This window comes from Bacillus sp. SH5-2 (assembly GCF_008368905.1).
GTDB lineage: Bacteria > Bacillota > Bacilli > Bacillales > Bacillaceae_G > Bacillus_A > Bacillus_A luti.
The window spans coordinates 1-57,671 of the sequence record NZ_QOSD01000011.1 but is presented as its reverse complement, the minus strand read 5'-3'; the positions used below and the strand labels follow the sequence as shown (position 1 = coordinate 57,671).

At 36.8% G+C, this 57,671-nt stretch carries 54 protein-coding genes and 3 riboswitches (1 of these 57 running past the window's edge); of the genes, 14 read left to right on the top strand and 40 right to left on the bottom strand.

Features of this window, described 5'->3' with window-relative positions; translation table 11 throughout:
* A protein-coding gene (gene nhaC, locus DN410_RS08655; protein ID WP_149176172.1) for a Na+/H+ antiporter NhaC crosses the window boundary here: on the top strand, nucleotides 1-357 show its end. The gene continues 1,065 nt to the left of window position 1, outside the view; only the last 357 of its 1,422 coding nucleotides appear in the window; the start codon falls outside the window, past its left edge; its stop codon occupies nucleotides 355-357.
* On the opposite strand, the gene DN410_RS08650 is transcribed toward nhaC, so the two are convergent.
* The gene (locus DN410_RS08650) at nucleotides 346-1,617 is read right to left on the bottom strand and encodes a transcriptional regulator (RefSeq protein ID WP_149176171.1); all 1,272 of its coding nucleotides are present in this window, start codon (nucleotides 1,615-1,617) and stop codon (nucleotides 346-348) included. The two genes, nhaC and DN410_RS08650, sit on opposite strands and share 12 nt — an antisense overlap.
* Nucleotides 1,618-1,710: 93 nt before the next feature.
* Here DN410_RS08650 and DN410_RS08645 point away from each other — a divergent pair, with 93 nt between their 5' ends.
* The gene (locus DN410_RS08645; RefSeq protein WP_149176170.1) at nucleotides 1,711-2,820 is read left to right on the top strand and encodes a mandelate racemase/muconate lactonizing enzyme family protein; all 1,110 of its coding nucleotides are present in this window, start codon (nucleotides 1,711-1,713) and stop codon (nucleotides 2,818-2,820) included.
* Nucleotides 2,821-2,834: 14 nt separating this feature from the next.
* Entirely contained in the window at nucleotides 2,835-3,530 is a 696-nt protein-coding gene (locus tag DN410_RS08640) for a GNAT family N-acetyltransferase (protein WP_149176169.1), read from the top strand.
* A 220-nt stretch (nucleotides 3,531-3,750) separates the two neighbouring features.
* Here DN410_RS08640 and DN410_RS08635 read toward each other — a convergent pair whose 3' ends face one another.
* From DN410_RS08635 to rlmD, 5 genes are all read right to left on the bottom strand, one after another.
* Nucleotides 3,751-4,458: a M48 family metallopeptidase gene (locus DN410_RS08635; protein WP_149176168.1), complete on the bottom strand. Its 708-nt coding sequence runs from the start codon at nucleotides 4,456-4,458 to the stop codon at nucleotides 3,751-3,753.
* A 103-nt stretch (nucleotides 4,459-4,561) separates the two neighbouring features.
* Nucleotides 4,562-5,080, bottom strand: a complete 519-nt coding sequence (locus DN410_RS08630; protein ID WP_071710534.1) for a YehS family protein — start codon at nucleotides 5,078-5,080, stop codon at nucleotides 4,562-4,564.
* An 87-nt stretch (nucleotides 5,081-5,167) separates the two neighbouring features.
* On the bottom strand, nucleotides 5,168-7,186 hold the full coding sequence (locus tag DN410_RS08625) for a GAF domain-containing sensor histidine kinase (protein ID WP_149176167.1): 2,019 nt from the start codon (nucleotides 7,184-7,186) through the stop codon (nucleotides 5,168-5,170).
* Nucleotides 7,187-7,377: 191 nt separating this feature from the next.
* On the bottom strand, nucleotides 7,378-8,367 hold the full coding sequence (locus tag DN410_RS08620) for a tRNA dihydrouridine synthase (protein ID WP_149176166.1): 990 nt from the start codon (nucleotides 8,365-8,367) through the stop codon (nucleotides 7,378-7,380).
* Between the two features lie 271 nt (nucleotides 8,368-8,638).
* Nucleotides 8,639-10,015: a 23S rRNA (uracil(1939)-C(5))-methyltransferase RlmD gene (gene rlmD, locus DN410_RS08615; protein ID WP_149176165.1), complete on the bottom strand. Its 1,377-nt coding sequence runs from the start codon at nucleotides 10,013-10,015 to the stop codon at nucleotides 8,639-8,641.
* 121 nt (nucleotides 10,016-10,136) lie between these two features.
* A riboswitch (purine riboswitch) is annotated at nucleotides 10,137-10,238 on the top strand.
* Nucleotides 10,239-10,440: 202 nt separating this feature from the next.
* Between rlmD and DN410_RS08610 the strand changes: the two genes are divergently transcribed.
* Nucleotides 10,441-11,637, top strand: coding sequence for a NupC/NupG family nucleoside CNT transporter (locus tag DN410_RS08610; RefSeq protein ID WP_001200500.1), 1,197 nt, complete (start codon nucleotides 10,441-10,443; stop codon nucleotides 11,635-11,637).
* Nucleotides 11,638-11,687: 50 nt separating this feature from the next.
* On the opposite strand, the gene DN410_RS08605 is transcribed toward DN410_RS08610, so the two are convergent.
* Nucleotides 11,688-12,395 carry a hypothetical protein gene (locus tag DN410_RS08605; RefSeq protein ID WP_149176164.1) on the bottom strand — a complete coding sequence of 236 codons (708 nt, stop codon included), beginning with the start codon at nucleotides 12,393-12,395 and terminating at the stop codon, nucleotides 11,688-11,690.
* Between the two features lie 536 nt (nucleotides 12,396-12,931).
* Here DN410_RS08605 and DN410_RS08600 point away from each other — a divergent pair.
* Both DN410_RS08600 and DN410_RS08595 read left to right on the top strand, forming a co-directional pair.
* Complete coding sequence (locus DN410_RS08600) at nucleotides 12,932-14,008, top strand: polysaccharide deacetylase family protein (protein ID WP_149176163.1); 1,077 nt, start codon at nucleotides 12,932-12,934, stop codon at nucleotides 14,006-14,008.
* A gap of 116 nt (nucleotides 14,009-14,124) precedes the next feature.
* On the top strand, nucleotides 14,125-15,354 hold the full coding sequence (locus tag DN410_RS08595; protein WP_149176162.1) for an aminopeptidase: 1,230 nt from the start codon (nucleotides 14,125-14,127) through the stop codon (nucleotides 15,352-15,354).
* Nucleotides 15,355-15,397: 43 nt separating this feature from the next.
* Here DN410_RS08595 and DN410_RS08590 read toward each other — a convergent pair whose 3' ends face one another.
* The 11 genes from DN410_RS08590 to DN410_RS08540 all read right to left on the bottom strand — a co-directional run bounded on the left by DN410_RS08590 (nucleotide 15,398) and on the right by DN410_RS08540 (nucleotide 26,661).
* The gene (locus DN410_RS08590) at nucleotides 15,398-15,889 is read right to left on the bottom strand and encodes a DUF4352 domain-containing protein (RefSeq protein ID WP_149176161.1); all 492 of its coding nucleotides are present in this window, start codon (nucleotides 15,887-15,889) and stop codon (nucleotides 15,398-15,400) included.
* A 132-nt stretch (nucleotides 15,890-16,021) separates the two neighbouring features.
* Nucleotides 16,022-16,345, bottom strand: coding sequence for a DMT family transporter (locus DN410_RS08585; RefSeq protein WP_149176160.1), 324 nt, complete (start codon nucleotides 16,343-16,345; stop codon nucleotides 16,022-16,024).
* Between the two features lie 47 nt (nucleotides 16,346-16,392).
* Nucleotides 16,393-17,844: an NADP-dependent succinate-semialdehyde dehydrogenase gene (gene gabD / locus DN410_RS08580; RefSeq protein ID WP_149176159.1), complete on the bottom strand. Its 1,452-nt coding sequence runs from the start codon at nucleotides 17,842-17,844 to the stop codon at nucleotides 16,393-16,395.
* Nucleotides 17,837-19,204 (bottom strand): sigma-54 interaction domain-containing protein, encoded by a 1,368-nt coding sequence (locus DN410_RS08575; protein WP_149176158.1) that lies wholly within the window; start codon nucleotides 19,202-19,204, stop codon nucleotides 17,837-17,839. The genes gabD and DN410_RS08575 overlap by 8 nt, the downstream gene beginning before the upstream one ends.
* A 115-nt stretch (nucleotides 19,205-19,319) precedes the next feature.
* A complete protein-coding gene (gabT, locus tag DN410_RS08570; protein WP_179958593.1) occupies nucleotides 19,320-20,684 on the bottom strand; it encodes a 4-aminobutyrate--2-oxoglutarate transaminase in 1,365 nt (454 codons plus the stop codon).
* 131 nt (nucleotides 20,685-20,815) lie between these two features.
* Nucleotides 20,816-21,562 (bottom strand): HAD family hydrolase, encoded by a 747-nt coding sequence (locus DN410_RS08565; RefSeq protein ID WP_149176156.1) that lies wholly within the window; start codon nucleotides 21,560-21,562, stop codon nucleotides 20,816-20,818.
* A gap of 138 nt (nucleotides 21,563-21,700) precedes the next feature.
* Nucleotides 21,701-22,606: a diacylglycerol kinase gene (locus tag DN410_RS08560; protein WP_098663415.1), complete on the bottom strand. Its 906-nt coding sequence runs from the start codon at nucleotides 22,604-22,606 to the stop codon at nucleotides 21,701-21,703.
* Between the two features lie 472 nt (nucleotides 22,607-23,078).
* Entirely contained in the window at nucleotides 23,079-24,506 is a 1,428-nt protein-coding gene (gene gatB, locus DN410_RS08555; RefSeq protein WP_001047680.1) for an Asp-tRNA(Asn)/Glu-tRNA(Gln) amidotransferase subunit GatB, read from the bottom strand.
* Between the two features lie 14 nt (nucleotides 24,507-24,520).
* Nucleotides 24,521-25,978, bottom strand: coding sequence for an Asp-tRNA(Asn)/Glu-tRNA(Gln) amidotransferase subunit GatA (gene gatA / locus DN410_RS08550; protein WP_000051441.1), 1,458 nt, complete (start codon nucleotides 25,976-25,978; stop codon nucleotides 24,521-24,523).
* A 14-nt stretch (nucleotides 25,979-25,992) separates the two neighbouring features.
* A complete protein-coding gene (gene gatC, locus DN410_RS08545) occupies nucleotides 25,993-26,283 on the bottom strand; it encodes an Asp-tRNA(Asn)/Glu-tRNA(Gln) amidotransferase subunit GatC (RefSeq protein WP_071729694.1) in 291 nt (96 codons plus the stop codon).
* A 141-nt stretch (nucleotides 26,284-26,424) separates the two neighbouring features.
* Complete coding sequence (locus DN410_RS08540) at nucleotides 26,425-26,661, bottom strand: YiaA/YiaB family inner membrane protein (RefSeq protein WP_001254393.1); 237 nt, start codon at nucleotides 26,659-26,661, stop codon at nucleotides 26,425-26,427.
* 231 nt (nucleotides 26,662-26,892) lie between these two features.
* Between DN410_RS08540 and DN410_RS08535 the strand changes: the two genes are divergently transcribed.
* The 3 genes from DN410_RS08535 to DN410_RS08525 all read left to right on the top strand — a co-directional run bounded on the left by DN410_RS08535 (nucleotide 26,893) and on the right by DN410_RS08525 (nucleotide 28,817).
* Nucleotides 26,893-27,375, top strand: a complete 483-nt coding sequence (locus DN410_RS08535; protein ID WP_149176155.1) for a MarR family winged helix-turn-helix transcriptional regulator — start codon at nucleotides 26,893-26,895, stop codon at nucleotides 27,373-27,375.
* 76 nt (nucleotides 27,376-27,451) lie between these two features.
* Entirely contained in the window at nucleotides 27,452-28,633 is a 1,182-nt protein-coding gene (locus tag DN410_RS08530) for an ArsA family ATPase (protein ID WP_179958592.1), read from the top strand.
* On the top strand, nucleotides 28,626-28,817 hold the full coding sequence (locus tag DN410_RS08525; RefSeq protein ID WP_149176154.1) for a DUF3926 domain-containing protein: 192 nt from the start codon (nucleotides 28,626-28,628) through the stop codon (nucleotides 28,815-28,817). The genes DN410_RS08530 and DN410_RS08525 overlap by 8 nt, the downstream gene beginning before the upstream one ends.
* Nucleotides 28,818-28,991: 174 nt before the next feature.
* Here DN410_RS08525 and DN410_RS08520 read toward each other — a convergent pair whose 3' ends face one another.
* From DN410_RS08520 to DN410_RS08510, 3 genes are read right to left on the bottom strand one after another with little or no spacing between them, the layout of a single operon-like run.
* Nucleotides 28,992-29,846, bottom strand: a complete 855-nt coding sequence (locus DN410_RS08520; protein ID WP_149176153.1) for a MetQ/NlpA family ABC transporter substrate-binding protein — start codon at nucleotides 29,844-29,846, stop codon at nucleotides 28,992-28,994.
* A gap of 21 nt (nucleotides 29,847-29,867) precedes the next feature.
* The gene (locus DN410_RS08515; protein WP_016107417.1) at nucleotides 29,868-30,533 is read right to left on the bottom strand and encodes a methionine ABC transporter permease; all 666 of its coding nucleotides are present in this window, start codon (nucleotides 30,531-30,533) and stop codon (nucleotides 29,868-29,870) included.
* Complete coding sequence (locus DN410_RS08510; protein ID WP_149176152.1) at nucleotides 30,523-31,542, bottom strand: methionine ABC transporter ATP-binding protein; 1,020 nt, start codon at nucleotides 31,540-31,542, stop codon at nucleotides 30,523-30,525. The genes DN410_RS08515 and DN410_RS08510 overlap by 11 nt, the downstream gene beginning before the upstream one ends.
* Nucleotides 31,543-31,665: 123 nt before the next feature.
* Nucleotides 31,666-31,770, bottom strand: a riboswitch (SAM riboswitch).
* Nucleotides 31,771-32,012: 242 nt separating this feature from the next.
* On the opposite strand from DN410_RS08510, the gene DN410_RS08505 reads away from it, so the two are divergent.
* A complete protein-coding gene (locus DN410_RS08505; RefSeq protein ID WP_149176151.1) occupies nucleotides 32,013-32,576 on the top strand; it encodes a cysteine hydrolase family protein in 564 nt (187 codons plus the stop codon).
* Nucleotides 32,577-32,807: 231 nt separating this feature from the next.
* Here the strand turns inward: DN410_RS08505 and DN410_RS27875 are convergent, their stop codons facing one another.
* The 7 genes from DN410_RS27875 to pcrB all read right to left on the bottom strand — a co-directional run bounded on the left by DN410_RS27875 (nucleotide 32,808) and on the right by pcrB (nucleotide 41,892).
* Nucleotides 32,808-32,966: a hypothetical protein gene (locus tag DN410_RS27875; RefSeq protein WP_218947468.1), complete on the bottom strand. Its 159-nt coding sequence runs from the start codon at nucleotides 32,964-32,966 to the stop codon at nucleotides 32,808-32,810.
* Between the two features lie 176 nt (nucleotides 32,967-33,142).
* Nucleotides 33,143-34,690: an L-glutamate gamma-semialdehyde dehydrogenase gene (gene pruA, locus DN410_RS08500; protein ID WP_149176150.1), complete on the bottom strand. Its 1,548-nt coding sequence runs from the start codon at nucleotides 34,688-34,690 to the stop codon at nucleotides 33,143-33,145.
* A 152-nt stretch (nucleotides 34,691-34,842) separates the two neighbouring features.
* Complete coding sequence (locus DN410_RS08495; RefSeq protein WP_149176149.1) at nucleotides 34,843-35,613, bottom strand: TSUP family transporter; 771 nt, start codon at nucleotides 35,611-35,613, stop codon at nucleotides 34,843-34,845.
* 86 nt (nucleotides 35,614-35,699) lie between these two features.
* The gene (locus DN410_RS08490) at nucleotides 35,700-36,896 is read right to left on the bottom strand and encodes a CamS family sex pheromone protein (RefSeq protein ID WP_149176148.1); all 1,197 of its coding nucleotides are present in this window, start codon (nucleotides 36,894-36,896) and stop codon (nucleotides 35,700-35,702) included.
* A 16-nt stretch (nucleotides 36,897-36,912) separates the two neighbouring features.
* Complete coding sequence (ligA, locus tag DN410_RS08485) at nucleotides 36,913-38,922, bottom strand: NAD-dependent DNA ligase LigA (RefSeq protein WP_149176147.1); 2,010 nt, start codon at nucleotides 38,920-38,922, stop codon at nucleotides 36,913-36,915.
* A 15-nt stretch (nucleotides 38,923-38,937) separates the two neighbouring features.
* Nucleotides 38,938-41,202: a DNA helicase PcrA gene (gene pcrA / locus DN410_RS08480; RefSeq protein WP_149176146.1), complete on the bottom strand. Its 2,265-nt coding sequence runs from the start codon at nucleotides 41,200-41,202 to the stop codon at nucleotides 38,938-38,940.
* Nucleotides 41,203-41,892, bottom strand: coding sequence for a heptaprenylglyceryl phosphate synthase (pcrB, locus tag DN410_RS08475; RefSeq protein WP_149176145.1), 690 nt, complete (start codon nucleotides 41,890-41,892; stop codon nucleotides 41,203-41,205). It lies immediately after the preceding gene.
* A 337-nt stretch (nucleotides 41,893-42,229) separates the two neighbouring features.
* On the opposite strand from pcrB, the gene DN410_RS08470 reads away from it, so the two are divergent.
* From DN410_RS08470 to DN410_RS08460, 3 genes are all read left to right on the top strand, one after another.
* Complete coding sequence (locus DN410_RS08470; RefSeq protein WP_149176144.1) at nucleotides 42,230-42,607, top strand: YgaP family membrane protein; 378 nt, start codon at nucleotides 42,230-42,232, stop codon at nucleotides 42,605-42,607.
* Nucleotides 42,608-42,826: 219 nt separating this feature from the next.
* Nucleotides 42,827-43,672: an SPFH domain-containing protein gene (locus DN410_RS08465; protein WP_149176143.1), complete on the top strand. Its 846-nt coding sequence runs from the start codon at nucleotides 42,827-42,829 to the stop codon at nucleotides 43,670-43,672.
* 15 nt (nucleotides 43,673-43,687) lie between these two features.
* Entirely contained in the window at nucleotides 43,688-43,852 is a 165-nt protein-coding gene (locus DN410_RS08460; RefSeq protein ID WP_001085171.1) for a type II toxin-antitoxin system antitoxin, read from the top strand.
* Nucleotides 43,853-43,888: 36 nt separating this feature from the next.
* On the opposite strand, the gene purD is transcribed toward DN410_RS08460, so the two are convergent.
* From purD to purE, 12 genes are all read right to left on the bottom strand, one after another.
* Nucleotides 43,889-45,160, bottom strand: coding sequence for a phosphoribosylamine--glycine ligase (gene purD, locus DN410_RS08455; RefSeq protein ID WP_149176142.1), 1,272 nt, complete (start codon nucleotides 45,158-45,160; stop codon nucleotides 43,889-43,891).
* Between the two features lie 221 nt (nucleotides 45,161-45,381).
* Nucleotides 45,382-46,917: a bifunctional phosphoribosylaminoimidazolecarboxamide formyltransferase/IMP cyclohydrolase gene (gene purH / locus DN410_RS08450; protein WP_149176141.1), complete on the bottom strand. Its 1,536-nt coding sequence runs from the start codon at nucleotides 46,915-46,917 to the stop codon at nucleotides 45,382-45,384.
* 24 nt (nucleotides 46,918-46,941) lie between these two features.
* Nucleotides 46,942-47,529: a phosphoribosylglycinamide formyltransferase gene (purN, locus tag DN410_RS08445; protein ID WP_149176140.1), complete on the bottom strand. Its 588-nt coding sequence runs from the start codon at nucleotides 47,527-47,529 to the stop codon at nucleotides 46,942-46,944.
* Nucleotides 47,526-48,566, bottom strand: coding sequence for a phosphoribosylformylglycinamidine cyclo-ligase (gene purM / locus DN410_RS08440; RefSeq protein WP_149176139.1), 1,041 nt, complete (start codon nucleotides 48,564-48,566; stop codon nucleotides 47,526-47,528). Before purM ends, purN begins: the two co-directional genes overlap by 4 nt.
* A 105-nt stretch (nucleotides 48,567-48,671) precedes the next feature.
* A complete protein-coding gene (gene purF / locus DN410_RS08435) occupies nucleotides 48,672-50,087 on the bottom strand; it encodes an amidophosphoribosyltransferase (RefSeq protein WP_000879026.1) in 1,416 nt (471 codons plus the stop codon).
* The gene (gene purL, locus DN410_RS08430) at nucleotides 50,072-52,291 is read right to left on the bottom strand and encodes a phosphoribosylformylglycinamidine synthase II (RefSeq protein WP_149176138.1); all 2,220 of its coding nucleotides are present in this window, start codon (nucleotides 52,289-52,291) and stop codon (nucleotides 50,072-50,074) included. The genes purF and purL overlap by 16 nt, the downstream gene beginning before the upstream one ends.
* Nucleotides 52,275-52,958 (bottom strand): phosphoribosylformylglycinamidine synthase subunit PurQ, encoded by a 684-nt coding sequence (purQ, locus tag DN410_RS08425; RefSeq protein WP_048375606.1) that lies wholly within the window; start codon nucleotides 52,956-52,958, stop codon nucleotides 52,275-52,277. Before purQ ends, purL begins: the two co-directional genes overlap by 17 nt.
* Nucleotides 52,955-53,209 (bottom strand): phosphoribosylformylglycinamidine synthase subunit PurS, encoded by a 255-nt coding sequence (gene purS / locus DN410_RS08420; protein ID WP_149176137.1) that lies wholly within the window; start codon nucleotides 53,207-53,209, stop codon nucleotides 52,955-52,957. The genes purQ and purS overlap by 4 nt, the downstream gene beginning before the upstream one ends.
* Nucleotides 53,202-53,921 carry a phosphoribosylaminoimidazolesuccinocarboxamide synthase gene (gene purC, locus DN410_RS08415; protein WP_001170544.1) on the bottom strand — a complete coding sequence of 240 codons (720 nt, stop codon included), beginning with the start codon at nucleotides 53,919-53,921 and terminating at the stop codon, nucleotides 53,202-53,204. The genes purS and purC overlap by 8 nt, the downstream gene beginning before the upstream one ends.
* Before the next feature lie 88 nt (nucleotides 53,922-54,009).
* Complete coding sequence (purB, locus tag DN410_RS08410; protein ID WP_060629311.1) at nucleotides 54,010-55,317, bottom strand: adenylosuccinate lyase; 1,308 nt, start codon at nucleotides 55,315-55,317, stop codon at nucleotides 54,010-54,012.
* On the bottom strand, nucleotides 55,314-56,465 hold the full coding sequence (gene purK, locus DN410_RS08405; RefSeq protein ID WP_149176136.1) for a 5-(carboxyamino)imidazole ribonucleotide synthase: 1,152 nt from the start codon (nucleotides 56,463-56,465) through the stop codon (nucleotides 55,314-55,316). The genes purB and purK overlap by 4 nt, the downstream gene beginning before the upstream one ends.
* A complete protein-coding gene (purE, locus tag DN410_RS08400) occupies nucleotides 56,462-56,947 on the bottom strand; it encodes a 5-(carboxyamino)imidazole ribonucleotide mutase (protein ID WP_000839367.1) in 486 nt (161 codons plus the stop codon). Before purE ends, purK begins: the two co-directional genes overlap by 4 nt.
* Nucleotides 56,948-57,057: 110 nt before the next feature.
* Nucleotides 57,058-57,159, bottom strand: a riboswitch (purine riboswitch).
* Nucleotides 57,160-57,407: 248 nt separating this feature from the next.
* Between purE and DN410_RS28165 the strand changes: the two genes are divergently transcribed.
* Nucleotides 57,408-57,671, top strand: a 264-nt coding sequence (locus DN410_RS28165; RefSeq protein ID WP_149176135.1) for a hypothetical protein, incomplete at its 3' end; no start/stop codon positions are given.

Here is a 57,671-nt window from a genome sequence, read left to right as displayed (position 1 = left end):
GCATCTTGTTTTGCAACAAACCTTACTTGCTCTGAACAATATATTTCAATTGTTGTCCCTTCAAGAATGTACGCAAATGCATACACAGAAAAAGGACTACATTCAAAAAATTTATCCAGAGCATTAGAAGATGGCGGAACATTAACTTCTGTCTTCGTTCCTTGGAATACGTGCGGTGTATTTATTCTCGCTACACTTGGCGTAGGTGCATTTGAATATGCCCCTTATGCTATTTTGAATTTCATCGTACCTATTATCTCAATCATTTATGGTATAACAGGCTTCACAATTGTAAAACTATCAGACATTGAAAAAGCAGAACTAATAAAGAAACAAAAAGCTCAACTAGAAGCTTAAAAATAATGGTAAATTCAGTTCATATATTGCGCGAGGACGCCCTTGTTGATAGGGCATTTCCTCGCCGCAAATATGGGCATACCCATAATCAACTAATTTCTTTAACAACCTTTCTGTTGATCGCCGCGTCACTTGTAAGTACTCAGAAAGATCCGCTGCTGTAAATTTCAATGATGGGTGTGATTGACTAAACTGAATAATTTTTGACAAGTTTGCTGGACTAAGCTTCGTTTCCTTCGCTATTTTCATTAATTCTGGGTTAGCATTTTTCAAACTTTGTACTCTCTGTTCTTCCGGAAATGGACCAAATAGTTCCTTCTCACTAGTTAGTATATAAAAACAATGCTCTATTGGATTATTCTTCGCGAAATTTTGAGCGATTTTAGCATTTTGCTCCGCTTCTTTCACAGTTTTCCCGTAACCAAACCCAATAGCTATCCTACCTTTTATACTCATAAATACGCTATCTATCATATTTGTTTTTATACTCGATTCAATATCACCGCGAGTCGTATACAAAATAAATGTCATTTCATCAACTTGTTTAAATGAACCACGTAATTCTTTTGAAACTACATTTAATTGTTCAAGCGAGCTTTCTTGTCTCTCCATAAAGGATATAATACAAGCACCAACAGTAGCTGAATGACTTTTTGCTAACTCGGCTTTTATTTTTGCATCTTTTAACCCATGTATAATGGATTGCGTCGGATCTATCATACGCTCTGAAGGAATACCTATTTTTTGAAGTTCATCATAAACAGCGTGAATACTAGTTAAAGCTAAATCCGAATCTCCTGATTGATACTTAGCTACATGAAAATCGATGACTCTATTTATTTCATCTTTACTCCACAACATATTTTCATAATCCATCACTTGTGGCTTTTCTTTCAGACCGATATCATGGAACACATTTGTAATAAACGTACGATCTACTAAATCAATTGAAATCTTATGAGGTTGAATGCTTTGATGATATATTATAGAAAGGAGTGACGATGCAACCGTTGTCTCGTCTTGTTGTAAGTACGTACTTGGAATTCGTAATTGTTCTCTTATTTCTTTTGCCATATAATAAGGTAGAGCACCCGAGAAAAAGATAACATCACAAGGTTTTAAACGCTTTAATTTTTCAGAAGATTCAGCCGGATGAAGGTAAATATATGGTTCAATCTCTATCTCTTCTAATTTATGAGCAATAGGTAAAAGATTCTCCATAAACTCCTTTGAACCGACAACTGCAATTTTTATTATCATTTTCTCTAACTCCTTATCATTAATTAACGACTATTTAACGTCAACTATATCAAATGTACAAAACTATTGTAAACAGGAAGGGGTCTTTATTCAATGAAAATTACAGCTATTCATCTTTACGCAATTCGTTTACCACTTCGCGATCCGTTTGTTATTAGTTATGGTTCTTATTCTGATATGCCTTCTATTATCGTCAAAATGGAAACTGATGAAGGCATTATCGGTTACGGTGAAGGCGTCGCTGATGATCACGTTACAGGTGAATCATGGGAAAGTACTTTCCATACTTTAAAACATACGCTAGCTCCTGCTCTTATCGGACAAAATCCAATGAATATCGAAAAAATACACGATATGATGGACAATACAATTTACGGTGTTCCAACAGCGAAAGCTGCAATTGATATTGCTTGTTTTGATATACTGGGCAAAAAATTAAATCAACCTGTATATCAATTAATTGGCGGGCGCTACCATGATAAGTTCCCCGTTACTCACGTATTAAGCATCGCTGCTCCAGAAAATATGGCTGAAGAAGCTGCTTCTATGATTCAAAAAGGTTACCAATCTTTCAAAATGAAAGTCGGTACAAATATAAAAGAAGATGTAAAACGAATTGAAGCGGTACGTGAACGTGTAGGAAATGACATCGCGATTCGCGTTGATGTAAACCAAGGTTGGAAAAATAGCGCCAACACATTAACGGCACTTCGTTCATTAGGACATTTAAACATTGACTGGATTGAGCAACCTGTTATCGCCGACGATATTGATGCAATGGCTCATATTCGTTCTAAAACAGACCTTCCACTTATGGTTGATGAAGGGTTAAAAGGTTCTCGTGAAATGCGCCAAATCATTAAATTAGACGCAGCTGATAAAGTAAATATAAAACTAATGAAATGTGGCGGCATATATCCTGCCGTAAAACTTGCTCATCAAGCTGAAATGGCCGGCATTGAATGCCAAGTGGGATCAATGGTCGAATCATCCGTTGCCTCTTCTGCAGGATTCCATGTCGCTTTCTCAAAGAAAATCATTACGAGCGTTGAACTAACAGGACCATTAAAATTCACGAAAGACATTGGTAACTTACATTACGACGTGCCATTCATTCGTTTAAACGAAAAGCCAGGACTAGGCATTGAAATAAATGAAGATACCCTGCAAGAACTAACCGTCTTTCAAGACGTTGTGCGCTAAAGGAGGACTCATACATGACAGTTCTATATGAAGGTACATTAAAACAAAATAACGAGTCATTTCACGTTACATTACTATCAAGCGAGCATATCGAACAAATTTTATCACTACAAAACGTTGTAGTTGAAGCACTAGAAGATAATGGGCGTTTACAACCACTCTCACAAGAAGAATTTCAATACATTCTAGAAGGAAACGGCATGATGATTGGTGCCTTTATCGAAAACGAACTCATCGCATTCCGTGCCCTACTCGTCCCTCCTATCGACGACGAACATTTAGGACTTGATATTGGTCTATCAGAAGGCGAACTACACCGCGTCATCTATCAAGAAATCTCAAATGTTCATCCGAACTGCCGTGGAAATGGTATGCAAAAAATATTAGCAAACATCATCATGAACGAATTACAAAAAGAAGACAGTAAATACGATTATGTTTGCTGCACCGTAGCCCCTTTTAACATTCCGAGTTTGAAGGATAAGTTTGCACAAGGGATGGAGATTGCTGCACTGAAAGAGAAGTATAGTGGTAGTATGCGGTATGTTTTTGTGAAAGAGTTACGCGGGGATAAAGAAAGGAATTGGACGGATGTTCAGAGTATTCTAATGAGTAATACTAGTGGACAGCAGGCATTACTTTCGAAAGGGTATCGTGGGTATGAGATGGAAAAAACAGACGATACTTTCATTGTGAAGTTTGGACGATAATTTATATGCAAGAAAAGGAAGGGGTATCCCTTCCTTTTTATTTTCTCCTCGCTTAACAGTTCCTTGGCTTGGTACATGAGATTATATCAACGATTTTTAGAATATATCTATCATAACTTACAATATATCAACGATTTTTCAAATATATCTATCGTAACTCAAAATATATCAACGATTCGACAAGGAATATCGATTTACCGACAAAAATCGATATTCCTTACTAAACCGTCATCTTCCAACTCGATAACGCTAACCAGTTCTCCATTTCCTTATAATCAGGCATTATCTTCCCGACAAGACGCCAAAAAGAACGATCATGATTTAAATGAACCATATGGCACATTTCATGAACAACTACGTAGTCAATTACTCGCTGTGGTGCCATCGCTAACTTCCAATTGAATGTTAGCTGTAAATTTGAATCGCAAGTCCCCCACGTACGACTACTATCTGTAATACGAATAGAACGCGGTTTTGTTTTGAAGTTACTTTGATGCGCTTTAATGCTCTTCTCTACTAGTGCCTTACACTGTTTATAGTAAAATCGTTTTAAAGCCTGCTGTATTTTCTCATCCTTCAGCTCTTTCACATAAATATGTAGCTTGTTTCCTTGAAACACTGCATTGTCTTGCGTAATACTTGCATCTTGAGAAATCTGTATCGGATACGTATTTCCTAAATACAGAAAGCCCTCTCCTTGATCATAATCCTTTTCCTGCGGTCCAAGCGCTCGCTCCTGCATTTCCTTACGTGTTTGCTGAATCCAATCCCATTTCTCCTCTAGCAACTCGACTAAGTATTCAACAGGTGTACCTTTCGGAGCTTGCACTTCCACATTCCCGTACGAATCTACAAAAAGACGCACCGACTTTTTCTTCTTATAAGTTATATGAAAATTAATTGTCTCACCTAAATATGTATGTACCATTTCATCACCTAACGTATTATTTTACAAATAAAAAAGAGTAGGATACAAATGCCCTACTCTACCTATTATATCATTTACAGCTTTACCATAAATGCTACAGTACTTACCCTCTATACTTTACACCTAACCCCTTAATGAAATTCCTTGCGTATCTATCGCCGCACTCTTTGTAATTTTTATGACCTTTTTTTCTTAATAGAGCGCCTAACTCTCCTTTTGTTACTGTAACGCCTACGCTATCTAATATATCAAGTACATCTTCACTCGTTAATGATAGTGCGATTTTCATTTTCTTTAGAAGAAGGTTATTAGCACTCTCTTTGCTTTGTACAGGTGCAGGTTGTCCTGGTTTTGGATCTTGCTTTCCTCTTTTTAAAGTAATAAATCCGTTTAAAAATGACTCTAACATCATCATATCGCATGTTAGTACGTACTCATCTTCGATTACATCGTCATTTTCAGATTCATGCTGAGGCGCTCTCTTTATTTTTGTAAGCATATCAACTACGTCTTCTTTCGTTACTTCCATTCCGCCAAGTTTAAAGATTTCCACCATATCGATATCTTTTATATCTAAAGCGTACCTTACTCTTTTTAATATATCGTTATTGCTCATTGCCATTGTTTTTCCTCCTGAAATATTGATTATGTTTACTTAGGCTTTACTTTTTATTTATGTTAAGATTCACCATAACTAATCTAAATAAGGTTATTTTTCATTATTTTCATAATTAAATTTAACTAAAAAAGTAGTGCCTTCCGATCCTGTTTGAATTTCTATTTTCGCATTATGACGGGCAGCAATGGCATAACATATGCCTAATCCCAATCCAGTTCCATTATCTTTGGTCGTGTAAAATGGAGTACCCAGTTTCTCTAATACTTCAGGCCTGATACCTTTTCCTTGATCCCGCACTGCAAGCACCACGCAATTTGGACCTTCCTTGTAGGTGCTAACGGTTAGAACTTTCCCTGCGCTCATCGCTTCTAAGCCATTACGGTATAAGTTTATTAATAATTGCCGTATCTCATTGCGATTTAAAAGTAATTCCGGAATGTCATTTGTATCGACTTGAATATATTTATTTTGATTATGCGTATCAATCTTTATTAAAGGAATAATGTCGTGGATAATTGCATTTAAATCTAACATCTGTAAATCTGATTTCCTTGTATTACCCATTGATAGAAATTCAGTAATAATAGAATTGGCACGGTCAAGTTCTTCAATCATTAGTTTAAAGTACTTATTATGTTTCCCATAGGTGTTCTCTTCTTTTAATAACTGCAAAAATCCCCGTACTGCTGTCATTGGATTTCTAATCTCATGACTGATACCTGCTGCCATTTGCCCTATTAACTCTATGTTGGATAACCTTTTCAATTCCTGCTCATATTGCTTTTTTTCCGTTATGTTTTTAAAAATACAACAAATACCATCATCATACGGGTAGGCAATAACTTCGTGCCAATATTCATCAGAGGTAGAAAGAACTTCGAAGTGAACTGTAATTCGCTCTGACATTGCACGATGAAATTCCTTATACATAACTGTGTCGACGCTACTCTGGAAAACCTCCCATACATTCTTGCCTAATACATCTTTTGCTGTTTTTCTTTGTGGAAAATATTGATACTTATTTACGTACGTAAATTCCCATTTATTATTCAAAGTAAAGAGTCCATCCGTAATACTTTCAATCACACTTGTAACTTTTTCATTAGCATTTGCTAATTCTCTCGTTCGTTTTTCCACCATGCTTTCAAGTTGATCCATATATAACAAGTTTGAAAACGTAGGAGCTGTGGCATCAACGATAGATTTTGCCAGTTGAATTTGGGAATTATCGTAATTGTGAGCTTTTCCCTCTTCGCCAACGACGATTGCCCCTAATACTTCTCCCATTGAAACCAATGGAATCATCAGTAAGCCCTTACTATCTATGTTTTTTGTTCGAATAACCTCTCGAATCTTGGCTTCATAGCTTTTCTCCATCCAATCTGCTTCTATCCAATCACAGTCCGCGCTTAACTTCGTTGTCTTAATTGCTGTTTTGTCTAGCGGATCTAAAAGGTGGGCAGCCATATTTTTACTCTCTAAAACCTGTCCTAAGTAAAAAAAACATTTATCAAAACTTTCCTGTATCGAGGAACACATTGATAAATCACGAGTAACATTTAGTAACAGCTGCTTCTCAGCAATAAGATTTTCTTTTTGTGTTAAATTATTTGCATTTTGAATTGCGACCGCAGCCATATTTACATAAGCTTCAACACTTTGAATTTCTGAATCTGTTAAGTTCATTGGAGTTCCATAATCAAATAGAAAAACCAGACCAAATAACTCTTTCTCAAATGAAATAGGCAGAGCTAATAAGGACTTAATTTTGAACGCATCAACTGATCTCGGATCCGGCCGATGGTCCTTTGAGGTATCAGGGATATAGATGGTTTTTTTTGTTTCAATAACTTCTTTTGCCAGTAAGTCTATTTCAGGATCAATTACCTGAGTATCGAGCGTTACGCCATTCATAGTCTCTGGTTTTCCTGCAAACCCTCTAAACGTTCCATCTTCCTCAGGTAAATAAATTCCAACAGCGTTGCACTTAACAATCTCCTCTGATATCGCTACTGTTACACGCTGCAATACTTCACGAAGTTCTAATTTTGTATTTATTATTTTCGTTATATTCGCGAGCCTAGAATATCTCGTCTGATCACTTAACATTTACATAGCCTCCAATTATAGGCACAATAAAATAAACATGATAATATCAGTGAATATCAGTGAAAATCAAGACCAACCTGTCATTTCAGATTTTCTCCTGTATTCTTTCCTTCCCCTTGTTTTACATAGAATATCTCGCTTACTTATGATACGGTTCAACTTAATGAAACATCCCCTCTAACTTTCAAAAGTTATACCGTTTCACTATCGCCATTTTTATCAACACTAGCCTCAAACTTATCCAGCAATGCACGCACTTCATCTGTTGATTTCGTGCTCATCAATTGATTTCTTAGTTCAGCAGCTCCAGGGAATCCTTTTACATAAATTTTGAAAAAGCGATGAAGCCCTGTGATTGAACGTGGTAGTACTTCTGCATATTGATCTTGAAGATCAAGCTGTAGTCTTAAAAGGTCTAGGTATTCTTTACTGCTATGCTCTCTTGGCTCTTTTTCAAAAGCAAATGGATTTTTAAAGATACCTCGCCCGATCATAACACCATCAATGCCGTATTTTTCAGCAAGCTCCAGACCAGTTTGACGATCAGGAATGTCTCCGTTAATTGTTAGGAGTGTATTTGGCGCAATACGGTCACGTAATTTTTTAATTTCTGGAATTAGTTCCCAATGCGCATCTACTTGGCTCATTTCTTCTCTTGTACGTAAATGAATAGAAAGGTTTGCAATATCTTGTTTGAAAATATGCGTTAACCAATCTTCCCACTCACTTAACTCTTTAAAGCCCAGTCGCGTTTTTACGCTGACAGGTAGTCCGCCCGCTTTCGCTGCTTGAATAAGTTCTGCCGCAACGTCTGGACGTAGAATAAGGCCACTCCCTTTTCCTCTCGATGCTACATTCGGTACTGGGCAGCCCATATTAATATCGATTCCTTTAAATCCTAGCTCCGCCATACCAATACTCATTTGACGGAAATATTCAGGATTGTCTCCCCAAATATGTGCTACCATCGGCTGTTCATCTTCCGTAAAAATCAAACGGCCACGCACACTTTTCATACCTTCTGGATGGCAATAGCTATCCGAGTTTGTAAACTCTGTGAAGAATACATCTGGTCGACCAGCTTCACTTACTACGTGACGGAACACAACGTCTGTCACATCTTCCATTGGTGCAAGTACGAAAAATGGTCGCGGTAAATCACGCCAAAAATTATCTATCATTTTAAATTCAAATCCTCTCACTATGAATGCAATTTTAAAATATAAGGTCAAATAATAACTGAACATTTATTATTTGTGAAAATCAGCAATATTTATTTTAACTAAAATCGTTGCTGAATAGTATTTTTATAAAGTGAAACCTTAATCAGTGGTCCCCACCTAACTTCTTTGCTTTCGCTTAATTTTGAAGTGGGGATCTTACTACACGCAAATAGCGGGATAAACCAAAAAGCAGGTGGTATAGATTTTTTCTATATCAACTGCCTTTTTATTATACCAACTTAAGCCAAGCCACACACTCCACATGAGTCGTATGTGGGAACATATCAACAGGTTGTAATTCCTGCGTTTTATATCCGCCTTCTTCTAATACTTTTAAGTCACGTGCTAATGTCGCAGGGTTGCATGATACGTATACGACGCGTTTTGGCTTCATGTCAATGATTGTGTTTAGTAATGCTTCGTCACAACCTTTACGCGGTGGATCTACGACCATTGTGTCAGCGATTACGCCTTCTTTGTACCATTTTGGAATGACTACTTCTGCTTCTCCTACACCAAATTCAGCGTTTGTCATATTGTTTAGTGCTGCGTTTCGGTTTGCGTCTTCGATTGCTTCTGGAACGATTTCAACACCGTACACTTTTTTCGCTTTTTGCGCTAGGAATAAGGAGATTGATCCGATTCCGCAATATGCATCAATTACTGTTTCGTTACCATCTAATTTTGCGTATTCTAACGTTTTATCGTATAGCACTTTCGTTTGTTCTGGATTTACTTGATAGAATGAACGTGCTGAAATTGCAAATTTAATGTCACCGATAAAGTCATAAATATATTCCGATCCATACAGTACTGTCGTTTTATCTCCGAAGATTACGTTTGTACGCTTCGTGTTTACGTTTTGAACAATCGATTTTACTTCTGGGAATTTCGCTGCGATTTCTTCAATGATCGCTTGTTTGTTTGGCAATTCTGCCGTACGCGTAATGAAGACAAGCATAATTTCCCCTGTTACTTGTCCGTAGCGAGCCATTACATGGCGAAGTGTCCCTTTGTTGCGTTCTTCGTTATATGCCGAAATACCGTGCTTTTCACAAATACGTTTTACTTCTTGAATTAATGTATCGTTTTCTTCCGCCTGAATTAAACACGATTCCATATTAATGATGTCATGTGTTCCTTGACGATAGAAACCTGCTACAAGTCCGCCTTCACGTTCTCCGATTGGTACTTGTGCTTTATTACGGTATACCCACGGGTTTTTCATGCCAAGTACAGGGTGAACAGGAACATCGCCTAGTCCGCCAATGCGCTGCATCACGTCGCGTATTTGTTTTTCCTTCGCTTGTAATTGTCCTTCATATGTTAAGTGCTGAAGCTGACAACCGCCGCACTGGTTATATACTGGGCATTCTGCATCTTTACGATATGGGCTTTCTGTATGAAGCTTCATTAAACGACCAAATGCGAAGTTTTTCTTCACTTTAATAATTTTAATTTGAGCCTCTTCACCTGGTAATCCGTTTTTAACGAAAATAGGATAGCCTTTTACTTTCGCAACACCGGCACCATCATGTGTTAAATCTTCAAATACTACATCTATAAACTCGTTTTTTTCAACTGGTGGCGTCATTTTTGTACTCATTTTCCGACCTCTCTTTTTCATAACACTGCGTTACATTTTATCATACTTATATGGTCTATTTCTATTGGAAGAAAAAAAGCTATTGACGATAGTTCTCTAGTAATGTTACGCTACTACTAATTTAATACGGACGATGTTACCTCATATATACTCGATAATATGGATCGAGAGTTTCTACCCGGCAACCTTAAATTGCTGGACTATGGGGAAAACTAATGAATATTAGCCCATGTGCAAAAAAGGACTCATATTGATTAGCTTTCTCTCATAGATGAAAGTGAATCCATATGGGTCTTTTTTTATTTTCATTTTTCTAAAAGGTCAGACATCTTACGTATGACATAAAACCTTTCCGTTTTATTTTTAGTAATATAACGAGCGTTTTATGTACAAACTTTATACGAACTTCTGAAAGGGGCAACTACATGCAATATGTAATGAGCATTATCGGTATTCTTGTCGTTTTAGGTTTATGTTTTGCTTTGTCAAACAACAAAAGTAAAATCAACTTCCGTGCAATTGCTATTATGATTGGTTTCCAAATTTTAATCGGTTGGTTTATGTTTGGCACAAAGATTGGTCAACAAATCATTATTTTCATTAGTAAAGTTTTCAACAAACTAATTAAACTTGGTACGACAGGTGTCGATTTTCTCTTTAATGGAATTCAAAGAGATTTTGTCTTTTTCTTAAATGTATTATTAATTATCGTATTTTTCTCAGCACTACTTTCAATCTTTAGTTATTTAGGTGTTTTACCATTCATCGTTCGCATTGTCGGCGGTGCCATTTCAAAAATTACTGGTTTACCACGCGTCGAATCATTCCACGCAGTAAACTCTGTATTCTTCGGTTCAAGTGAAGCGTTAATCGTTATTAAAAATGATTTACAACATTTCAATAAAAACCGTATGTTTATCATTTGTTGTTCTGCGATGAGCTCAGTTTCTGCTTCTGTTACAGCATCATACGTAATGATGTTAGATGCAAAATACGTACTTGCAGCTCTTCCGCTAAACTTATTCTCAAGCTTAATCGTTTGTTCGTTATTAACACCAGTTGATACGAAAAAAGAAGACGAAGTAATTCAAAAATTTGATAGAACTCTATTCGGAGACAGCTTTATCGGTGCAATGATTAACGGTGCGCTTGATGGTTTAAAAGTAGCTGGTATCGTTGCGGCGTTAATGATTGCCTTCATCGGTGTGATGGAAGTTGTAAACTACGTAATTAGCGCAGCTTCAGGTGCAATGGGACATGCTATTACATTACAACAAATCTTCGGTTATATACTTGCTCCATTCGCATTCTTAATGGGTATTCCAGCTCAAGATATTATCCCGGCTGGTGGTATTATGGGTACGAAAATTGTATTAAACGAGTTTGTAGCAATCCTTGATTTAAAAGGTGCAGCTGCAACATTATCTCCACGTACAGTTGGAATCGTTACAGTATTCTTAATTAGTTTCGCAAGTATTAGCCAAATTGGTGCGATCGTTGGTACAATTCGTGCTCTTTCTGAAAAACAAGGAAGTATCGTATCTAAATTCGGTTGGAAAATGCTATTTGCATCAACACTTGCTTCTATTTTATCTGCTACAATCGCTGGATTGTTTATTTAACAAAGAAAATCACCTTTGCTTACACAGCAAGGTGATTTTTTTATTATCATTTAAGAAACTGAGGAAAACTCTAATGCCTCTTCCTTATTAATAATTTCTCCCTTATATTTACCTTTCACCGAAATATCAATAATTGATTTATTTCCTGTTTCCATTTTCCCTAAAGAAAATATATATATTAATTCATCTTTTTTTAACATCCATTGCTTTCCATGCCAAGGACCAGTTAACTTCTGTTCTGGCGATGCCAGTATTTCTCCAAAATATTCACATTCTCCTAGAGATGTTTTTACTGTATTCTTCTCCGTATCAATAACTATATATTTAAGAAGCTTTATACTTTCACTTGAAAAAATCTCTACTTCATGATCACTTTTTTTCTTAAATTTAAGCTTTCCATCCTTTGTATTCACCAATTTACTTTGATCAATTGCATTTAGTACAAACTCATACTCTTCTTTTGTAACACCGAAATTAAGATGATATGGAAGACTTTTTTTCTCAGCATGCTCTTCTACGTATTTTAAATACCATTCCATATTATTCGCTAGATGCTCTCTCATTCTTTGACCAATATTCCCTACTTTTTTAAGAGTATCTGGATCCATCTCTAACGTCATAATATCCGCCGTAACTTCCGCGTTCATAAGATGTGCTGGAATATACTCTTCCACACTATTCACCTTACTCACTTCACTTTGACAACCAACTACAAATAGCGATATGAGAAGGATATATACTATTTTTTTATATTTCATTTCTGTTCTCCATTCCGTACATCATGCTTACTTACATTTATAGCGGTTCTTATTATAATCTAAAATCCCTATATTTTAATGAAACTAGCATCTATATGCAAAATTGCATATTAATAAGCCCTTCCTTTACTTTAAAATTAGCTTAAAACATTTACCAAAATATACAAATTAAAAATTAAAATGCTATAATTTGTAAAAAAAGCATATCGGAGGACCTTATGAAAATTCACGCCCTTTTCGATTTTTTACACTTACTAGTCTTGAGCATGAAAAGCTATTATGTATGGGGAATGCCTATCTATGTCTTCATTATTCCTCTTATCTTTGTAGTTGGTTATATTATTATCAATTTGAATAAAAAACGAAAGAATACATCTATTCAAAGCCACTAATCTATCACCCTAATCCCCCTAAAAATCATATTCCCCTCATTTTCTTCAAATGATATGATGAACAAGGGTATATCCCCACCACTCTTACAGCGGTGGGGATTTTAATGTAAATATGCAACAGAATACACAATAGAAGGTGATTTTATGAGAAAATACGCAGCAATTGCTTTATGTACATCTGCCATTCTAGCAGGCTGTAATACTAGCAATGTAAGTCAAGAACCTAAAAAAGAGAAAAAGGTTCAAGAAGTTAAGAAGCAAGAAGAGACTATGCAAGAACAAGGTAAAATTTCTTATAACCCGATTACACACGAATCTACAAACACAAGTATTCATATTACAGACATAAAGGATTCTTTAACCGAGGTACAATATACAATTTGGCGCACTGCTGATGGAAAGGAACATGCTAAATCCTTTTCTTCTAAAGAAAAACAATTTACGCTTCCTTTTGATATAAAAGAATTTGAAGGAAAACGCGGTGAGTTTCAAATTGAAGCAGCAGGAATAAAAGAAGATGGGAAAACAATTCCACTCACAAAATCTACTATTACTTTTGAACAAAAAGTTCCTGTTCTTATGTACCATGCAATTGATGATTATCATGGTCAAGGCATTAAAGACCTATTCGTATCACCAGCTAATTTTGAAGCCCAAATGAAGTATTTAAAGGACAATGGTTATACATTACTAACTTTTGAACATTGGGGCGATATAAATAAAGTAAATAAACCTATTTTCGTTACCTTTGATGATGGTATGAAAAATAATATGAATGCATTTCGCATTTTACAAAAGCTAAAAGATGATTCGTTTAAACCAACAGCAACAGAATATATGATTGTTGATAACGTTGATGCAGAAAGCTCTCTTTCTACATCTGAAATAAAAGAAATGGTTGATTCCGGTATTTTCTCCGTGCAATCCCACACAGCAACACATGCTGATTTACCGAAAATTACAAACTATGAAGAAGAATTAAAAGGATCGAAAGAAAAGCTAGAAAAAGTAACAGGTAAGCCAGTTATCGCTATTGCTTATCCGTTCGGTCATGTCGATGATAAAGTCGTCGCAGAAACGAAGAAATATTATCAATTTGCAACGACAACGAAGCCTGGACAATTCATTACGAAAAATGAACCCGATGAGTTGTTAAAAATGAAACGTGTTCGTATACACCATGCAACTACTGTGGAGCAATTCGCCTCTTCCATTAAATAAGTGTGGGAGCTCAATGCATGTTGAGCTCTCTTTTTAGTTTATATTTATATATATTTTTAGAATTTTCTTGTATTATATAAAGTAAGAAATCTTTCAAACTAAAGGAGATTATACATATGTCATTTGAACAAACGTTAGAGAAATATGCTGCTCTTGCAGTTAATGTTGGTGTTAATATTCAACCAGGACAAACTTTATCAATTAGTGCACCTCTTGAAGCTGTACAATTTGTACGCCTCGTTACAGAAAAAGCATATAAATCTGGTGCAAAACACGTATATGTGGATTGGAATGATGAGACGTTAACACGCTTAAAGTTCGATCTAGCTCCTGAGGAAGCATTCGCTGAATTTCCATCTTGGAAAGCACATGCTCGTGAAGAATTAGCAAAAGAAGGCGCTGCATTTATGTCTATTTATGCAGAAAATCCTGATTTATTAAAAGGTGTAGAACCATCGCGTATTGCAACAGCTCATAAAGTAGCTGGAGAAGCGATGAAAGTATACCGTGATTACGTACAAGCAGATAAAGTAAGCTGGTGTGTCATTTCTGTTCCTACGAAAGAATGGGCTGCGAAAGTATTCCCTGACGTAGCACCAGAAGAACAAGAAGCAAAACTATGGGATGCTATTTTCAAAGCTACTCGCGCTGATTTAGAAAACCCTGTAGAAGCATGGAAAGAACATGATGAAACACTACATACAAAAGTTGATTACTTAAACGAAAAGCACTATACAGCTCTTCACTATACAGGTCCTGGAACAGACTTAACAATTGAACTTCCAGAAAAACATGTATGGGCTGGTGCTGGTAGCTTAAATGAAAAGAACGTACCATTTATGGCTAACATTCCAACTGAAGAAGTATTTACAATGCCACTTAAAACAGGTGTAAACGGTCAAGTATCTAGCACAAAACCGTTAGCATTTGCAGGTAATATTATTGATAACTTCACGTTAACATTTGAAAATGGACGTATCGTAGACTATAAAGCTGAAACTGGTGAAGAAGCTTTAAAACATTTAGTAGAAACAGATGAAGGTTCTCACTTCTTAGGAGAAGTAGCTTTAGTACCTCACGACTCACCAATTTCAAACACAAACATTTTATTCTACAATACACTATTTGATGAAAACGCATCTTGCCACCTTGCAATCGGGAATGCTTATGCATTTAACTTAGATGGCGGTAAAACAATGTCTAAAGAAGAACTTGCTGAAAATGGTGCAAACGCTAGTATTACACATGAAGACTTCATGATCGGATCAGCTGAACTTGATATCGATGGTATTACTGCTGATGGCAGACATGAACCAATCTTCCGTAAAGGTAACTGGGCGTTTTAAATTAATTACCATAAAAAACACATTGGATAATCCAATGTGTTTTTTATTTATTTGGTTTCAATTCAAATTTTATCGTTCTATTTTCACGCGTAAACTCCGGCCTATACGTAGCGATATACGTATTTTCTTTCGCTACATCAAATAGCATGATATCTTGGATTTTTTCATCTGGTGCTAACTTTTTACTAATGAAGCTATCAGGGTTATTATATTCTTTAAATCTTGTACCTTTCTTATCGGTAATCTCAAATTCATAAAATGCAAAAGGTATTTCCTTTTTACTATTATTTTCTACTTTGAAAACAATCCCCAAAATTTCCTCTTTCTTTTTATCCTCATCATAATCCGGATACCCTAATTGAACTGAATCTATAGTTACTTGCAAACCATCTACGTCTACTGTCTCTCCTATTTTATACACTCTATCTCGAACGTCCTCTTGTTTACTTTCATTACTATCTTTAGTCTTAGTACAAGCACTTACACCAAAAGCTATGCCACAAATTAAAACAATTTGACTCACCTTTTTTAACATACTCTTTCCCCCACATAAGACAATATTTCATATGTATCATAACAAAGCCCTTTACGCTTTCTTGTCATATTTTGTCGTATTAATTGCTAACTGCACAAATAGAAAAAAGCTATCTTCTACAAAAGATAGCTTTCATGATGCCGATGAAACCTTAAGCCCAATGACACCCAAAACAATAAAGAGAATACAAAATGCTTGGAATAAGCTAATGTGCTCTTTAAAAAAATACACACTAATAATTGTAATAAGTAATGTTCCTACACCAGACCAAATAGCATAAGCAATACTTAAATGAATCTTTTTCACAACGATGGCGAACACGCTAAAACAAATACCATAAAATACAAAAATAAGTACACTTGGAATGGGCTTTGTTAAACCGTTTGATAGTTTCATCGCAATTGTTCCAGCTACTTCAAAAATAATTGTTACGAGTAATAATAGCCAATATATCATACTAGAATCTCCTTCTCTGTTACCTTATAGAGATTCTAGTATACTACTTATAGTCCTAATGAAATATATTTAATTTCTAAATATTCCTCGATACCGAAATGGCCTCCTTCACGGCCAATACCACTCTCTTTAAAGCCACCAAACGGTGCTTGTGCAACTGATGGAAGTCCATCATTTAATCCGATAATACCGTACTCTAACGCTTCACTAATTTGGAATGCTTGACTAATATCTTTCGTGAAAATATATGCAGCCAAGCCGTATGGTGTATGATTTGCCCTTTCGATTACTTCTTCAACTGTTTTAAATTTCGCAACTGGTGCAACTGGACCAAATGTTTCTTCAGTCATACAAAGCATCGTATCATTTGCCAACCCAATTACAGTCGGTTGCATGAAATGTCCATCTAACTCTGCAATCTGTTGGCCTCCATATAAGAGTTCTCCACCTTTTTGAACTGCATCTTCAATATGCTCTTGTACTTTCGAAACTGCATTCTCATCAATAAGCGGCCCTACAGTCGTTCCGTCACCGAAGCCGTCTCCTACTTTCAGCTGCCCAACTGCCTTTTGGAACTTCTCTACAAATACTTCATATACGTCTTCTTGAACGAATACTCGGTTTGTACATATACACGTTTGTCCTGCGTTACGGAATTTCGAGCCAATTACCGCTTCTACCGCTTTATCTAAATCCGCATCATTCATTACGATAAATGGAGCATGACCACCTAACTCAAGTGAAACCTTTTTCATCGTTTGTGCAGCACTAGCCATTAATTCTTTCCCGATTTCCGTTGATCCTGTAAAGGACACTTTTCGAACGCGTCCATCTTCCATCCACGTATCAGCAATTGCTTTCGCACTACCTGTTACAATATTAATTACACCTTTTGGAATGTCTGCTTCATGAGCTAATTCAGCTAATTTCAATGCAGTTAATGGTGTTTGACTTGCAGGCTTCACAACTGCCGTACATCCTGCTGCAAGTGCTGGAGCTACCTTTCTCGTAATCATAGCAGCCGGGAAGTTCCACGGTGTAATAGCTGCCATAACGCCAACTGGTTGCTTCATAACTAAAATACGTTTATTCGGATGAGAAGCAGGAATCATTTCACCATATACGCGTTTTCCTTCTTCTGCATACCATTCAACAAAGCTATTTGCATAATTCACTTCACCAAGTGCTTCTGCAAATGGCTTCCCTTGCTCCTTCGTCATAATCGCTGCGATTTCTTCTTTATTTTCATCAATAAGCGTGAACCACTTTTTTAATTTCACTGCTCGATCCGTTGCTGTTAATTTTGACCATGATTTAAAAGCCTCATGCGCAGCATCAACAGCTTGCTTTGCCTCTGTTACTCCGCCCTTTGGTACAGTTGCAAATATTTCCTTTGTCGCTGGATTATTTACTTCGATTTGCTCTTGTAGTGTAATCCACTCACCATTTATATACATCGCCTTTTTTTCTACGTTTACAAAAGTCGCTTTTTTATCCAATGTTTTCTTCCTCCTCTATAAGTTTCTTTATTTTTCTAGTGGCAGCAGATTGACTTATTTTTAAAAACTCCGCTACTTTATAACTCGATCCATATGTTTTATATGCTTTTAAAATAATGTTTCGTTCTACTTCTTCCAACATTTTATAGAGACTTTGACCTGACTGTTCAACTGTGGATTCCTGCATCGCTATTGGTAAATCTTCTATTGTAACGATATCGTCAGCAGTTATAACAATTCGTTCAATTACATTTTCAATCTCTCTATTATTTCCTTCCCAAGGGTACCCAACAAACATTTGCAATGTGCTAGGTGCTAATTTTATATTCCGTCCATATTTCTCATTAAAATGCTGCAAATAATGATAGACGAGCGGCAAAATGTCTTCTGTTCTTTCCCTAAGTGGCGGAATTGAAATCGGAATAACATTCAGACGATAATACAAATCCTTCCGAAAGGTCCCTTGCTTTACCATCTCACTTAAATCTCTATTAGTTGCCGCAACAATTCTAACGTCCACCTTTTTTAATTCTCTTCCGCCTATAGGACGAAACGTTTTTTCTTGCAATACTTGCAACAATTTCGCCTGAATTTCAAGCGGCATTTCACCGATTTCATCTAAGAAAAGGGTTCCTTTATTCGCTGACTCTAATAGCCCCTTTTTCCCTTCACGATTTGCCCCTGTAAACGATCCACCTGAATATCCGAAAAGCTCGGATTCAATTAAATTTGTTGGCAATGCCGCACAATTAATCTCATAGAAGCTTTCATTTTTCCGATTACTCACTTCATGTAAATGACGTACTAATCGACTTTTTCCAACTCCTGTCTCACCTAAAATGAGAACCGTACTATCTACCACAGACACTTTTTTGATTGTTTCGACTATTTTTTGCATAGCAATGCTTTTAAAAATAAGTCCTTCGTGTTCATATGTTTCTCTTAATTCTTTTTTATATGTTTTTAATTGATTATCCATTTCCTCGACCTTTTGACGTAATTGATAGAGTTCAGTAAGGTCTCGAGAATAACTAATCACTCTTCTTAAATTTCCTTCATCATCAAAAACAGGTCTTGTACGAACGTGTAAATACTCTCCTGATTTTGTCGTTTGAACAAGTTCAATCGGTCTCTTCTTTTCAATTACTTCTAATGTTGCCGACGGATAAAAGATCTCATCCTTTTGCAATTCTTTCACATGCTTACCTACTAACTCTTTAGCAGCTAGTTGATAGTGTCTTTCACATGTACTATTTACACGTACAACGATGCCCTTCTCATCAGTAACAAAAATCTCGTCAAACGCATATTCAAATACATCTTGTAAATCCATTAACACTCGTTCCTTTTCTGCAACCATCCTAGCCACCCCTAACTTCAAATCCATCGATTCACTTCATTACCTTTATTATAAAATGAATTTTCTGCATTTTATATAGAGTTAGCTAGAATGTTTGCGATTTATTATTCAGCTTTTACACACGAGCGATATTCGCTTGCTCATAACAAGCTTGTAATGATTCTTCAATAATCGTTAAGCCTTCTTCAAGTTGCTCATCTGTAATAACTAATGGCATTAACACACGAATAACATTTCCATATGTTCCAGCAGATAATAAAAGCAACCCGCGCTTATTTGCTTCTGTACATAAATTAGCTGTTAATACTTTATCTGGCACTTTCGTTTTGCGATCTTGAACGAGTTCAAATGCACACATCGCTCCTAACCCACGTACATCACCGATACAATTATATTTATTTTTCATCTCTTGGAATCGGTTCATTACGACTTTGCCTAATTCTCTCGCTCTATCATTTAACTTCTCTTTTTCTATTACATCAAGTACAGCTAATGCAGCCGCACATCCTAGTGGACTTCCTGCATACGTTCCACCAAGTTCTCCCGGTGCAGACTCATTCATAATTTCTTTACGACCAATGACACCACTTATCGGTACACCAGCACCTAACGATTTAGACACTGTAATTAAATCTGGCACGACATCATAATGATCAATCGCAAAGTATTTTCCTGTACGACTAAAGCCTGTTTGAATTTCATCTGCTACAAATAAGATGCCGTGTTCTGCACAAATATTGCGTACTTCTTGAACAAACTTCTTACTTGGAACGATAAATCCGCCTTCCCCTTGAACAGGTTCCATTACAACAGCTGCAATTGTTTCTGGTGCTACTTCTGATATGAAGAAGTTCTTAAACTCTTCAATGATAAAATCATCATACTGCTCTTCCGTTAACCCTTCTGGACGACGGTATTCATATGGGAATGGCGCTTTATATACTTCTGGAGCAAATGGACCAAATCCAAATTTATATGGTTTTACTTTACTTGTCATCGTCATTGTCATTAATGTACGTCCGTGGAAACCTTTTGAAAACGCAATAATACCAGGTCTTTTCGTATATTTACGAGCAATTTTCACCGCATTTTCAACTGCTTCTGCACCACTATTTAAAAATAGTACTTGCTTATCAAAATTCCCCGGCGCTAACGCGGCAAGCTTTTCTGCTAATTCAATATATGGCTCATACATCATGACATTAAAGCCAGTGTGAATATATTGATCTACTTGTTTATGAAGTGCTTCTTTAACGACTGGGTGACAATGTCCTACGTTAATTGTCCCTATTGCTCCCGCGAAATCAATGTACTGATTACCATCGACGTCTGTTACAAGAGCCCCATTTGCAGACTGTACAAATGTCGGAATGCCATTACTTACTCCTTTTGGTACTATATTTTGGCGGCGCTCTAATAAAGACGCTGCTTTTGGTCCTGGAATTTGTTCATTTACTTTAGCAAATTTTTTTGTGTTCATTGCGTACCCCATCCTTTTCTTTACATTGTTTTCTCTTTTTATTGCAAAATATATGCCAACTTTCTTTTCTAGCATTCATCCTATATTCTTTGTATCTAGGCATAAAAAATAAGTCTTTGTAGACATTTTTCTTACACGTTAGACTTTTCTTGCTCCCAAATAAACTCACCTGAATGAGAAATAAAATCCTCAACAGATTGCACTACTAGATCCGCAAGTGGTTCTAACGTTTGAAGATCTCCCGTACCAGATAGTACGCCAATTGCATAGCAATCGCCACCATTTTTCGCTAAATGTAAATCTGTCGGCGTATCCCCAACGATTGCTACTTCACATGCCTCTAAATGAAACTTCTCACAAAAGGATTCTACAATTCTTTTATCGGGTTTTTGTGCCGGAAATGTATCTGAGGCTACAACATAATCAAAAAAGGTCTCTAATCGATACTGTTTTAAAAATAATTCTGTCGGTGCGAAATCATCAGCTGTAACAACACCTAAAATAAATCCTCTATCCTTTAAACCTTGTAAAATTCTCGGTAAATCTGCTGTCATTTTCATATAGGAACGGTGCTCATACATAAGCGAAAACAATTTTTCACTTACCCACTCATGCATCTCCTCTTCCTTAGATGACGCAATATGCTTACAAAGCCCCTTTGCTACATCAAGGCTTGTTCCAGCCGCTAATGCGCTACTTGGATGAACAAATGTCCCATCCACACCGATCTCCTTTAGTAAAGCCTGTTGCATTGACTCTGGGAGTTGATATAATTTTATACAGTCCGCTACAAGTTCTTCAGCTACTTTTATCCAAATTGAATGAAAATCCATTAATGTCCCATCTTTATCAAATAGTATTGCTTTTACCTTCTCCATAGCATCCTACCTCTCGTTTCTTATCTCCTCCAGTGTACCAATAAAATATGGATATAAAATAAACGAATTGTAAAAATACCATAAAAATCAAACCAACTTCCAATTTACAATTCCTCTATATAAAGAAAAAGGATGCCTTTACAGGGCATCCTCTTGATGTTCAGGAACGAATAATTCGAGACAATGGTACATATTTTCAAATTCCATTGGGGCATCTCCACCATATTCACCGTCTAAATTAATCATTAGTTTATCTGGTGAATGGACTTTAATTCGATTCGCTTGTGTATATAATACTTTCGGATTATTAATATGTTCACCGCGTTGTGCTTGCGTTGCTGCTTTAATTAGATCTGCGATAGACCCCTTTTTCAGTACTAATAAATCAAATAACCCATCGTTAATAGATGCATATGGTGCTACCTTTTCAAATCCACCAACTGAACGAGTATTTGTAATTAAAAACATCGTAATTTCTTCTTGTAGTAACTTCCCATCATACTCGATTTCAACGTATGTTGGATGTAATGACGGTAACATTTCGATTCCTTTTAAATAGTAAGCAAGCTGACCTAATACCGTTTTTAACTTACTTGGTACTTCATATGTTAATTCGGTAATACGACCGCCACCAGCAATATTAATGAAATATGTATCATTTGCTCTACCAAGATCTAAAGGAACTGTTTTCCCTTCACAAATAATATCCGCAGCCTCTTCAATAACACGAGGTACACCGATCGCACGTGCAAAATCATTTGTCGTTCCAACTGGAATAATCCCAAACTTTGGACGGTGCTCATGTCCTACTAAACCATTTACTACTTCATTTAACGTACCGTCACCACCAGCTGCGATAACAACATCAAACTTACGATCCGCAGCTTGCCTCGCTGCCACAGTCGCGTCTCCAGGACCCGTTGTCGCATGACAAGATGCTTCATATCCAGCTTGTTCTAATTTTTGTAATACTTCTGGTAAGCTCTTCTTAAATAGCTCACGCCCAGAAGTAGGATTATAAATAATTCTTGCTCGCTTCATCATTTATTAGCACAGGAAATTTCTTTATTCATTGAAAAAGAACATACCGAAACTCCTTTCAGTATTCCTATGCCTACCTCCTCTCATCTTCCTATCCTACTTTTATCCCTCTCAAACAGGCAGTAAGAACCCGATTCGTGTAGCCCATCAAAAGTAAATATTCATTTCGATGGTTTTGTTTTATTTGACAAAAAAATTTATGCCCATCTATTTCCTCACAACCATTTACATATAACGAATAATAATTATCTATTATTTCACGAGATGAAAAAAACCCCTATGTCTAGATTTATCATTATTCCCACCTTTTTGCAACTATCATACCATAGTCACTATACAAACATTTTTTCACTTTTGACAGTTAATCAAACGTTTGTTTAAACGATTCCGTCTCATTTAAACAAACGTTTGATTAACCTAGAAAAAACACCCATGTGCGGGTGTTTTTCTGCTTAATCTTTAAAAGTTACTACTATTATCGCTTATTAATCTCTTCAAGTAAGATTTTGTTAACAAGCGGTGGATTTGCTTGTCCTTTTGTAGCTTTCATAATTTGACCAACTAAGAAGCCAATCGCACGGTCTTTACCGTTTTTAAAGTCTTCGATAGATTGCTCATTATTATCAAGAATTTCTGTTACAACTTTACGAAGTGTACCCTCGTCAGAAATTTGAACAAGACCTTTCGCTTTAACGATTTCTTCTGGGTCTCCACCTTTTTCAATTAATTCGTTAAATACTTTCTTCGCGATTTTAGAAGAAATTGTACCTTTTTCAATTAATTGAACCATTTTAGATAAACCAGCAGGCGTTAATGCAACGTCTTTTAATTCTTTTTGTTGTTTGTTTAAGTATGCAAGCACTTCACCCATTAACCAGTTTGATGTTAATTTCGCATCAGCACCGTCTGCAACAGTTGCTTCGAAGAAATCAGACATTTCTTTCGTTAATGTTAATACGTGTGCGTCATAAGCTGGTAAGCCTAATTCTGCAACATAGCGAGCTTTACGTGCATCTGGAAGTTCCGGAATAGAAGCACGAACTTCTTCTTTCCACGCATCATCGATGTAAAGTTCAACTAAGTCTGGCTCTGGGAAGTAACGGTAATCGTCAGATCCTTCTTTCACACGCATTAAGATTGTTTTCTTTGTTGCTTCATCATAACGGCGTGTTTCTTGTTGGATGATACCACCAGATAATAATTCTTTTTCTTGGCGTACTTGCTCGTGCTCAAGACCTTTTTGTACGTAAGTGAATGAGTTTAAGTTTTTCAGTTCCGCTTTTGTACCGAACTTCTCTTGTCCAACTGGACGAAGGGAAATGTTCGCATCACAACGTAGAGAACCTTCTTCCATCTTACAATCAGATACACCAGTGTATTGAATGATTGATTTTAATTTCTCTAAATATGCATATGCTTCTTCTGGCGTACGCATATCTGGCTCAGATACGATCTCGATTAAAGGCATACCTTGACGGTTATAGTCTACTAATGAACCATCAGCTGTATGCGTTGATTTACCAGCATCTTCTTCTAAATGAAGACGTGTAATACCGATACGTTTCTTTTTACCGTCTACTTCGATTTCAATCCAACCATTTTCACCGATTGGCTTATCAAATTGAGAGATTTGGTAAGCTTTCGGATTATCTGGATAGAAATAGTTTTTACGGTCGAACTTCGTTTCCGTTGCGATTTCACAGTTTAATGCCATTGCAGCTTTCATTGCAAAGTTAACTGCTTCTTTATTTAAAGTAGGAAGTACCCCTGGGTATCCTAAGTCAATTACACTTGTTTGTGTATTTGGCTCCGCTCCGAATTCTGTTGGACTCGCAGAGAAAATTTTCGAATTTGTTTTTAACTCAACGTGAACCTCTAAACCAATAATTGTTTCTAAATTCATCTATGCTCGCCTCCTTACAGACTTGCTTTTTTTGTATGATAGTCTGTTGCTTGCTCAAACGCATGTGCAACGCGGTAAATTGTCGCTTCATCGAAGTGTTTACCAATGATTTGTAGACCAAGTGGCATGTTGTTAGCACCGAATCCACATGGTACAGAAATCGCTGGAACACCCGCTAAGTTTACTGGGATTGTTAAAATGTCATTTGCATACATTGTCATTGGATCATCAACTTTTTCGCCCACTTTAAATGCAGGAGTTGGCGTTGTTGGTCCAATAATAACATCGTAGTTCGCAAATACATTTTCAAAGTCGTTTTTAATTAATGTACGTACTTGTTGTGCTTTTTTGTAATATGCATCATAGTAACCAGAGCTAAGTGCAAATGTACCAAGCATAATACGACGTTTTACTTCATCACCGAAACCTTCGCTACGTGTGTTTTTGTATAGATCTAATAAATTATTTACATTATCAGAACGAACACCGTAACGTACGCCGTCAAAGCGTGAAAGGTTAGCAGATGCTTCAGAAGAAGATAATAAGTAATACGTTGCTAGAGCGTATTTAGAGTGTGGAAGAGATACTTCTTCCCAAGTTGCGCCCATACCTTCTAATACTTTTAAAGCAGCTAGTACTGACTCACGAGCTTCTTCGCCAACACCTTCGCCTAAGTATTCTTTCGGTACAGCGATGCGTAAACCTTTAACGTCGCCTGTTAAACCTGCTAAATAGTTTCCAACTTCAACATTTGCAGAAGTTGCATCCATACGGTCAATACCTGAAATAGCTTGTAATAAGTATGCATTGTCTTCTACTGTACGTGTAATCGGTCCGATTTGATCAAGTGAAGATGCGAATGCTACTAATCCGTAACGAGATACGCGTCCGTAAGTTGGTTTTAAACCTACAACGCCGCAATATGCAGCTGGCTGACGGATAGAACCACCCGTATCAGAACCTAGAGAGAATAGTACTTCTCCTGCTGCTACAGCTGCTGCAGAACCACCACTAGATCCACCTGGAACGTAATCTAAGTTCCATGGGTTTTTCGTAGCGTAGAATCCTGAGTTTTCATTTGAAGAACCCATTGCGAACTCGTCCATGTTTAATTTACCGATTGTAATTGTGTCAGCAGCTTTTAGCTTTTGCACAACTGTCGCATCATAAATTGGATCGAAGTTTGCTAACATTTTGCTCGCACAAGTCGTACGAAGACCGTTAGTTACAATGTTATCTTTAACACCGATTGGCATACCGAATAATAAACCATTATCTTCAGCACCAATCTTAGCGTCTAATTCTTTCGCTTTCGCACGTGCATTTTCTTCATCTAATGTAAGAAAAGCTTTTACGTTATCTTCAACATCCGCAATACGTTTGTAAGATTCTTCCACTAAATCCGTAACGGAAATTTCTTTGTTGTTTAACTTCTTATGTAACTCTGATACCGAATGATCAAATAATGACATCGAAATTCCCTCCTCTATTCTAATACTGCTGGAACACGGATTTGATTATCTTTGTGATCCGGTGCATTTTTTAATACTTCTTCTACTGGTAAACCTTTTTCTGGTATATCTTCACGCATAACATTTTTCATAGTTAATACATGAGTTGTTGGTTTTACATCTGTTGTATCTAATTCATTTAACTGTTCTGCAAATGTAACAATTGCATCTAGTTGTTTTTGAAATTTTTCTGCTTCTTGATCAGTAATTGCAAGACGTGCTAAATGTGCAACGTGCTTTACATTCTCAACGGAAATTCTTGACACGGCTAGGCCACCTCCATAATATATCGTTCAATCTACAATACTATTGATGATACCAAATTTTCAGTACTTCAAGCAAGTCAACACACGATACTTACAGCATTTTTACATAAAAAAAGAAAGGCAAACGCCTTTCTTTACAATTTACTCTTTATCTAACGGTTTATTTTTCGGAAATCTCTCGTTATCTTCTTCATTATCACGAATTGTTTTTTGTAATACAAAACAAGACATCGTTAAAAATAATGTTCCAATTAAATAGTATCCTTTTACACTAAGCGTTTCATCTAACGTATAAATCCCAATTAGCATACCTGAAAGCGCACAAACAAATGAAGTCCATGCTAAAAACGTGAACGCTTGCGTATTTCGTCTTCTCATCGTTATCCCCCTCGTTAGCTGTACATCCATTATAGATAAGTATATTTATCATGATGGATTTTTATGTAAATTCTAGTTTTATATTTATAAATCTATCATAAAAGGATACTATTTTAAAGTTAGTTTTCTGTCTAATCTGAAAAAACAATTAAAATCATTGACATTTATTTCAATTCTACATAAAATAAAAATAAATATTACGAACCTCGAAATATACGGGAGTGGAATTAATTGTTGCAATACGAACATTTTTTAGACTTACTGCTAGATAACGCCAAGAAACTTTTCTATCCTGAGGAATGGGTAAGCCTAGATTTAACACTTTCTAAAACTGAAGTATTTTGTTTACTTTGGATGGAGCGAAATACAGATATTACAATGACAAAAATCGCTGACCTTCTTGATATACCAATGAGTACAACGACAGGTGTTGTAAATCGCCTTGTAAAAAAGGGATATATTGAAAGGTACCGTGATGAAAACGACCGACGCATTGTATTGATTCGTTTAACAGAAAACGGCGTAATGCTCGTTCACGAAGTAAAACAAAATGCAGCCCATTACTTTAGCCTTGTGACAGAAGCATTATCAGAAGAAGAAAAAGCATTCTTACTACAAATCTTCCAAAAAATCATGAATCACATTGCTACGTCACAGCAAAAAACAGAAGAAAAGGTTTCTACACCTAAAATGAAAAACATTCCGATTGAATAAAACCCTTGCTGGGTTTTTATTCAATTATTTATTTCGGCAATCGTAATATTCGACATTCGAAACAAAGGGGATATGAATGATGAGAATTATTTTGTATACAGGTAAAGGCGGCGTAGGAAAAACTAGCATTTCAGCAGCAACAGCACTTCAAAGTGCAAAACAAGGATTAAAAACTTTAGTAATGAGTACAGATCCTGCTCATAGTTTAGGAGATTCATTTGGTATAAAACTATCTTCTGAGCCTTTAGAGATTCGTAAAAATTTGTGGGCACAAGAAATTAATACGATTTATGAAATGGAAAAGGGCTGGGGAAAATTACAGAAATATATTACACTTCTCTTCACTTCCAAAGCAGCTGATGATATTACAACAGAAGAATTAACGATGTTTCCTGGTATGGAAGATTTAATTAGCTTACTTCGCGTACTCGATTATTATAAACAAAACACATATGATGTTATTATCATTGATTGTGCTCCAACAGGAGAAACATTAGCAATGCTCAGTTTTCCAGACATGCTCGGCTGGTGGATGGAAAAACTCTTTCCTATTAAAAGAAAAGTTTTAAAAGTTGTTCGCCCTGTAGCCCAACCACTTCTTGGTGTCCCCCTTCCAACCGATGATATTATGGACGAATTAACAAATACACTTGAACAGCTCGGAGAAATGAGAGATATTTTATCAAACCGAGAAGTAACAAGTATCCGCATCGTTGTAAATCCTGAAAAAATGGTCATTAAAGAAGCACAGCGCAGCTTTACGTATTTAAATTTATACGATTATAACGTAGATGCCATTATGATTAACCGTGTCATCCCTAACACTGTCACCGATCCTTATTTTCAAGCATGGAAAGATACGCAAAAGAAATATAAAACATTAATTCAAGATAGTTTTGATCCACTTCCTATTTACGAAGCTCCAATGTTTGAACAAGAAGTTGTTGGTTTACCTATGTTAGAGCGTGTAGGAGGCGCTTTATTCAAATCAGATTCTTCTCCTACGGAAGTGAAATTTAACGGCCGCACACAATATGTAAAAAAGGATGGCGATGAGTATATTTTCGTTCTGTCCATTCCCTTCTCAAACAAAAGCGAGCTAGCATTAAATCAAAAAGGTGATGAGCTTATTATTCGGGCTGGGTCTGTGAAGCGAAATATCACATTACCAAAAACATTAACCCACCTTTCTATCCAAGGAGCAAAGTTTGAAGATGATGTACTTAACATTCGGTTTGGAGGTGTAGTGCATGCATGAAGAACTACTAAGGAAGGTAATCCGTACAAAAATAAAATTCGGTATGCATATATTAGAAGAGTTACCTGCCCCAATTCAGCAATCAGCTAAGCAAATGCTAAATATTTTACAAGAGGAGCTAGCTGCTTATCCGAAAGAACAAGGACATCATGAAGATAATTTAAAAAGTATTATAATCGAATAACCACAAAAAATAGACCAGGAAAACTCCTGGTCCATCACTCTACTTAACAAACATTGGATTCTACGTTATACAAAATTGGAAGGTACAGAATTAGGGTTTGTTTGTTAAGCAGATTATATGTTGAACGAACTAACAGCGGAGGGGTTCCTTCTGCTAGTCCGTTAAACTCAATCATTATTTTACGATTTTTTCAAGCTCATCAAGTGAAAGATCTACTGAAATGGAACCATCATTTGTTTCTTTCTTAATTGCGTCTGTTACTTCTTTTGAATGATATAGTTCAATTACTTTTTTCAGTGTTGGATCATCTTTATCTTTCGTACGAGCTGCGAAAATATTAATATATGGTTTCGCATTTTCATTCTTTGGATCTTCTAAGAAAATTGGATCCTTCGCTGGATCTAATCCAGCTTGACCAGCAACACCGTTATTAATAACTGAAGCTGCTACATCTTTTAATACACGAGGTGTTTGCTGTGCGATAACCGGTGTAATTTTTAACTTCTTCGGATTTTCAGCAATGCCGCTTGGATCTCCAAATAAGCCAAAGTCTTTCTTAAGCTTTAATAAACCTGCTGCATCAAGAAGTTTTAATGCACGTGCTTGGTTCGTTGGATCATTCGGAATCGCAATTTCTGAACCATCTGGAATTTCATTTGCTTTCTTATGTTTTTCAGAGTATAAACCCATTGGTGCAATTTGTGTTGTACCAACAGCTGTAATATCTAATTTATGCTCCTTCTTAAATTGCTCTAAGAATGCAATATGCTGGAATGAGTTTAATTCAATATCTCCATCAGCTAACGCTTTATTTGGTGTTGTGTAATCAGAGAACTCAACCAGTTTAATTTTAATTCCTTCTTTTTCAGCTTTTCTCTTCAAAATTTCCCAAGCGTCTCCATCCGTTCCAGTTACACCGACGCGAACTACTTTTTCTTTCGCCCCTGCCCCCGTGTCTCCACTTGAGCAGCCACTTAATGCTGAAATCCCTACAATCGCTGATAATGCAAATGCTAAAATTTTCTTCATTTTCTTTTCCCCTCTTCCTTTTTATGATCTGCGTAAAAAGACTTTCGCAAAGTAGTTTCCTAAATTTTGAGCTATCTGCACGAGAATAATAAGTAAAACGACCGTTACGAACATAACTGATGTATCAAAGCGTTGATAACCATATGTCATTGCTAAGTCACCAAGACCACCGCCGCCGACAAGCCCAGCAACTGCTGAAAATTCAATTAGACCAACTGTCATAAACGTGACCCCTAAGATTAATGGTGCTAACGCTTCTGGCACGAGAATTTCAAAAACAATTCTAAGTGGTGAAGCACCCATCGCTTGCGCTGCTTCAATTACCCCTTTCGGAACAGAAACAAGGTTTGTTTCAACCATTCTAGCAATACCAATTGATGCAACTAACGTCATTGGAAAGATCGCTGCTGCTGTTCCAATTGTCGTTCCGATAACACTTCTTGTTAGCGGGCTTAAAGCTACTAAAAAGATAATAAATGGAACTGGACGAATTGTATTAATAATGACATTAAGAATTGAAAAGACCCATTTATTCTCTAAAAAGTTTCCTTTACGCGTTACATATAAAAGTAAACCTAGAGGTATACCAAGAATTGTAGCAAATATAAGGGTTACAATTACCATTAAGAGGGTATCCCCCGTCGCATCTAATATACGAGGCCAAAATATACTCCAATCAACTCGCATGAGCTTCTACCTCCTTCAGCTGCACTTGCAGTCTTAGATGTTGTAATGCTTTTTGGATTTCCTTCTGCTCACCTTGCAGCTCTACAAGTAGATTTCCAAATAGCACATTTTGAAGTTCAATAATATTTCCGTACAGTACATTTACATCGACGTTATAATTTTTTGCGATATATGATAGTACCGGCTGTCCTGTCTCCTCACCAGTAAAAGTTAAGCGGTAAATCTGTCCACCATTTTGAATTTTCGCTAGAACACTTTCTGGTAAATGATCATTAATAACAGAACGTACAAAGTTTTGAGTCGTTTTTGTTTTTGGTTGTGTGAACACGTCAAACAGTTTTCCTTCTTCAATTACTTTTCCTTTTTCCATTACAGCTACACGGTGACAAATTTCTTTCACAACGTGCATTTCATGTGTAATAAGAAGAATCGTTAAATTGTACTCTCTATTTACCTTCTTTAATAAGTTCAAAATCTCTGTCGTTGTTTCTGGGTCTAAAGCTGATGTTGCCTCATCACATATAAGGATATCTGGTGATGTCGCCAGCGCTCTTGCAATCCCAACACGTTGCTTTTGTCCGCCCGATAATTGCTCTGGATAATAGTTTGCTTTATCTTCTAATCCTACAAATTTCAACAGTTCATTTACTCTTTCTTTTATTTCATTCTTCGGTACTTTCGCTAACTTTAGTGGGTAAGCAATATTCCCAAACACTGTTCTTGAATTAAATAAATTAAAACTTTGAAAAATCATTCCGATTCTCTGTCTTAGCCTCCGTAAATCTTTCGTCGATAATGATGTAATATCTTTATCATCTATTGAAATCGTTCCTGCCGTTGGTCTCTCTAACATATTTACTAAGCGTAACAATGTACTCTTTCCAGCGCCACTAAAACCGATAATACCAAAAATTTCACCTTTCTCAACGGATAATGTTACATCCTCCACTGCATGAACAGATTGCCCACCAGATTCATACACTTTACTTACATTGTTAAAAGAAATCATTTTTTCCCCTCCTATATGCTGTAAAAACTTGAAGTAGCGCTTTCGAGGTAAAATAAAAAGTGCTCTCCTTCTTATCAACCATAAAGATAAGAAGGAGAGCACTTATATGTACTCGGTCACATCTTCTCATCTTCCAAGCCTATAAAGACTTGCTGGAGTTAGCACGGTATTAAAAAACCCGTTGCTGAGGTATCGTAGGGCCAGTCCCTCCACCTCTCTGGATAAGAATGTATCGATTTAATTGTCATTTAATTAATTCTCATTATAGAACTCAGAATAATAAGAGTCAATATATTTTTTAGAAAAATATCAATTATTTCTTTATTATAATTTTTAAATAAAAAATCTTAATAACATCGTACTTTTTAAAGTTATTTTTAATTTTCCTCTCTCATATTTTAAAAAAGGAGATTCTTCTCTACGAATTGAATAACATTATTTGAATATGAAACTTGGAGGAAGATAAATATATGAAAACAGCTCTTTTACTCGTTGATATTCAAAATGATTATTTTCCACATGGAAAGATGGAATTGCGTAATCCGGTAGAAGCAAGTGAATATGCTAGTCAACTACTCCAGTACTTTAGAAAGGACAACACACCTATTTTTCATATCCAACATGTAGCTATGAAAGATGACGCTACTTTTTTTCTACCAAATACAGCAGGTGTACATATTCATGAAAATGTTCGTCCGCTTAGAGAAGAAACGGTTATACTCAAGCACTACCCAAATAGCTTTCGAGAAACTAATCTTCTAGAGCAATTACAACGTTTAGACATTAAACACGTCGTCATATGTGGGATGATGACCCATATGTGTATTGATGCTACCGTAAGGGCTGCCTTTGATTTCGGCTTGCAATGTACTGTTATACACGATGCTTGTGCTACAAAAGATCTTTCTTTTAAAAATGCTACTATACCAGCCGTTTATATTCACAATACAATTTTAGCTAGTTTAAATGGAGTATATGCAAATGTAATGAGTACAGAGGAGTTTTTAGCTACAAAAAAACACCCTCTTCAGTGAGCAAAACCGAAAAGAGTGTTTCTTGTCAAACCATAGATTTTCTTTCAAATTGTATTATACAGGAAATCCTTAAAATGAATACTAAAAAATGTGACTAATAAGTCAACTTTTCTCGTTGTTTTATTTCTATTTTCATGTTTATCCCGCTATTAATAGCGGTTTAGCTATTTCCACTTGCAGAAAGGTAATATATGGTAATTGTTTCTAATTCAAATTAACTAGTCTTTCCTATTACTTATCTGTTTGTTCTTGTTTCTTTTTCAAATACTCCGCACGCAATTTTTCAATTTGCTGCTTTTTATCAAATTTGACAGGTGTCTGTTTTTCATGAAACTTTGCAACAGCTACCTGGCCTTTGTAATCCAATTGATATTTTCCCACTTTGTTCACCTACTTTTCTTGTCTTTAAAGAGAATCTATCCAACAAATATAATATACCTTATTTTACTGAAATAAACCTTATTACTTAATTAGTTTTTCTACTGATATCTATCTTAATCCACATATAGAAAGTTTTTCAAAAAAAAGAGATCTTCGCAGACTGCGAAGATCTCTTCTACTATTTCTTATAAAGTTTCAGAAGTAGTTTTTGCTTGCATGTGAAGTGCTAAGTAGTCAGGGCCACCAGCTTTAGAGTCTGTACCAGACATGTTAAAGCCACCGAATGGTTGGTAACCTACGATTGCACCAGTACATCCACGGTTGAAGTATAAGTTACCTACGTGGAAGTCTTCACGTGCTTTTTCAATATGTTCACGGTTGTTAGTAACAACAGCACCTGTTAAACCGTATTCTGTATTGTTTGCAATTGCAAGTGCATGATCAAAGTCTTTTGCTTTACAGAATGCTACTACTGGTCCGAAGATTTCTTCTTTCATTAAGCGAGCATCTTCTGCAACGTCAGCAACGATTGTTGGTTGGATGAACCAGCCTTTAGAATCGTCTCCTTCGCCACCTGTTAAGATTCTACCTTCTTCTTTACCAATTGCAACATAGCTCATTACTTTATCAAATGCAGCTTGGTCATTAACAGGACCCATGTTTGTACCTAATACAGCTGGGTTATCAACTGTTAATTCTTTTGTTAATTCAACTGCACGATTTAATACGTGATCGTATACATCTTCGTGGATTACTGCACGAGAACATGCAGAACATTTTTGTCCTGAGAATCCGAATGCTGATGCAACGATAGATTTAGCAGCTAATTCAAGATCAGCTTCTTTATCAACAACGATTGTATCTTTACCGCCCATTTCAGCGATAACACGTTTTAACCAGATTTGTCCTGGGTTTACTTTCGCTGCGCGCTCATAAATACGGATACCTACATCGCGAGATCCAGTGAAACTAATGAAGCGTGTACGAGGATGATCTACTAAGTAGTCACCAACTTCAGAACCGTTACCTGGAACGAAGTTTACTACGCCAGCTGGTAAACCAGCTTCTTCTAATACTTCCATGAATTTCGCTGCTACTACAGGAGTTGTACTAGCTGGTTTTAGTAATACTGTATTCCCAGAAACTAAAGCAGCTGTTGTCATACCTGCCATAATTGCGAATGGGAAGTTCCAAGGAGAAATGATAACACCTACTCCTAATGGAATGTAAGAGAAACGATTATATTCAATTGGACGGCTTTCTACTGGAATACCGTCTTTTAATTTCAACATTTGACGAGCATAATATTCCATAAAGTCGATTGCTTCTGCTGTATCAGCATCTGCTTCATTCCATGGTTTACCTGCTTCTTTTACAAGAATAGCAGAGAATTCATGTTTTCTACGACGAACGATTGCTGCAGCACGGAATAAAATGTCTGCACGCATTTCTGGTTTTGACTTTCTCCAAGTTTGGAATGTTTCATCCGCTACTTGCATTGCTTTTTCAGCTAATTCACGGCTTGCTTTTGAAACGCGACCAACAAGTTCCTCTTTATTTGCAGGGTTTACAGAAACAATTTTGTCTTCTGTAGTGATTTTTTCTCCCCCAATAATTAATGGATAGTCTTGTCCAAGATAAGATTCTACTTTCTTTAAACCTTCTTCAAACGCTAATTTGTTCGCCTCTACTGAAAAATCTGTAAATGGCTCATGTTTGTATGCTACTACCATCCTTTTAGCCTCCCCTTAGAAAAACGTTTACATTTTACAACATTATTCTACACGATAATTTAGATTTATTCAAATATTCCTAGACTTATATTTTAAAAATTAATTAATTTTTAAAATATAATAAAAAAATAGAGTTATACATACGTATAACTCTACAAAATATGAGTATATTCCAAAATGTTTTTTCCAATCAATAAAATAGTTACTAACAAAAATAAAGTTCTCACATATCCAACACCTTTTTGAACAGCAAACTTCGATCCAAAATAAGCGCCAAAAATCATCGATAATCCCATGATAATACCGTATTCAAAATGAATTATGTCTAAAAATAAAAAAGTAATTAAAGATACGATGTTACTAACAAAGTTCAAAAGTTTTCCAGATGCCGCCGCTTGAATAAAATCCAAACCGATTAATAAAAATGCAAAAATTAAAAAGGAGCCTGTTCCTGGTCCAAAAAATCCATCATAAAACCCTATCATTAAAATAACAAAGAAAAATATTAATGTTTTCCTTTTCGTCATCTTTTTATAGGTAGATACACTTCCCCAATCCTTTTTCGCAATAATATAAATAGCAATAAATACCAACATCACAAGTACTAATGGACGTAAAATATCTGGTGGAATAAATTTTACTACTAAAGCACCTGCAACCGCCCCAATAATAGTTAACGGGATTAACTTTCCTACAATTTTAAAATCAACCTTTCCTGATCGAATAAAATAAATTGTACTCGTAAACGTCCCCATCGTTGCTGCTAATTTATTCGTTGCAATTGCCGAAGCTGGTGGCAAGCCAACAAACATAAGTGCGGGAAGCGAAATTAACCCTCCCCCTCCAACAACTGAATCAATAAAAGCTGCTAAAAAACCGAATGCAATTAATAAAATAATGACTTGAAAGCTTAACTCCTCCATGACCTTCCCCCTTATTTTTAACATTTTAAATTATAACAAAATTCCTCAAGAAAAAAAGCTGTTCCTCAAGGGAACAGCTCTTCTATTTAATCTAAAATTTTCACAAATGGTTCATCTTGCTTCGCTTCACGTATAATAATGGCTTCTGGACGTTCTACAGATTTAATCGTTACTTGTACTTTCATATAATTCGGGAAGTATTCCATAACAAGCCCTGCAACATATTGTGTAAAACCAATTATGTCAGCTTTCCCATTAAATTGAACAGGAATGTCAAGCTTCATTTCTTTTAATTCATCATCTTTATACATACCAGTACCGATAACAGCTGTATAGTCGCCTTGGAAATAATCGCTTAGTTTTGCTTTAAAGTTTGATACCCTTGCAAGATCTTCACGTTTATTATCTGTTTTCGCTTGTTCAGATGGGAATAAATAATATTTCTCATTAATTTGTTTCCAATCTTCAACCGTTTCACTACCTTTTTCCACATTCGCATAAGAAACAAAATTACCTGGCACAAGTGAAGATTTTGGAGATTGACGATATATCGCAAATGTAATCGGAACATTTTTTATTTCGGGCTTTTTTTGGTGCATAACTTTCAAGATTTCTTGCGCCATTTTTTTCCCTTCAGCTAACAATTTTTCGTCCTCGATTTTAGCTTCACGTGGATAACCATGCTCTTCCTCGTAATAATGAACGGAATTCATCGCTAAACCAACTACAATCCCACCAAGTTCAACATCTTTCTCGCCTTTTTTCACATAATAATCATGCTCTAAAATATTTGAAATATATATTGGATTTTTTTTGTTTTTTACTTCTAGTGATTCGGATCCTTCACCTAACGCTGGATTTAATCCTATGTTCGGAAATTTAACCGCATCTTTTTTTAATTTTGTCTCTAGTTCCTTTTGTTCAGCATCTGTACGCTTTCTTTTAACAAGCATTTGTACAGTTTGGGTATCTAGAGCACTTCCACCTTTAAAGAAATAATCTTTCGTACTAAAGGAATCTTTCGCAATACGCATTAATCCTGTTTCAAATTCATCTACATCAAGGCGACTATTTAATCCTTGTACAACTAAACCACGTGCAGATCCTGCGTCAAATGGAACAGTCGTCTTATAATATTCATCCGAAATAGAGTATTTTGGGACGATCGCTTGCTCTTTTGCTTTCCCCGATTTCTCAACCACTTTTTCATCTTTGTCGGCACCTATACTACACCCACTTACAAGTAGGCTAAGGCTTAATACCGCTAATGCTATTTTTTTCATGGTAAGTTTGCACCTCTTACTTATTTAGCTCTTGTAAGAACCTCTCTTCATTCCAAACCTCAACATTATGTTTCTCCGCTTGTGCTAATTTCGAACCTGCCGCTTCACCTGCAACGACTAAATCTGTACTTTTACTAACACTTCCTGTTACTTTTCCACCTAATGCTTCAATCTTCTTCTTCGCTTCACTTCGTCCCATAATTTCTAACTTACCTGTTAAGACAACCGTTTTTCCTGCGAAATAAGATTCAACATTTTGTAAATCCGCACTCTTTATACCTTTGTATGTCATGTTCACGCCATACTCTTTAAACTGTTGTAATAACTCTAATACGTCTTCATTATCAAAATATGCCACAACAGATTGAGCCATTTTTTCACCAATTTCATTAATTGCTTTTAGTTCTTCTTCCGTTGCCTTCACAAGCCCATCCATCGTTTCGAAATGCTCGGCAAATGTACGTGCTGCTTTCGCTCCAACGTGGCGAATTCCAAGACCAAATAATAATCGCTCTAACGAGTTTTCTTTAGAATTCTCAATTGCTTGTACTAAATTCGTTGCTGATTTTTCACCGAATCGTTCTAGCTGTAATAATTGTTCTTTCGTCAATGCATATAAATCTGCAAACGTACGAATATAATCTGCATCAAAGAGCTGTGTGATAACACGCTCTCCAAGTCCGTCAATATTCATTGCATTTCTTGAAACGAAATGAATTAATCCCTCGCGAATTTGAGCTGGACAAGTTGGATTTATACAGCGAAGTGCTACTTCTTCTTCTAAACGAACTAGTTCACTCTCACATGCTGGGCAATGCGTCGGCATATGGTATTCTTCTTCCTCACCAGTACGCTTATCAAAAATAACATTCACAACTTCAGGAATAATATCTCCAGCCTTTTTCACAACAACGTAGTCACCAATTCGAATGTCTTTTTCACGAATTAAATCCTCGTTATGTAAAGAGGCACGACGAACGATCGTACCAGCCACTCGTACTGGCTCTAGCTCTGCAGTTGGTGTTACAACCCCCGTGCGGCCAACACTTAATTCAATCCCTGTTAATCTCGTTACAACTTCTTCAGCCGGGAACTTATAAGCAATCGCCCACCTCGGACTCTTTGCTGTAGTTCCTAAATTTTCTTGAAGAGCAACATCGTCTACTTTTATAACGATTCCATCGATCTCATAATCAAGGTGCGGACGTTTTTCTTGCCACTCTTCTACATAAGCTATAACCTCTTCAATTGTTTCACATGTACGGCGATTTGGATTTGTCTTAAATCCAAGTTCACCTAAGAAATCAAGTGATTCACTATGCGATGGGATCGTTTTTTCTTCTACATTTGCAAGACCGTACACAAACATAGATAGGTTACGCTTTGCTGCAATTTTCGGATCCAGTTGACGTATTGAACCTGCTGCTGCATTACGCGGATTCGCAAATACATCTTCACCATTTTGCTCTTTTTCTTCATTTAATTTAACAAATGAACGCTTCGGCATATAAGCTTCGCCTCTTGCTTCTAACGTTACTTTTTCATTTAAACGAAGCGGGATAGCTTTAATCGTTTTTAAGTTTTGGGTAATATCTTCACCCGTTATACCATCACCACGTGTTGCACCTTGAATAAAGCGTCCTTTTTCATAATGAAGTGAAACGGCAAGTCCGTCAATTTTCAATTCGCATATATATCTTACATTCGCATCATCAATTCCTTGACGTACTCTGCGGTCGAAATCACGTAAATCTCCTTCGTTAAATGCATTTCCTAAACTTAACATCGGTGACTTATGTGTTACTTTTTCAAATATATCAAGAACAGTCCCCCCAACTCGAATGGAGGGAGAGTCTTCACTCATAAACTCTGGATTCTCTGCTTCTAATTTTATAAGCTCCTGCATATTACGGTCATACTCCGCATCAGAAACCGAAGGATTGTCTAATACGTGATATTGATAATTAAATGTGTTTAACAAATCACGCAGTTCTTCTATACGTTTTTTTGCTATCTCTTTTGACATACCCTCATTCCTTTCCTATTGTTTCGTCACAGGTGCAAATTTTGCTAATAAACGTTTAACACCGATTGGGCTTGGGAACGCAATATCTAATTCTTTTGCATCACCTTCACCTTTTACACTTACAACTGTACCGACTCCCCATTTCTGATGGGAAGCTTTATCTCCTACTGCCCAACCAATTTGTTCGCCACCTGTTGTCTTAACAGCGGGACGTACGAAAGCTGAACGAGAACGTGTCGTTCCAGTGCTTGTCGCCATTGCACCTGTCGTTCTTCCTTTTGCCTTTGCCCCAAACGAAGTCTCACGCTTCGGCACTGTTTCATTTAGTGATTCCACTAGCTCTGCTGGGATTTCCGTAATGAATCGAGATGCTGCATTCATACTTGTTCTACCAAATAAAGTACGCATTTGTGCATTGGATAAGTACAACTCTTCTTCTGCACGGGTAATACCTACATAGGCAAGACGACGCTCTTCTTGCATTTCATCTTCTTCCATAAGAGAACGAGTATGCGGGAATATCCCTTCCTCTAGACCAATGATAAATACAACAGGGAACTCTAGCCCTTTTGCTGAGTGCATCGTCATTAAAATAACTTCCTCACCAGCAGTTGGATCTTCATCTACACGATCAATATCAGCAACAAGTGCTAAGTCTGTTAAGAATGCAACAAGGCTCTTATCTTCGCTTTGAGATTCAAATGTTTGCGTAACAGATAAAAACTCATCTAAGTTTTCTAGGCGACCTTCCGCTTCTAAAGTACGCTCGTTTTTCAACATATCGCGATAGCCTGTTTTTTCAATAACTTCTTCTACTAATTCTGTAACAGATAAATACTCTTGCATATTTACCCAGTTGTTTAATAAACCTGCGAATTCTTTCACTGCCTTTGTAACCTTTGCACTTACTCCAACATGCTCAATCTCATCAAATACAGCCGTTAATGAAATTCCATTTTGTACACCGTAATTAATAATTTTATCGATAGAAGTCGCACCAATTCCGCGCTTTGGCACGTTAATAATACGCGCAAAACTAATCTCATCATCTGGATTTCCAATTAAACGTAAATACGCCAAAATATCTTTAATCTCTTTACGGTCGTAGAACTTCGTACCGCCGACAATTTTGTAAGGAATATTAGATTTCAAGAAAATTTCCTCGACCATACGAGACTGGGCATTCGTACGATATAGCACTGCAAAATCAGTATATTTTCGTTTTCCCATTTGAATATCGTCGCGAATTTTTTTTGCAACAAAGTATGCTTCGTCTTTTTCCGTTGCAGCACGATAATACGAAATTTTGCTTCCAACTTGATTGTCGGTCCATAATTTCTTCGGTTTGCGATTTGTATTTTTTTCAATTACAGCATTCGCTGCATTTAAAATATTTTGTGACGAACGATAGTTTTGTTCTAACAGAATAACTTGCGCATTCTCATAGTCTTTTTCGAATGATAAAATGTTAGAAATGTCCGCACCACGCCAGCGATAAATAGACTGATCTGAGTCACCTACAACGCATAAATTTTTAAAACGTGCTGCTAAATGTTTAACAAGAAGGTACTGCGCTTTGTTCGTATCTTGATACTCATCAACGTGAATATATTGGAACTTACGCTGATAAAACTCTAGTACTTCCGGAACACGTTCAAATAATTGAATCGTCGTCATAATTAAATCATCAAAGTCTAATGAGTTATTTTTCAGAAGACGCTTTTGATATTCTGTATATACATCACTCGTTAATTTTTCATATGGATCAGCGATTGTAATTTTTTTTGCATATTTATCTGCAGATAATAGTTCATTTTTCGCATTACTAATACCCGCTAAAATAGAGCGCGGCTCAAACTTCTTCGGATCAATATTGCGCTCTTTCATAATTTTTTTGACCACAGTTAACTGATCACCTGCATCTAAAATCGTAAAGTTACGATTAATTCCAATGCGGTCAATATCACGTCGTAAAATACGTACACACATAGAGTGGAACGTAGAAATCCAAATATCTTCTGCTTCTGGTCCGACAAGTGTATCAATACGCTCGCGCATTTCACGAGCGGCTTTATTTGTGAAGGTAATTGCTAGTACATTCCATGGCGCTACACCTTTTTCACCAAGTAAATACGCAATACGATGTGTTAGCACACGTGTTTTACCACTACCTGCGCCTGCCATTAATAGAAGTGGGCCATTCGTTGTTTGTACTGCTTTTTGTTGCTGTGGATTTAAACCGTTTAATAACTTATCTGTCATACTCATATACGCCTGCACCTACTCTCCTTTTACTGCTTTAACTGTTTTTAACGCAGCTTTTATATCATCATAAATAACATTTCCAACAACTACTGTATCAGCATACTGCGCCATTTCTTTCGCTTGTTCTGCATTAGAAATACCACCGCCATAGTATAGCTTAGCTTGTTTCAATTCTTCTTTTACATTTTTAACTAGTTCAATATCTCCATACGTACCGCTATATTCTAAATAGAATATCGGTAAATGTAATAGTTTGTCTGCTAAACGAGCATATGCGATAACATCATCTTCTGTTAAATCACATTTTGCATCTGTAAGCTGGGCTACTTTCGCTTCTGGATTTAAAACACAATACCCTTCCATGAAAATTTCGTCCCAGTCCATAATATCCCCAAATTCTTTCAATGCCTCATGATGAACCCCTGTTACCCACTCTACTTTTCGGCTATTTAAAACGCTTGGGATGTAATAAAAATCAAATCCTGGTGTAATTGCTTCCACACCAGAAACCTCTAACACACAAGGAACTGCATATCTACGAATACTAACTAACATGTGCAATACATTATCAATTGTTACGCCATCACTGCCGCCTACAATAACAGCATCCGTTCCAGACTCACAAATCATTTCTAAATGCTCATCGCTTAACTCCTTGTTTGGATCAAGCTTAAATACATGTTTCCACCCGGAAATATCGTACATGAAAACACCCTTTCTTTTTTCAATTTATATATTTCTGTTCAAAATAACAGTTAATTTTTATCAGGATTTTTGGAACTTCACCTTAAATATTTATTTAAAACGGAGAACTAAGTTTGCAATTCACTCTTCCGTATTTCCCCAAAAGGGAGGGTTTAATTTTGAACTTCCTTTTACGCATTCTTTCATTATAACAAAAAAAGCTACTTACACACACGCCCATTCCAACATCTTTTTCAACGTCAAATGTTGGATTACATATCAGCAAAATCACACGGGATACTAATAAGAGAAATAGTAATTACTATTTCGAAGTTCATCAAAAAGGAGTGTGTTTCTAATGAAGCAAAACATCGGTACAATCAATGCTCTAATTCGAATTACACTCGGACTTATCCTCTTCGGTTGTAGTACCGCTAAACTCGTACGCAAACCGTGGTGCACTTGGTCTAAAGTTTTACTATGGATTGGTGCAATGAAAGTTGCTGAGGGAATTGTTCGTTTCTGCCCTATTGCTGAAGTATGTAAGTTTGGAAAATATATGAGTATGGGCGCATTTAAAATGCCTAGCATGAATTTTGCTGATAAAGGACATGCTACAGAAGAAGTGAATCAAACTTCCCATCATGACAAACCACAGTCAAATGGAAGTTATGACGCTTCTGACAAAGAGATTGAGTCAGCGATTGAAGATATAATCCTGGCAAAACCGCTTTGAATCATTTGTCACGATGTAAGATGCTCTCAAAGGGACTTAGCTGCTGCAGTGGGCGGTTAAGTCTTCTTTATTTTAACACAAAACAGAACGTACATTCTATTTTCAAATTGAAAACACATATAACAAATGTTGACTAATAAAATTCAGAAAATTAGGTGTATCCCCCTTGCATAAAATGATATAAAAGTGATATCATTTCTATATCAAGGAGGCGATCATATGAAAGAAAAACAAGTATTTTATGTAAATGGTTTTCTCGGTATTATCGGAATTTTAATTTTAGCTGCTATCGGTGTATTTTTCCTTGCACAAGAAATTTTCATAGGAGCAGCATTAACTATTATTTTAGCCGCGGTTCTCGCTACAGGTATCGGTATCGTTCAGCCGAACCAAGCAAAAGTGATTACGTTCTTCGGTAATTATTTAGGAACAATTCGTCAAAACGGTTTATTTTTAACGATTCCATTCGCATTCCGTCAAACTGTATCTTTACGTGTTGAAAACTTTAACAGTAAGAAATTAAAAGTAAATGATGTTGACGGAAATCCAATTGAAATTGCAGCCGTTATCGTATATAAAGTTGTTGATTCTGCAAAAGCAATGTTTGGTGTTGAACATTATGATCGTTTTGTAGAAATTCAAAGTGAAACAGCAATCCGCCACGTTGCCACAAAATATCCTTATGATAACTTCCAAGATGAAACCTGCATTACATTACGCGGAAATACTGAAGAAGTCTCCGAGGAGTTAAAACGTGAGTTAGAAGCACGTCTTGAAATTGCTGGTGTAGAAGTACTAGAAACTCGTTTAACGCACTTAGCTTATGCAACAGAAATTGCCCATGCAATGCTACAACGTCAACAAGCGAAAGCAGTATTAGCTGCTAGAAAAGAAATTGTTGAAGGTGCTGTGAAGATGGCGAAAGACTCAATCCATATGTTAGATGAGGAAGGCGTGTTGGAATTAGATGACGAGCGTAAAGCAAACATGGTAAACAACTTATTAGTTGCCATCGTTTCAGATAAAGGTGCGCAACCAGTCATTAATACAGGAAGCCTATACTAAGGGCTATAAGCAATTATGGCGAAAAAGAAAAGCTTTCCATTACGTATTGATCCTGAATTACACGCAGTCATCGAAAAATGGGCAAATGATGAATTTCGTAGCGTCAATGCACACATCGAGTATTTACTTCGAGAAATGGCAAAGCAAAAAGGTAAATTAAAAAAAGATAAAGATGCATAAAAATCCCGCTGATTTCTCAGCGGGATTTTTCACATATTAATTTCTCGTCATCTCATGCCCAATTGCACGATATCCTATATCACTTCGATAAAATAGGCCATCACTCTCAATTTTACCGATTTCTTTATATACTTTATCTTTTGCTTCCTGTAAACTATTTGCCTTACAAGCAACAAATAGTACACGGCCACCGTTTGTCACAAAGTCACCATGTTTCATTGCTGTACCCGCATGGAAAACAATCACATCTTGCAGTGCATCTAATCCGTTAATAATCTCACCTTTTTTATACGCTTCTGGATATCCTTTAGAAGCAAGTACCACACCAATCACTGCTTCTTCTGACCATTGTAACGTTAGTTCACTTTCATCTAATACAGCGTTACATACATCAACTAAATCGTTTTCTAAGCGAGGTAATACAACTTCTGTTTCAGGATCGCCAAAGCGTGCATTAAATTCAATTACCTTTGGACCATCATTTGTTAAAATAAGCCCCGCATATAAAATCCCTGTAAATGAACGATTTTCTGCAATCATCGCTTTAGCAGTTGGATGTAATACCGTCTGAATCGCCTCTTGAACTGCTGATTCTGGAATTTGTGGTACTGGAGAATATGCACCCATTCCACCCGTATTTGGACCTTTATCGCCATCAAAAGCTCGTTTATGATCTTGAGCGATTACCATCGGATGCACAGTTGTTCCATTCACGAATGCCATTAATGAAAATTCTTGTCCATCTAAAAACTCTTCAATAACAACCTTCTTACTCGCTTCACCGAACTTTACATCTTGTAGCATTTCTTTCGCAGCTTGTAATGCCTCTTCAAGCGTCAGCGCTACTGTTACACCTTTACCAGCGGCTAGGCCGTCAGCTTTAATAACGATTGGTGCACCAACTTTTTGAATGTACTGTACTGCTTCTTCATAGTCTGTAAAGGTTTCATATGCTGCAGTTGGAATGTCATACTTTTTCATAAGCTCTTTTGTAAAAGCTTTACTGCCTTCAATAACAGCAGCTGCTTTATTTGGACCAAATACACGAAGGCCCTCTTCTTTAAAACGATCAACGATTCCATTCATAAGTGGAATTTCTGGTCCAACGAAAGTTAATTCTACATGATTCTCTTTAGCAAATAAGACTAATGCATCAAAATCATTTTCATCAATATCAACTGGTGTCGCAACATCTCGCATACCTTCATTACCTGGTGCTACATATACCTTTGTCACTTTTGCAGATTGTGCAAACTTCCAAGCTAAAGCATGCTCACGCCCACCGCGGCCAATTACTAAAACATTCATATTTCATCCCCCAATATTTAAATAAGTACAAACTAGAAGCTATGCTCCTAGTTTGCTTTTCTATCAATGTAAGTTTAAAAAGGAGGATCGAGAGAACCGAGCAGGTCAAGGCGCGTTTGACAGGAGGACACGGAGTGTAGCTTTCCTACATGAGTACCGCACTGACAATGCAACGACGACATGCGACAGTTATCTTGACCGGACTTTTTAAACATCCCCTATTAATGTTTGAAATGACGTACGCCAGTGAACACCATAGCAATCCCATACTCATCTGCCATCTTAATAGAATCTTCATCACGAATGGATCCACCTGGTTGAATGATTGCTGTAATACCAGCTTTTGCTGCTTCTTCCACTGTATCTGGCATTGGGAAGAAAGCATCAGATGCAAGTGCGCTACCTTGTGCTTTTTCACTAGCTTGTGTGATTGCAATTTTCGCAGAACCTACGCGGTTCATTTGTCCTGCACCTACCCCAATTGTCATATCATCTTTTGCTAAAACAATTGCATTTGATTTCACATGTTTTACAACTTTCCAAGCTAGTTTTAAATCTTTCCACTCTTGCTCTGAAGGTTCACGTTTTGTCGGAATTGAAATTGTACTTTCATCTAATGATAACGTATCTTCTTCTTGAACAAGAAGTCCCCCTTGTACAGAAGTTAGTTTTTTACTTGCACTTGTTGCTTTTTCAATATTTACAGTTAGTAAGCGTAAGTTCTTCTTACTTTGCAACACTTCTAAAGCTTCTTGTGAGAACGAAGGAGCGATAACAATTTCTAAGAAAATTTCATGTAACTTTTCTGCTGTAGCTTTATCAATTTCACGATTTGCTGCAATAATACCGCCGAAGATTGATACTGGATCAGCTTCATAAGCACGAGTATATGCTTCGTGAATATCAGTTCCTACTCCAACGCCACATGGATTCATATGTTTTACCGCTACTACTGCTGGTTCTGTAAATTCTTTTACGATGCTAAGCGCTGCGTCTGCATCATTAATATTGTTATACGATAATTCTTTACCGTGTAATTGTTCTGCGTATGCAACAGAAGAAGTTGCTGCAAATGGCGCTTTATAGAAAGTTGCTTTTTGATGTGGGTTCTCGCCATAACGTAAGTCTTGCTTTTTCTCAAATGTCACAGTTAATGTTTCTGGACTTTCTTCACCCATTTGCTCTGTTAAGTAGTTAGAAATTAACGCATCATACGCTGCTGTATGACGGAATACTTTCGCTGCTAGTTTACGTTTCGTTTCCTCTGCTACTTCACCGTTCTCTTTCAGTTCTGCTAACACAATATCATAATCTACTGGATCTACAATTACAGATACGAATTTATGATTTTTCGCAGCAGAGCGAATCATTGTCGGGCCACCGATATCAATATTTTCAATTGCATCAGCAAATGTTACATCAGGCTTAGCTATTGTTTCTTTAAATGGGTATAAGTTAACAACAACAAAGTCAATTGGTTGAATACCTAATTCATTCATTTGCGTTACATGTGTTTCATTATCACGAACCGCTAATAGACCACCATGAATATTTGGATGTAATGTTTTCACACGGCCATCCATAATTTCAGGGAAACCAGTTACTTCAGAAATACCAATTACTTGTAAGCCGTTTTCTTCTAGTAACTTTTTCGTACCACCTGTTGAAATAACTTCAATCCCTTGTTCTAGTAACCCTTTAACAAATTCTACTACTCCTGTTTTATCTGAAACACTTACTAATGCACGCTTTTTCATTTATCCTTCACCCCTGGTTGTATGTTAGTTAACAGTTGATTTTTTCACAGACTGAACAATTTGATTCACTGTATTTACGTATAATTTATGTTCAACTTGTTGAATTTTCTTTTGTAAGCTTTCTCTCGTATCCCCTTCAGAAACAACTACTGCTTCTTGCGCAATAATTGGCCCTGTATCCATACCTGCATCTACATAATGAATTGTTACTCCAGTTACTTTCACACCTGCTTCTAACGCTTGACCGACAGCATCTTTACCCGGAAAGCTCGGTAGTAATGATGGATGAATATTAATAATCTTCCCGCCGTATGCTTCTAGTAACGTCGGCCCGATTAAACGCATATATCCAGCTAAAATAATATAATCAATTTCATATTCTTCTAGCTTCTTTAATATCTCTTTTTCAAACGCTTCTTTTGACTCATATGCTTTCGCTGAAAAAGCGAAACACGGAATATGATGATAATGCGCTCGCCCAACAGCGCGTGCTTCTGGTTTATCACATACTAATAAACTAATTTCTGCATCCAATCTTTTTTCTTCTACCGCATTAACGAGAGATTGAAAGTTAGATCCACTTCCAGAAGCAAAAACTGCTAATTTACTCATAGTGCTGTGCCCCCATTAAAAGTAACGCCAGCTCCTTGTATAGTACGTCCAATAATGCGAGCCATTTCTCCTTGCTCTTCAAGAAGATGAACAACATCTTTTGCATCTTCTTCCTTCACTGCTACTACCATACCAATACCCATGTTAAAAATATTGAACATTTCTTTCTCTTCCAGTTTTCCAACTTCTTGAAGTAAACTAAAGATCGGCTGAATTTCCCAAGATCCTAGTTCAATCTCAGCACCGATTCCTTCTGGCAACATGCGTGGAATATTTTCAATAAATCCGCCACCTGTAATATGCGCCATACCGTATACTTCATGTTTCTTCAATAGTTCTAAAATAGGTTTGACATAAATTTTCGTTGGTTTTAATAATTCTTCACCAAGAGGTAGTTCTAAGCGGCCATAAATACGCTCTAAAGATAGTTCTCCATCTTCTAGTAACACTTTTCGTACTAAAGAGTAACCATTGCTATGAATACCGCTAGATGCTAAGCCAATTAGCACGTGACCAGCTTCAATCTTTTCACCTGTTACAATTTTCTTTTTATCAACAATCCCAACTGTAAAACCAGCTAAATCATATTCTTCTGTAGAATACATTCCTGGCATTTCAGCTGTTTCTCCACCGATTAATGCACAACCAGCTTGGCGACAGCCCACTGATATACCTTTGACGATGTTTTCAATTTTACTAGGTTCAGCTTTACCACAAGCAATATAATCAAGGAAGAAAAGCGGCTCTGCTCCTTGGACAACAATATCATTTACACACATTGCTACTGCATCAATACCAATTGTGTCATGTTTATCTGCCATAAAAGCGAGCATCAATTTCGTTCCCACGCCATCTGTTCCAGATACTAATACAGGTTCTTCTAATGCAAATTTTGATAGATCAAACATACCTCCAAAACCGCCTAAACCGCCTAGTACTTCTTTTCTCATAGTTGTTTGTACGTGTTTTTTCATGCGAGATACCGCTTCATATCCAGCTTCAATATCTACTCCTGCTTGCTTATATGCATTCGCCATCGTTATTTACACCTCGTCTTTTAATTTCTCCCCATCCAGGGCGGGCTATTTTAAGAAAGGAGCTAGCTTCTACATCAAAAGAAGTAGAAGCTTTTTTCACTTTTCTTATTTCATACTTTCTAAAAGCTCTTGCTCATAATCATAAAGAGCTGTCGGATAGTCCCCATTAAAGTAAGCCATGCATAGGCCGCCATATTTCCCTTCATATGGACGTCCAATTGCATCTACTAATCCATCTTCGCTTAAAAATGTTAAAGAATCTGCTCCAATCATTTCACGGATTTCTTCTACTGTATTATTTGCTGCAATTAATTCTTTTCTCGTTTGAATATCAATGCCATAGAAACATGGATATTTCAGAGGTGGTGAAGCAATTCTTACGTGAACTTCTGTCGCTCCAGCCTCACGAAGCATACGAACAATTCGTTTACTTGTCGTTCCTCTTACGATAGAGTCATCAATCATAACAACTCGTTTCCCCTCAACCACACCTCTTACTGCGGAAAGCTTCATCTTTACCCCTTGCTCGCGCAGTTCTTGAGAAGGTTGGATAAACGTACGTCCAACGTAACGATTTTTAATTAATCCTAACTCATATGGAATACCTGTCGCCTCCGCATAGCCAATCGCAGCTGAAATACTAGAGTCTGGTACACCAGTAACAACATCTGCTTCAATAGGAGCTTCTGCCGCTAAACGTTTCCCCATGTTTTTACGTGCTGCATGAACGTTAACGCCTGCAATATTAGAATCTGGTCGTGCAAAGTAAATGTATTCCATACTACAAATTGCATGTTCTACATCGTTTGTGAAACGATCTACGTGAATTCCTTCATCATTAATGATAAGTAGTTCACCAGGTTCTACATCACGAATATATGTCGCACCTACTACATCAAAAGCACATGTTTCAGATGCTACAACGTAAGCATCTCCCATTTTTCCAATTGACAGAGGACGGAATCCATTCGGATCTAACGCAACAATCATTTCATTTCCAGTTAGTAAAAGGTATGCAAACGCACCTTTCACTTTATTTAAAGCCTCTTTTACACTTTCAATTAAAGAATCTTTCGTACTACGTTTAATGAGATGTAAAAGTACTTCTGTATCTGAACTTGTTTGAAAAATACTTCCCTCTGCCTCTAATTCGCGACGAAGCATTTTTGCATTAATTAAATTCCCGTTATGAGCTAATGCCATACTATGATCAGAAAAACGGAATAGTAATGGTTGAACGTTAGCAACTTCACTTCCACCAGCCGTTGCGTATCGTACATGCCCGATTGCTGATTTTCCATTCAATCCCTCTAGCTCACCTCTTGAAAACACTTCCGATATTAAACCTAACCCCTTGTGACCGACGATTTTTTCCCCATTATTTACGACAATGCCTGCGCCTTCTTGCCCGCGGTGCTGTAAACTGTGCAATCCGTAGTACGAAACTTGTGCTGCATTTTCATGCCCCCAAATTCCAAAAACGCCACATTCTTCATTTAACCCCTTTATTTCAGCAAGCATGGGATTGCCCCTTTCCAAGCCTTTCTCATTTCATCTACATTTGCTGCAAGTAATACTTCATTTTCTTCATTATGAATTGTTACTTCATTTGTATTTGTTACTTCTCCGACTTGAGTTGCTTCAACCATTTTCTCGAATGCTTCTTTATTTTCACGTTTTACAGTTATCACGAAACGAGATTGTGATTCTGCAAATAATGCTGCCGTTGCTTCACCGTCTAATTTCACAGTAGCACCTAGACCTTTAGCACCAATTGCACTTTCTGAAATCGCAACTGCTAAACCACCTTCAGCAACGTCATGCGCAGATTGAACAAGTCCAGCTTGAATTGCTGCTAATACTTGTTTTTGACGTTTTAATTCTACATCTAGATCGATACTTGGTGATTGGCCGAAAATCTTGCCGTGAATCATTTTCTGTAATTCGCTTCCGCCAAACTCAGCTTTCGTCTCTCCGATGATATAAACTAAATCGCCAGCTTGCTTAAATTCTTGTGTTGTTACATGTTTTAAATCGTGTACAAGACCAACCATCCCAACTGTCGGTGTTGGATATACAGCTTCGCCACTACGTTCGTTATACATTGATACGTTTCCGCCGATAACTGGCGTTTGTAATGTGCGACAAGCTTCACTCATACCGTCTACTGATTTTTCAATTTGCCAGAAGATCTCTGGTTTTTCTGGGTTACCAAAGTTTAAGCAATCTGTAATCGCAAGTGGCTCTCCTCCAGAACATACAATATTACGTGCTGCCTCTGCTACTGCAATTTTACCGCCCACTTCTGGATCTAAATAAATGTAGCGAGAGTTACAATCTGTCGTCATTGCTAATCCTTTTTCTGTACCGCGTACACGTACAACTGCTGCATCTGAACCTGGTGTAACAACTGTGCTTGTGCGCACTTGGTAATCATATTGATCATAAACCCACTCTTTACTTGCAATTGTCGGTTGTTGTAATAGAGCGAATAACGTTTCTTTATAATTTTCTACTTTTGGTGTTTCCATTTTCATCTGCTGGAATTCAGCAAAGTATGCTGCTTCTTTTGATGGCTTATGATAAATTGGTGCTTCTTCTGCTAAAGCATCCGCTGGAACTTCCGCCACTTTCTCGCCTTTATGGAATAAACGAAGCATTTTATCTTCCGTTACTTTCCCCATCGTAACGGCTGCAAGACCATACTTCTCGAATAAATCTACTATTTCTTGCTCTCTACCTTTTTTCACAACAATTAACATACGCTCTTGTGATTCAGATAGCATCATTTCATATGGTGTCATTCCTGTTTCGCGCTGTGGTACATCATCTAAGTACATTTCAATACCCATTCCTGCTTTACTTGCCATTTCTGCAGAAGATGATGTTAAGCCAGCTGCACCCATATCTTGAATTCCAACAAGTGCATCCGACTGAATAAGTTCTAAGCAAGCTTCAATAAGAAGTTTCTCCATAAATGGATCTCCTACTTGAACTGCTGGACGCTTCGCTTCTGAGCTTTCAGATAACTCTTCAGATGCGAATGTTGCACCGTGAATACCATCACGACCAGTTGATGCTCCTACGTACATTACTGTATTTCCAGCACCGTGCGCTTGCCCTTTTTTAATATCTTCGTGGTTAATCAAACCTACGCACATCGCATTTACAAGTGGATTTCCTTCGTAACATGGATCAAACTGTACTTCGCCACCGACAGTCGGAATACCGATACAGTTACCGTATCCCGCAATTCCTGCTACTACTTCTTCGAATAAGTATTTCACACGTGGTGATTGTAATTCCCCAAATCGAAGTGAGTTTAATAGAGCTACTGGACGTGCTCCCATAGAGAATACATCACGGATAATACCACCAACGCCTGTTGCTGCTCCTTGATATGGTTCAATAGCTGAAGGATGGTTATGGCTTTCCATTTTAAATACAACCGCTTGATTATCACCGATGTCTACAATTCCAGCACCTTCCCCAGGCCCTTGCAGAACACGCTCACCTGTTGTTGGGAATTTTCGGAGCACTGGTTTTGAATTTTTATAACTACAATGTTCAGACCACATAACAGAGAATAATCCTGTTTCTGTATAATTTGGCAGACGGCCTAAAATCTTTTCAACCATGGCAAACTCTTCGTCTGTTAGCCCCATTTCCGCATATATGCGCTCTTCTTTAATTTGTGTTGGATTTGGTTCAAGCATTAACGACATATGTTTCCCTCCACTGTTTTAAGATAGATTGAAAGACTTTTAACCCTTCAGCACCGCCAAGTAATTCATCTACAGCACGCTCTGGGTGTGGCATCATACCAAGTACATTTCCTTTTTCATTTACAATACCAGCAATATCTGAAACGCTTCCATTCGGGTTTTCTACGTAACGGAATGCGATTTGATTATTCTCTTCTAATCTTTTAAGAGTCTCTTCATCACAATAGTAATTCCCTTCACCATGTGCGATTGGAATATTGATTACTTCATCTTTTTCATATTGTGATGTAAACATCGTTTCATTATTTTCAACGCGCAGCTGAACAGTGCGACACATAAATTTTAAGTTTTCGTTTCTCATTAATGCTCCTGGTAGTAACCCTGACTCAACAAGAATCTGGAATCCATTACATACACCTAAAATTGGCTTTCCTTGCTCAGCAGCTTTTTGCACTGCTTTCATTGCATTCGCAAAGCGAGAAATAGCACCGCAGCGTAAGTAGTCACCGTAAGAGAATCCACCTGGTAGTAGAATTGCATCATATTCATCTAAATTCTCTGTATCGTGCCAAACGTAATCTACTTCTTCGCCAAGCTCATCTTTAATCGCATGGAACATATCAACATCACAGTTCGAACCTGGAAATACTATTACGGCAAATTTCACTGTGCGACAACCTCCTCAACTTCATAACGGAAGTCTTCCATTACAACGTTTGCTAGTAACTTTTCACACATTTCTTTTATCTTGCTATCTAGATCAGATACTGATTTATCAATTGTTAATTCCATGTACTTTCCGATTCGAACATCTTGTACTTCTGTGAACGAAAGACTATGAAGTGCTCCTTTTACTGCTGTTCCTTGTGGATCTAATACGCTTTCTCTTAACGTTACATATACCTTAACTTTATACATGTGAAATTCCCCCTAAACGTTTTAAAATCTCTTCATAAGCATCTGTTAAATTTCCAAGATCACGACGGAATACGTCTTTATCAAACTTTTCATTGCTCGTTTCATCCCATAAACGGCAAGTATCTGGTGAAATTTCATCTGCTAAAATGATTTCTCCCTCTTCAGTTACACCAAACTCTAATTTGAAATCTACTAATCTTACACGACAGCTTGCGAAATGATCAATCAACACTTGATTGATTTGTAGAGCCATATCTCGTAATACGCTTACTTGCTCTGGCGATGCAACGTTTAATACACGAATATGATCTTCCGTTACAAGCGGATCTCCTAAATCATCATCTTTGAAGTAAAATTCTACGATTGGTTCTGCAAGTACAGTTCCCTCTTCCATTCCTAATCGTTTTGAAAGACTTCCTGCAATTACATTTCTTGTGACAACTTCTAAAGGAATAATACTCACTTTTTTAACAAGTTGTTCTGTTTCAGATAGCTTCTCAACAAAGTGTGTTTTAATTCCTACTTCTTGTAACTTTCTGAACAATAAAGTTGTAATCTCATTGTTCAAACGACCTTTTCCTGTAATCGTCTCTTTTTTCTCCCCATTGAAAGCAGTCGCACTATCTTTGTACTCTACCCAAACCATATCTGCTGATTCTGTACGATAAATTCTTTTTGCCTTACCTTCATACAGCAATTCTAGCTTTTGCATTTCGCAAGCCCCCTGTAGTTTGAAAAATGTGAATAATGTTTTTATAAAGAATGGCACAGAATGACTCTATTCTGTGCCATATGAAATTTTACGCTTCGTTTAATCCAAGGCGTTCAAAGATTGTATCAACGTGTTGCATATGATGCTCATAGTTGAAGCATTCATTAATTTCTTCTTGTGTTAATTTGCTTGTAATACGCTCATCTGCTTCCACAAGCTCTTTAAATTGTACTTGTGTTTCCCAAGCTTCCATCGCTTTAGGCTGTACGATATCGTAAGCTTCTTCACGTACCATACCTTTATCGATTAATGTAAGCATTACGCGCTGAGAATAAATTAAGCCGTATGTTCTTGTCATATTGCGTTTCATATTCTCTGGATATACAGTTAAGTTTTTAACGATATTACCAAAGCGATTTAACATGTAATTTAACGCGATTGTAGCATCTGGTAAAATTACGCGTTCTGCTGAAGAGTGAGAAATATCACGCTCATGCCATAATGGAACATTCTCATAAGCTGTCATCATATAACCGCGGATAACACGAGCTAAACCAGTCATATTTTCAGATCCAATTGGATTACGTTTGTGTGGCATTGCAGAAGAACCTTTTTGACCTTTTGCGAAAGCTTCTTCAACCTCACGTGTTTCACTCTTTTGTAAACCACGAATCTCAACTGCCATCTTTTCGATAGATGTTGCGATTAATGCAAGTGTTGACATGTAATGAGCATGGCGATCACGTTGCAATGTTTGTGTTGAAATTGGTGCTGCTTCTAATCCTAAGTTTTCACAAACAAACTTTTCTACGAATGGATCGATATTTGCGTATGTACCAACCGCACCAGATAATTTACCAACGCGAACTGTATCAGCAGCTTGTTTGAAACGCTCTACGTTACGTTTCATTTCTTCGTACCAAAGACCAAGTTTTAAACCAAATGTTGTTGGTTCTGCATGAACACCGTGTGTTCTTCCCATCATGATCGTGTATTTATGCTCTTTTGCTTTGTTAGCTAAAATGCTTACAAAGTTTTCTAAGTCTTTTAATATGATTTCATTCGCTTGTTTTAAAATGTAAGATAACGCTGTATCTACTACGTCTGTAGATGTTAAACCGTAATGAACCCATTTACGTTCTTCACCTAATGCTGGTGTTTCTGATACAGCACGAGTGAATGCAACTACATCATGACGTGTCTCTTTTTCAATTTCATAAATACGATCAATATCAAATGATGCATGCTCACGAATTTTCTTAACATCTTCTTTTGGAATATCGCCAAGCTCAGCCCATGCTTCACAAGCTAAAATCTCAACTTCTAACCACGCTTTAAATTTGTTCTCTTCCGTCCAAATCGCACCCATTTCTGGGCGTGTATAACGACTAATCATCTTTTTCCCTCCAACAGTTGTTCTTGATGGTCCCAAATATGCAAACTCTTTGCTTTTTCTAGAGCGACTTCAATATTATCATTTAAAATATTAACATGCCCCATTTTTCGCTGTGCTTTTGCTTCTTCTTTTCCATACAAGTGTAAATAGCACCCGGTTAATCTATTCACTTGTCTTAGGACCCCTTCTATATGTTCGCCTAAAATGTTTACCATGACAACTGGTTTTAACAAATTTGTTTCTCCAAGAGGTAAATTACAGATTGCTCGAATATGTTGACCGAATTGACTCGTTTCACATGCATCCTGTGTATAGTGTCCTGAATTGTGAGGTCTTGGTGCTAATTCATTAATGTAAATCTCACCATCAGCTGTAGCAAACATCTCTACCGCTAGTGTTCCCACAAGTTCTAGTTCATCCGCAAGCACTTTTGCATAAGCAATTGCTTTTTGAGAAAGTTCTTCTGTAATACGAGCTGGAACGATGGATTCATGCAAAATATTATTTACATGAATATTTTCCGCTACCGGAAATACTTTCGTTTCACCACTTACACTACGCGTTACAATAACTGATACTTCTTTTTCAAAAGGTACCCATTTCTCTAAAATACACTCTGCTGCATTCGCAAGATTCCGTGCCTTTTCAACATCAGCTTTACTTCTTAAAACAACTTGCCCTTTCCCATCATATCCACCTGTCGTTGTTTTTAAGACGGAAGGATATGATAACTCGGCGATCGCTTCAGTAAGCTGCTCTTGAGTTTGAACCAATCTATACGTTTCTACTGGTAATCCCGCTTTTTCAATTGCATTCTTTTCAGTAAAACGATTTTGCGTTTTACTTAACAACTGACTGCCTTGCGGTAAGTAAGCATGTTTTTCAAGCCATTGTAAACATCTATAATCAATATTCTCAAATTCATATGTGACAACATCACTAATCTCTGCTAAATGGTGAATTGCTTTTAAATCGTCATATGATGCAACAATTTCAATATCAGCAACTTGTGCACATGGTGAGTTTTTTGTAGGATCTAAAACAGCAATTTTATATCCCATCTCCTTAGCTGCCAGTGCCATCATTCTTCCTAGCTGGCCGCCTCCAATAATACCGATTGTTTTTCCAGGTAAAATGATTCTCGTCATACTAGCTCACTACCTTCGCGCACATCTTTTTCAATTGCTTCTCTTCTCAATTCTAATGCATCATGTATGTCATCATGGAATGATCCAAGTATTTGTGCAGCAAGTAAACCCGCATTTGTTGAACCAGCCTTACCAATTGCAACAGTTGCAACTGGAACCCCTCCTGGCATTTGGACGATGGATAATAATGAATCTAAGCCGTTTAACGCTTTTGATTGAACTGGAACTCCGATTACAGGAAGATTCGTCTTCGCTGCAACCATTCCTGGTAAATGCGCTGCTCCACCAGCTCCAGCAATAATAACTTTCAATCCACGTTCACGAGCCGTCTCTGCATATTCAAACATATAATCCGGAGTCCGATGAGCGGATACAACTTTTTTCTCATACGGTATATTTAATTCATCTAAAATGTCACAAGCATATTTCATTGTTTCCCAGTCTGACGTGCTTCCCATTATGACTCCAACTAGTGATTTCATATTAGAATCCCCCCGATTCAAATAAAAAAAGCCTGAAATAGAACAGTTTCTCTTTTACTATGAGAGAAAGCGCTCTACTCAGGCATACGTATCCCTTGTGAATAGAAAAATACCGAGTGACTTTCCCTCATAGTCTAACGAATAACGGTCGTTAGGTAGAGACTTGCAGGCCATATCCCCGCGATTATATGAGGTCTTATATTATTGTTTCTATGGCTATATTAACAATATTTCATAAACAATGTCAACAAATAATCGAATGTTTTTTTATTAGTTACTCATAACGTTCGTGTTTTAGTTATATTCAAAAGAATAATTGTAATTATATACAAGAAGGATAAGTAATTAGAATATATATTTCTAGAGATCTATCGTACACATAACGGTTTTTATACTAATTTCGCATGCTTTCATATAAAGCATATCGTTTATATTCATTTTATTTATAAGGAGAACAATAATGAAAAAAATAACTACACTCTTTTCATATTTATTTCTTTGCATCGCAGTCATTGCTGTCATAATTGAATACTTATTTATATCATCCTACTTTTTTTACTCTCAGTATTTAAAATATATACTCGTAGTAGAAATAACATTTCCTATCATAGGGATTATTTTAGGAGCACTTGGAAAATCCGGAGAACAAAAAATCATTGCTATTACTTTGAATAGTCTCGTTTTTATTCTTTTTTCTTCTTTAGGATTATTAAATCTATGGATT

Coding starts and splice junctions, on each gene's coding strand:
- ligA (WP_149176147.1), bottom strand. CDS start 38,922: ATGTCAAAAGAGATAGCAAAAAAACGTATAGAAGAACTGCGTGATTTG.
- rlmD (WP_149176165.1), bottom strand. CDS start 10,015: ATGAGTACAAAAATGACGCCACCAGTTGAAAAAAACGAGTTTATAGAT.
- DN410_RS08630 (WP_071710534.1), bottom strand. CDS start 5,080: ATGGCAATGAGCAATAACGATATATTAAAAAGAGTAAGGTACGCTTTA.
- purM (WP_149176139.1), bottom strand. CDS start 48,566: ATGGCGAATGCATATAAGCAAGCAGGAGTAGATATTGAAGCTGGATAT.
- DN410_RS08635 (WP_149176168.1), bottom strand. CDS start 4,458: ATGGTACATACATATTTAGGTGAGACAATTAATTTTCATATAACTTAT.
- pcrB (WP_149176145.1), bottom strand. CDS start 41,892: ATGTACGATATTTCCGGGTGGAAACATGTATTTAAGCTTGATCCAAAC.
- DN410_RS08575 (WP_149176158.1), bottom strand. CDS start 19,204: ATGGTTGCAGAAAAGGAACGAGTGTTAATGGATTTACAAGATGTATTT.
- gabT (WP_179958593.1), bottom strand. CDS start 20,684: ATGAACACAAAAAAATTTGCTAAAGTAAATGAACAAATTCCAGGACCA.
- purL (WP_149176138.1), bottom strand. CDS start 52,291: ATGTCGTTAATGCTTGAACCAAATCCAACACAAATTAAAGAAGAGCGC.
- DN410_RS08495 (WP_149176149.1), bottom strand. CDS start 35,613: ATGGAGGAGTTAAGCTTTCAAGTCATTATTTTATTAATTGCATTCGGT.
- DN410_RS08600 (WP_149176163.1), top strand. CDS start 12,932: ATGAGAAAATACGCAGCAATTGCTTTATGTACATCTGCCATTCTAGCA.
- DN410_RS08585 (WP_149176160.1), bottom strand. CDS start 16,345: ATGATATATTGGCTATTATTACTCGTAACAATTATTTTTGAAGTAGCT.
- DN410_RS08465 (WP_149176143.1), top strand. CDS start 42,827: ATGAAAGAAAAACAAGTATTTTATGTAAATGGTTTTCTCGGTATTATC.
- DN410_RS08645 (WP_149176170.1), top strand. CDS start 1,711: ATGAAAATTACAGCTATTCATCTTTACGCAATTCGTTTACCACTTCGC.
- purK (WP_149176136.1), bottom strand. CDS start 56,465: ATGACGAGAATCATTTTACCTGGAAAAACAATCGGTATTATTGGAGGC.
- DN410_RS08470 (WP_149176144.1), top strand. CDS start 42,230: ATGAAGCAAAACATCGGTACAATCAATGCTCTAATTCGAATTACACTC.
- DN410_RS08565 (WP_149176156.1), bottom strand. CDS start 21,562: ATGGAGAAGGTAAAAGCAATACTATTTGATAAAGATGGGACATTAATG.
- purN (WP_149176140.1), bottom strand. CDS start 47,529: ATGAGTAAATTAGCAGTTTTTGCTTCTGGAAGTGGATCTAACTTTCAA.
- DN410_RS08620 (WP_149176166.1), bottom strand. CDS start 8,367: ATGATAGATAATTTTTGGCGTGATTTACCGCGACCATTTTTCGTACTT.
- DN410_RS08510 (WP_149176152.1), bottom strand. CDS start 31,542: ATGATTTCTTTTAACAATGTAAGTAAAGTGTATGAATCTGGTGGGCAA.
- DN410_RS08625 (WP_149176167.1), bottom strand. CDS start 7,186: ATGTTAAGTGATCAGACGAGATATTCTAGGCTCGCGAATATAACGAAA.
- DN410_RS08540 (WP_001254393.1), bottom strand. CDS start 26,661: ATGAGAAGACGAAATACGCAAGCGTTCACGTTTTTAGCATGGACTTCA.
- purS (WP_149176137.1), bottom strand. CDS start 53,209: ATGTATAAAGTTAAGGTATATGTAACGTTAAGAGAAAGCGTATTAGAT.
- pruA (WP_149176150.1), bottom strand. CDS start 34,690: ATGGTAGTAGCATACAAACATGAGCCATTTACAGATTTTTCAGTAGAG.
- purB (WP_060629311.1), bottom strand. CDS start 55,317: ATGATTAGTCGTTATACACGCCCAGAAATGGGTGCGATTTGGACGGAA.
- DN410_RS08525 (WP_149176154.1), top strand. CDS start 28,626: ATGCATGAAGAACTACTAAGGAAGGTAATCCGTACAAAAATAAAATTC.
- DN410_RS08610 (WP_001200500.1), top strand. CDS start 10,441: ATGCAATATGTAATGAGCATTATCGGTATTCTTGTCGTTTTAGGTTTA.
- purC (WP_001170544.1), bottom strand. CDS start 53,921: ATGCAAAAGCTAGAATTGCTGTATGAAGGTAAGGCAAAAAGAATTTAT.
- DN410_RS08650 (WP_149176171.1), bottom strand. CDS start 1,617: ATGATAATAAAAATTGCAGTTGTCGGTTCAAAGGAGTTTATGGAGAAT.
- purE (WP_000839367.1), bottom strand. CDS start 56,947: ATGAAATCACTAGTTGGAGTCATAATGGGAAGCACGTCAGACTGGGAA.
- purH (WP_149176141.1), bottom strand. CDS start 46,917: ATGAAAAAGCGTGCATTAGTAAGTGTTTCAGATAAAACAGGAGTAGTA.
- gatB (WP_001047680.1), bottom strand. CDS start 24,506: ATGAATTTAGAAACAATTATTGGTTTAGAGGTTCACGTTGAGTTAAAA.
- DN410_RS08530 (WP_179958592.1), top strand. CDS start 27,452: ATGATGAGAATTATTTTGTATACAGGTAAAGGCGGCGTAGGAAAAACT.
- DN410_RS08515 (WP_016107417.1), bottom strand. CDS start 30,533: ATGCGAGTTGATTGGAGTATATTTTGGCCTCGTATATTAGATGCGACG.
- DN410_RS08560 (WP_098663415.1), bottom strand. CDS start 22,606: ATGATGAAGCGAGCAAGAATTATTTATAATCCTACTTCTGGGCGTGAG.
- gatA (WP_000051441.1), bottom strand. CDS start 25,978: ATGTCATTATTTGATCATTCGGTATCAGAGTTACATAAGAAGTTAAAC.
- purD (WP_149176142.1), bottom strand. CDS start 45,160: ATGAATGTTTTAGTAATTGGCCGCGGTGGGCGTGAGCATGCTTTAGCT.
- DN410_RS08520 (WP_149176153.1), bottom strand. CDS start 29,846: ATGAAGAAAATTTTAGCATTTGCATTATCAGCGATTGTAGGGATTTCA.
- DN410_RS08490 (WP_149176148.1), bottom strand. CDS start 36,896: ATGAAAAAAATAGCATTAGCGGTATTAAGCCTTAGCCTACTTGTAAGT.
- DN410_RS08595 (WP_149176162.1), top strand. CDS start 14,125: ATGTCATTTGAACAAACGTTAGAGAAATATGCTGCTCTTGCAGTTAAT.
- DN410_RS08590 (WP_149176161.1), bottom strand. CDS start 15,889: ATGTTAAAAAAGGTGAGTCAAATTGTTTTAATTTGTGGCATAGCTTTT.
- DN410_RS08640 (WP_149176169.1), top strand. CDS start 2,835: ATGACAGTTCTATATGAAGGTACATTAAAACAAAATAACGAGTCATTT.
- DN410_RS08460 (WP_001085171.1), top strand. CDS start 43,688: ATGGCGAAAAAGAAAAGCTTTCCATTACGTATTGATCCTGAATTACAC.
- purF (WP_000879026.1), bottom strand. CDS start 50,087: ATGCTTGCTGAAATAAAGGGGTTAAATGAAGAATGTGGCGTTTTTGGA.
- DN410_RS08605 (WP_149176164.1), bottom strand. CDS start 12,395: ATGAAATATAAAAAAATAGTATATATCCTTCTCATATCGCTATTTGTA.
- DN410_RS08505 (WP_149176151.1), top strand. CDS start 32,013: ATGAAAACAGCTCTTTTACTCGTTGATATTCAAAATGATTATTTTCCA.